We start from the raw sequence: 57,671 nt of genomic DNA on the forward strand, positions 1-57,671 counted from the left end.
GGGCGTCGATGCGGAGCATCGGCAACCGACGACAACGCGGCAGATGTGCGTGCCACACCCCGCGTCTGCGGCGTGATCCAAACGACAGGCCCTAGAGGAAGGTGTGGCCCTCCCCGCGATACGTCGGGACCGTCGCCGTCACCGCGTCCCCCTCGATCAGGTGCAGCGCGTCGAACCGCTCGCACAACTCGCCGGCCTTGGCGTGCCGGAACCACACCTTGTCACCGATGAGGAGGTCGTCGGCGGGGGAGCCGAGCAGCGGCGTCTGCACCTCGCCGGGCCCCTCCTGGGGGTCGTACTTCAACCCCTCCGGCAGATACGGCACCGGCAGCCGGTCGGGCCCGGCCGCGCCCGAGGCGGGGTAGCCGCCGCCGAGGACGGTCACGACACCGACCCCGGGCCGCCGGACGACGGGCTGGGCGAAGAGCGCGGCGGGACGCCCGCTGAACGACGTGTAGTTGTCGAACAGCCGCGGTACGTACAGTCCCGACCCGGCGGCGATCTCGGTGACCGCGTCCTCCGCGGCGGTGTGCTGAACACTGCCCGTGCCGCCGCCGTTGACGAACTCCAGGTCCGGCACGACGGCCCGCACCGCGCGCACCACCTCCGCACGCCGCTCGGCGAGTTCCCGGCGCGCGGTGGCCTGCATCAGCCGTATCGCACGCGAGCGCAGCGGCCGTCCGGCGACGGCGTCCCCGACACCGGCGATGTGCCCCTCGTACGCCATGATCCCCACGACCTTGAACCCCGGCCGCCGGGCCACGGTACGGGCCATGTCGGCGACCTGGGCCGGGGAGCGCAGCGGGGAGCGGCGGGCGCCGACCCGTACCCGGCCGCCGAGGAGATTGAGCGCGGTGTCCAACTCCAGGCAGACACGGATGACTTCGCTTCCGCCGCCGCGGGCGTCGTCGATCAGCCCCAGCTGCGCGGGGTCGTCGACCATCACGGTCACGGCGGCGGCGAGCTTGGGGTCGGAGGCCAGCTCGGCGAACCCGGCGCGGTCGGCGGAGGGGTAGGCGAGCAGGACGTCGTCGAATCCACTCCGGGCCAGCCACAGGGACTCGGCGAGGGTGAAGGACATGAGGCCCGCGAAGCCGTCCCGCGCCAGCGCGCGTTCCAGCAGGGCCCGGCAGCGTACGGACTTGCTGGCGACCCGGACCGGCTTGCCGTCGGCACGGCGGACGAGATCGTCCGCGTTGGCGTCGAAGGCGTCCAGGTCCACGATCGCGAGAGGGGCGTCGAGATGGGCGGTGGCCCGGTCGTAACGGGCCCGGTCGGAGGCGCGCGCAGTCATGAACGCAGCCTGCCAGACAGGATTACCGCAGGGTAGGGGGATGTTCCGGGCAGATGCCCCGGGGGGTGCGGACTGGTTCCCGTTCGCCCGCCAACAACCCGTAGAGTGACGCGCACGCACGGAGGGCCGCTCCGTCTCCGGCCGCACGTCCGCGCCGGGATGCCGGTCCGTCCATGCGGGTATGCGTGCCAGGGACGGCCGAGTCCACGCCGGGCCCGGCCGACGGTGACAACGGCCCGTGTGCGTGGAGACGGCCCGGGCGCGAGGAAACGGGGGGTGCATGAGCACGGAAGCGCGGCGCGCCCCCATTCCCCCACGCCCGTCCCAGCCGCCGACGGCGGGGACCGGGGAGAGTGCTCCGTCGGAGCCCGGATCAGGATCTGGATCTGGATCGGGGGCCGGATCAGGTACCGGCGGGGAAGTCGCCCCCGATTCCGCTGACGGTTCGCTGCCTGGGGGCGGGGGTGTCTTCGGGGCTCGGACGATGCCAGTGGGTCCAGGGGCTCCCGCTGTCGGTTCCGGTCCGGTCGGTGGGAGTGGCTCCGGCTCCGGGGCCGGTGCGTCCGGTCGCCGCGACAGTGAGACCGACGGCGACAAGGTCGGCCGCGCGTCCTCCGCACGGCACATCGGCCCCCGCGTCCCTAACCTGCGGGCACCGTCCTTCGGGACCAACGGTTCCTCCGCCACCCCGCCGCCCCCGCCCAGGGCCTCGGCCCGCTTCCCCGACACACCACCGGCGACCGACCGCGTGCCGCCCCGGTCGACTTCCGGGTCCCCGGCGTCGGACTCGATACCGCCCCGTCCGAGCCATCGGCCTCCGGTCCCGCCGCGCCGTACGCCGGCACCCGCCGAGACCGCGTTCGAGACAACGTTCCGCCTCCGCCCGATCCCCCCGGCCCCCGCGCGGCCGCAGCCGGAATCGGGCCCGAGCGCCGCCCCGCAGGCACCGCGGTCCGGCGCCCGCCCGGGCTCTACGTCCGCCGAGCCTTTCGGAGGGGTGGGTTCACCGGGTGGCCGGGCGGTCGGCTCGCAGGCGGCCGGGTCCGCTGCCTCCGGGGGACCGCAGCGGTCTGACTCCCGCCCAGGTTCGGCCCCGTCGGCACCGCGATCCGGCGGCGCCCGCCCGGACGCCGTACCCGATCGCCATCGCGGCTCCGCGATGCCCGCCGCGCGATCCGGCGCCCGTACGGATTCCGCGCCCGATCGCCACCCTGGCCCCGCCGCGCAGCCAGGCGCTCACCCAAGCACCCCGTCCACGCCCGCCCGCCCCGGCTTCCCGCCCCGCCCGACCCGGAAGGCGCCGGGCGCCTCCGGCACCGACAGCGGCTCGGACGCGCCGTTCGCGACGCCTCCCGTACCCACGAGCGCTCCGCACACGCGCCCGGCACCCCCCAGGCCCCGGAGCCGCCCGCAACGGTCCTCCGCGCCCACCAGCCCTGAAGGCCGTACGCAGTCCCCGTCGACGCCCGCCGGCTCCCGACCTGGGGCCCCCGAGTCCCCCCGCCCCCCGCACGACTCCGATTCCGTCGGTCGTCGGCCCGACCCCGCGCTCTCCTGGAGCGCGCCCATGGCACCCGGTGGACCCCCTGGTTCCGGGCGGCCCATCGTGTCGTTCGGGGAGCCCGAGGGGTATCGCGAGCGGGCCCGGCCGCGGGCGCTCCCGGCGTGGATCCGGCCTCGGGTCGCCGCCGCGGCGGCGTGTGTCGTGCTCGGGCTCGGACTCATCGGCGGTGCCGTGACCGGGAGTTGGCTCGTGGGGGAGCCGGGGCCGAGCGGGACGCGGGACAGCTTCGCCGCGGCCGGTGGGCTGTGGCACAGCGTCCCGGTGGACCGGCTGTTCCCGCCCACCGTGGAAGGACAGGGCGCCGGCCCCGGCGGTGCCGACCGCACCTGGACGCGCATCGCCGTCGCCCCGGACACCGACTGCGAGAAGGCCTTCGACCCCCTGCTGAGCAAGGCCCTCGCCCCCGTCGGCTGCGAGCGGCTGCTGCGCGCCACCTACACGGACGCCACCCAGAGCTACGTCACCACCGTCGGCCTTCTCTTCACCAAGGCCGACGCCACCGCGATGAGCGCCCTCGCCAAGGGGTTCAAGGACCAGGGCCTCGCCGACCGCACCGATCTGATGCCCCGCCCGTACGCCGCCAAGGGCACTCTCGCCGCCGGGTTCGGCACCGAGCAGCGCGCCTCCTGGACCATGTCCGTCCTCACCGACGCCCCCGTCGTCGTGTACGCCGTCTCCGGCTGGGCCGACGGCCGTACCGTGGACGACCCGCAGCCCGCCGCGCAGGCCCTGACCTCCGGCGCCACCACCGCCTCCGCCCAGGCCGGCCTCGGCAACGAGGCGCAGGGCCTCGCCGACCGCGTCGAACGCGGCCTGCGCAAGACCGTCAGCTCACCCACGGAGCAGCCCTCATGAGCCGCGTGAGCCGCAAGAACCGCGTGAGTCCGACGAGCGGGGTGAGCGTCAGAACCCGCCGGGCCGGCCTCCTGAGCGTCCTCCTCGCCGCCTCCGTCACCCTCGTGCCGCCCACCGCCGCGCACGCCGACGGCATCCGCGCCCAGCAGTGGGCCCTCGACGCCATGCACACCGAGCAGGCCTGGCGCACCACGAAGGGCGCGGGCGTCACCGTCGCCGTCCTGGACACCGGCGTCGAGGCGGACCACCCCGACCTGGTCGGCAACGTCCTCACCGGCAAGGACATGATCGGCTTCGGTGCGAAGGACGGCGACCGCGCCTGGGCCCGCCACGGCACCGCGATGGCCGGGATCATCGCCGGCCACGGACACGGCGCCGACAACGCCGACGGCGTGCTGGGCATCGCACCCGAGGCGAAGATCCTCCCTGTCCGGGTGATCCTCGAGGACGGCGACTCGTCCCGTGCCAAAGCCCGCAGCACCCGCGGCAACGCCCTCGCCGAAGGCATCCGTTGGGCCACCGACCAGGGCGCCGACGTCATCAACCTCTCCCTCGGCGACGACTCCGCCTCCGCACATCCCGAACCCGCCGAGGATGAGGCCGTCCAGTACGCCCTCAAGAAGGGCGCCGTGGTCGTCGCCTCGGCGGGCAACGGCGGCGAGAAGGGCGACCACATCTCCTACCCGGCGGCCTACCCGGGCGTCATCGCCGCCACCGCCGTCGACAAGTACGGCACCCGCGCCTCCTTCTCCACCCGCCGCTGGTACTCCACGGTCAGCGCCCCCGGCGTCGACGTCGTCATCGCCGACCCCGACCACAAGTACTACGAGGGCTGGGGCACCAGCGCCGCCTCCGCCTTCGTCTCCGGCGCGGTCGCGCTGATCAGGGCCGCCGACCCCGGCCTGACCCCCGCCCAGATCAAGAAGCTCCTGGAGGACACGGCCCGCAACGCCCCGGCGGACGGCCGCGACGACTCCCGGGGCTTCGGCTTCATCGACCCGGCCGCCGCTCTCACAGAGGCCGGCCGCCTCAAACCGGAGGGCCTGGAGTCCGCTTCGTACGGCGACAAGTACTTCGGCTCCGGCCCGGACACCGCCGACGAGGACGACGGCCCGGCCGGCTGGGCGGCCTCCCTCGCGGGCGGCGCCGGGGGCCTGCTGCTGGTCGGCGCGGTGTTCCTGTGGCGTGGCCGCCGCCGTGCGCCGCGCCCCTACGACGGCTACGAGTCCCAGGACGGCTGGACATGATCGCCGACCTGCAGTGTGTGGTGCTGGACTGCGCCGAGCCCGGGCAACTGGCCGAGTTCTACCGGTTGTTGCTCGGCGGCACCGTCAACCGGCCGGACCGGCGGTGGGCGGTCGGTGACGACTGGGCCACCCTGCACGCGTCCTCGGGCCTGGTGCTCGCCTTCCAGCGGGTGGCCGACTACCAGGCCCCGCGGTGGCCGGATCCCGCCCGACCTCAGCAGTTCCACCTGGACTTCGCCGTCACGGACCCGGACCGGGCACGCGAGGAGGTGCTGGCCGCGGGCGCGACCCTGCTCGACGGCGGCTCCGACAGCCGGAGTTGGCGCGTCTACGCGGACCCGGCAGGGCACCCCTTCTGCCTGGTCCGCCACTGACCGGTCACTGCGCCGAAGACGCCGAAGACGCCGAAGACGCCGAAGACGCCGAAGCGGCCGAGGACGCGGAGGACGAGGCCGAGGCGGACGCCCCGTCGGCCGTGAACACCGACACCGCCGCCTTCGTCGCCGCCTCGACCAGCGAAATCCCCCGCGCCTTCGTCGTGTTGCCCTTCGACAGCGCGGCCACCAGATAGTCGTGGCCGTCCACGGTCACCCGCCCGATGCTGTTGATGACCCACAGACCGGTGGCGCTGCGTGGCATCCAGCCGTTCTTCAGCGCCCACGCGGAGCCGTCGGCCACCGCGGACACCCCCCAGTGCTGATCGGCGGCGATCTGCCCCATCAGCCCTCGCAGATACGTCCGCGAGGCCTCACTCAGCTCCGAGTCCGTGCCGAACACCTGCTGGAGCAGGGTGAGTTGGTCGGCGGCCGTGGTCTGGGTGAGCCCCCACAGCGCCCCCTCGGCGCCCTCCGTGCCGGTCAGCCCGAACCGTTCGTTCGCGGCGTCCAGCCCGTCCGCCTCACCGATGCCGCGCCACAACGCCGACGCCGCGTCGTTGTCGCTGTTCTCGATCATCACCGTGGCGTACGACTTCTCCTGCGCCGTGAGATGCCTGCCCTCGTCCTGCGCCTGGAGCAGCAGCGTCGCCAGGATGTCGACCTTGACGATGCTCGCCGTATCGAAGGCCCCGTCGCCGTACCCGGCGCTCGCGCCGGAGTCCGGGTCCACCACCGCCACCGACACCTCCGCGGTGTCCGCCACGCTCACCGTCTTCATGGCGACGGCCAGCAGGGCGTCGTGGTCCACCGTCGGCTCCGTCACGGGTTCCACCGATGCCTCCCCCTTCCCCGAGGCCGAGGCCGAGGCCGCGGCCGAACCCGGGGCCGTCGACGAATCCGACGGCGCCCCCGCCGAAGATATGACGCCCGTACCGGAGTGCGCCTGCGCCTTCACATACACCGTCCCCGCGGCCGTGGCACCGACGATCGCGACGGAGGCGAGCGCGGCGTACAGCAGTGGGCGCTTCCGGGACGGGCGGGAGCGGTGGCTTCGCGCGGCTCTGGAGGACTCCATGCCCGCGATGCTGGGGGCGTCGACTGTGCGAGGCGTTAGACGAACGTTAGATGTGTGTCAGGGAAATCTGAGAAAACTGTGAAAGCTGTCACCGGCGGGTTTCCGGACCCGCACAAGCCCAGCAGCATTCCCCCGATAGGGTCGGTGACCGTGGCGAACAAGAACATTCCCGACTCCGGCTTCTCCGACGACGACGGCACGGCCGATCCCCGGCTGAGCGCGGCGCTGGCCGCCTGGGCGGACGACCATGGCGCCGAGGGACCCGTCCTGGAGGCGCTCAAGGACGCCCGGCTGCTCGTCCCCGTCGTGGCCGTGCTCGGCGAGGTCGAGGAGGACGAGAAGGGGCTGCGCCGCGAGAAGACCAGCGACATGGCCGTACCGACGCTGAAGGCGGGCCACCGCACCGCCCTGCCGGCCTTCACGTCCACCGAGTCGCTGGCCCGCTGGGACCCGGCGGCCCGCCCCGTCGCCGTACCCCTGCACCAGGCGCTGCAGGCGGCGGCGCACGAGAAGGCGGACACGATCGTGCTGGACCTGGCCGGACCCGTGCCGTACGAGCTCGCCGGATCCGCACTGCTCGCGCTGGCCGAGGGGCGGACGACGGCCGACCCGCTCGCCGACCCGGCGGTGCGCGACGCGGTACGGACCGCGGTGGCCGCCGAGCCGGGCGTGCTCCGTGCCCACCTCGGGCCCGGACAGGCCGACGGCACCCTCGCCCTCGTACTGGACGCGTCCGCACCCCCCGCCGAGGCCGCCCGCGCGGTCGCCGAGCGCCTCGCCGCCGACGAAACGCTGAGGGCCCGCCTGGTGCGCGGCCTCGACCTGGCACTGCTGCCGGCCGGGGCGACGCCGCCGGGCGAGCCCTTGTACGTACGCGGATGAATCAGCGGATGAAGTGGATCTGACTGCGGATCTGACTGCGGATCTGACTGCGGATCTGGCTGCGGTCTAGCCGTAGATCGGGCCGGTGTACTTCTCGCCCGGGCCCTGGCCCGGCTCGTCCCGGATGAGGGAGGCCTCGCGGAACGCCAGCTGGAGCGACTTCAGACCGTCCCGCAGCGGTGCCGCGTGGAAGGAGCTGATCTCGGTCGCGCTCGCGTCGAGCAGACCGGCGAGGGCGTGGATCAGCTTGCGGGCCTCATCCAGGTCCTTGTACTTGTCGCCCTCCTCAGTCAGGCCGAGCTTCACGGCGGCGGCGCTCATCAGGTTGACCGCGACCGTCACGATCACCTCGACGGCGGGGACCTCGGCGATGTCGCGGGTCATCTCGTCGAAGCCGGGGCCCGCGGCGGACTCGGCGGACTCAGCAGGGGTGTCACTCATGCCCCACACGATAGGGCCCGGTGTACGACGGTTCGCACCACCCCCGGCTAGCTGCTAACCTTGTGTGATGACCGGCCGGACAGGAATGTCCGGCCCACAAGTGGAGGCTCCGATCTCCCACCTGACTGTCCCCCGGGACGGCGGGTCACCCCGGTCAGGCGGCCACCATCGTTCCGTACGGACGATGGAGTCGCCCGAATGTGCGCCCCGTGGCATCACCACGGCGGTGCTCCGGTAGTGCTTGGAGCCCCGCCTGTGATCGTCCGGGGCATTTTTTGTGCTTCGACGCGGTTAGGTCTGTCTAAAAGAGACAAAACGCGGCCGTCCGCCAGATGGTCGTGTGGTGCTAACCGAGGAGGATCCATCAGCGCCGAGCCCCGCATCAACGACCGGATTCGCGTTCCCGAGGTGCGACTTGTCGGCCCCAGTGGCGAGCAGGTGGGCATCGTCCCCCTGGCCAAGGCACTGGAGCTTGCACAGGAGTACGACCTGGACCTGGTCGAGGTGGCGGCGACCGCCCGTCCGCCTGTGTGCAAGCTCATGGACTACGGGAAGTTCAAGTACGAGTCGGCCATGAAGGCCCGTGAGGCGCGCAAGAACCAGGCGCACACGGTCATCAAGGAGATGAAGCTCCGGCCGAAGATCGACCCGCACGACTATGACACCAAGAAGGGTCACGTCGTCCGGTTCCTCAAGCAGGGCGACAAGGTCAAGATCACGATCATGTTCCGTGGTCGCGAGCAGTCCCGGCCCGAGCTGGGCTTCCGACTGCTGCAGCGTCTCGCGGAGGACGTCCAGGACCTCGGTTTCGTAGAGTCGAACCCGAAGCAGGACGGCCGAAACATGATCATGGTTCTCGGTCCGCACAAGAAGAAGACCGAGGCGATGGCCGAGGCTCGCCAGGCGCAGGAAGCCCGCAAGGCCGAAGCGAAGGCCAACCCCGGCAAGTCGCAGAACGCCGCGGAGTCCGACGAGGACGTCGAGATCGACGACGTCGTGGAAGACGCCGAGGCACCTGCCGAGGCTTCCGCCGACGCGTGATCCCCAGGGACGCGAGTCCCCAGGAAGTAACCGATACGAGAGCGACGCTCCGCGGTGCCCGGTTTTCGTGACCGGGCATCGGAGCGCCACCGACGAGGAGAACGGCGACATGCCGAAGAACAAGACGCACAGCGGTGCCAAGAAGCGCTTCCGGGTGACCGGGTCGGGCAAGGTACTCCGCCAGCGTGCGGGCCGCCGCCACTACCTCGAGCACAAGCCCTCGACGCTGACCCGCCGTCTGGCCGGCACCGTCGAGCTGGCGCCGGGCGATGCCGCCAAGGCGAAGAAGCTCCTCGGGATGTAGTGCGCGCCCTGCGTGGGCAGGGCGCAGCCGATAACCGGGACCAAGCCGTTCTCGGGTCACCCTCGTGACCCAGCTACAAGGAGTTAACAAGTGGCACGCGTCAAGCGGGCAGTCAACGCCCACAAGAAGCGCCGGGCGATTCTCGAAGCGGCCTCCGGCTACCGCGGTCAGCGTTCGCGCCTGTACCGCAAGGCCAAGGAGCAGGTCACCCACTCGCTGGTCTACAACTACAACGACCGCAAGAAGCGCAAGGGTGACTTCCGTCGGCTGTGGATCCAGCGCATCAACGCCGCTGCCCGCGCCAACGGCATCACCTACAACCGCTTCATCCAGGGTCTGAACGCCGCGAACATCGAGGTCGACCGCAAGATCCTGGCCGAGCTCGCCGTGAACGACGCGACCGCGTTCGCCGCGCTCGTCGAGGCGGCCCAGAAGGCGCTGCCGTCGGACGTGAACGCGCCGAAGGCCGCGTGACGTCGCGCCGGCTCTAGGCCGAGGTGACTGGACCCGCAGGTTTACTGACCTGCGGGTTCTTTGCTGCCGACGTGACGGCCGTTGTTCGGGTGTGGGGTGTCGTGGGCTGGTCGCGCAGTTCCCCACGCCCCTGAAAGCCCTTTACTGAAGGTGATGCTGAACATGCCGCCCACCACCCCCGAGTTGATCTCCCCCCGTTCTGCCCGGGTCACCGCCGCCCGGCGGCTGGCCAAGCGGAACTTCCGGGGGAAGGAGCGGCTGTTCCTCGCGGAGGGGCCGCAGGCCGTGCGGGAGGCGGCGGCACACCGCAGCGGCTCGAGCGGCACCCTCACCGAGCTCTTCGCCACCGTCGAGGCCGCGGAGCGCTACCCGGACATCATCGGTGAGGCCCGCGCCGCCGGGGCCCGGGTCCATCTCGCCACCGACGACGTCATCGCCGACATCTCGACCACCGTCACCCCGCAGGGCCTCGTCGGCATCTGCCGGTTCCTCGACACGCCCTTCGAGGACGTCCTGCGCGCCCGGCCCAAGCTCGTCGCCGTGCTCGCCCACGTACGGGATCCCGGGAACGCCGGCACCGTGCTGCGGTGCGCGGACGCCGCCGGCGCCGAGGCCGTCGTCCTCACCGACGCCTCCGTCGACCTGTACAACCCGAAGACCGTACGGGCGTCCGTCGGGTCCCTGTTCCACCTTCCCGTCGCTGTCGGTGTGCCCGTGGAGCAGGCCGTCGCCGGACTCAAGGACGCCGGTGTGCGGATCCTCGCCGCCGACGGAGCCGGGATGGACGATCTCGACGACGAGCTGGACAAGGGGACCATGGGCGGGCCGACCGCCTGGGTGTTCGGGAACGAGGCCTGGGGGCTGCCGGAGGAGACCCGCGCACTCGCGGACGCCGTGGTGCGCGTCCCGATCCACGGGAAGGCCGAGAGCCTGAACCTCGCCACCGCCGCCGCCGTATGTCTCTATGCGTCGGCCCGTGCACAGCGCGGCTCCGGAGGGTGCCGTTCGGTCACCGAGAGCTAGTAAGGTGACCAGCTCGGGGGCCCACTGCGCCAGTTGAGAGGCCGTCTGAGAGGTGGGGTACGGGGATGAGCGTCGGCACGAGCAGCGCACCGGGGGCACGGGATGTGCGGCACCCGCCCGCGCCCCGGCCCGGTGACCTCGCCGAGCTCGGCATCGACCCCGACCAGCTGCCCGACGGCCTGGTCGTCGCCGACGAGCACGGGCGCGTGATCTGCTTCAACGCCGCCGCCGAACGCATCACCGCCGTCCCCGCCGCCGACGCCCTCGGGCAACGTCTGGAGAAGGCCCTCCCTTTAGAGGACCTGGAGGGGCGCCGCTGGTGGCAGTTGACCGACCCGTACGGCGGACTCGCCATCCGGGTCGGCCAGCCCGAGCGCAACCTCCTCCTGCCCGGCGGCCGTGAGGTCCTCGTCTCCGCGCGCTACGTCCGCACCGCGCCCACCGGACCCGTCCGCCGTCTCGTCGTCTCCCTCCGCGACACCGAGGCCCGCCGCCGCACCGAACGCAGCCACGCCGAGCTGATCGCCACCGTCGCCCACGAGCTGCGCTCCCCGCTCACCTCCGTCAAGGGCTTCACCGCCACGCTCCTCGCCAAGTGGGAGAGGTTCACCGACGACCAGAAGCGGCTGATGCTGGAGACCGTCGACGCGGACGCCGACCGGGTCACCCGGCTCATCGCCGAACTCCTGGACATCTCGCGGATCGACTCCGGGCGGCTGGAATTGCGGCGCCAGCCCGTCGACATGGGCGCCGCCGTCGGCCGGCACATCCAGGCCTACGTCGCCGCCGGGCTGCCCGCCGACCGGTTCCTGCTGCGCCTGCAGCAGCCGCTGCCCGACCTGTGGGCCGACCCCGACAAGATCGACCAGGTGCTCAGCAACCTGCTGGAAAACGCGGTGCGCCACGGCGAGGGAACCGTCACGATTGACATCACGCCCACGGCGTCCCCGCGCGAAGGGGAAAGCAACGAGAACGCCGCCACGTCGGTCACGGTGAGCGACGAGGGGTCCGGCATCCCGGAGGAGTCCATGAACCGTGTCTTCACCCGCTTCTGGCGGGGCAGCAAGCGCGGTGGCACCGGCCTCGGGCTCTACATCGTCAAGGGCATCGTCGAGGTCCACGGCGGCACCATCACGGTCGGCCGCGCCCCCGGCGGCGGCGCCGAGTTCCGATTTACGTTGCCCGTGAGCGCTCCGGCCTATCTGACCTGAGAGCCCGCGGGCGCATCCGCCCATCCGCACCCCGTTAGACTCGGCCACTGGCACCTTTGTGTCCCAGGGACGGCCCTCCGACCTCTGAGCGAGTCGGTGACGGGGACCTTCAGCCAGCCAATCGGAAGCACGGGAAGAGATGTCGGCACCGAATAAGTCGTACGACCCTGTAGAGGTCGAGGCCTTGAAACCGGAACAGATCGAGCGCATGCGGGACGAGGCGCTCGCCGCCTTCGCCGCCGCGGGCTCCCTCGACGCACTCCAGGAGGCCAAGGTCGCCCACACCGGCGGCACCTCCCCGCTGGCCCTCGCCAACCGCGAGATCGGCGCCCTGCCCCCGCACGCCAAGGCCGCCGCCGGCAAGCTCGTCGGCCAGGCCCGCGGCGCCGTGAACAAGGCCCTCGCCGTCCGCCAGGCCGAGCTGGAGGCCGAGCGGGACCAGCGCGTGCTGGTCGAGGAGGCGGTGGACGTCACGCTGCCGTACGACCGGGTACCGGCCGGCGCCCGCCACCCGCTCACCACGCTCTCGGAGCGCATCGAGGACATCTTCGTGGCCATGGGCTACGAGGTCGCCGAGGGCCCTGAGGTCGAGACCGAGTGGTTCAACTTCGACGCCCTCAACATCGGCCCGGACCATCCGGCCCGCGGCGAGGCCGACACCTTCTTCGTGCAGACCGCATCCGACAGCGGCTCCGCCGCGGGCGACGGCGGCACCGAGTCCGGCGTCGTCCTGCGCACCCACACCTCGCCCGTGCAGATCCGCTCGCTGCTCGACCGCGAGCTGCCGGTGTACACGATCTGCCCCGGCCGCGTGTACCGCACCGACGAGCTGGACGCCACCCACACCCCGGTCTTCCACCAGGTCGAGCTGATCGCCGTAGACGAGGGCCTCACCATGGCCGACCTCAAGGGCACCCTTGACCACATGGTCCAGTCCCTGTTCGGCGAGGGCATGAAGACCCGGCTGCGGCCCAACTTCTTCCCGTTCACCGAGCCGTCCGCCGAGATGGACATGGTGTGCTACGTCTGCCGCGGCGAGTCCGTCGGCAATCCCGACCGGCCCTGCCGCACCTGCTCGTCCGAGGGCTGGATCGAGCTCGGCGGCTGCGGCATGGTCAACCCGCGGGTGCTCACCGCCTGCGGCGTCGACCCGGAGAAGTACAGCGGCTTCGCCTTCGGGTTCGGCATCGAGCGGATGCTGATGTTCCGCCACAACGTCGAGGACATGCGAGACATGGTCGAGGGTGACGTCCGGTTCACCCGGCCGTTCGGGATGGAGATCTGATGCGGGTCCCGCTTTCTTGGCTGCGGGAGTACGTCGACCTGCCGGCGACCGAAACCGGCCGTGACGTCCAGGCCAAGCTCATTTCGGCCGGCCTCGAGGTCGAGTCGGTCGAGCACCTCGGCGCCGACCTCAAGGGCCCGCTGGTCGTCGGCCAGGTGCTGACCATCGAGGAGCTGGAGGGCTTCAAGAAGCCGATCCGCTTCTGCACCGTCGACGTCGGGCAGGCCAACGGGACCGGTGAGCCCCAGGAGATCGTCTGCGGCGCCCGCAACTTCGCCGTCGGCGACAAGGTCGTCGTGGTGCTGCCCGGCGCCACCCTCCCGGGCGGCTTCTCGATCTCCGCGCGCAAGACGTACGGCAAGACGTCTCACGGCATGATCTGCTCCGGCGACGAGCTGGGCATGGGCGACGACGGCAGCCACGGCATCATCGTGCTGGCGCCGGAGACCGAGGTCGCCAAGGACGCCATCGAGCTCCTCCAACTGGTCGACGAGGTCCTGGACATCGCCGTCACCGCCAACCGCGGCGACTGTCTGTCCATCCGCGGCGTCGCCCGCGAGACCGCCATCGCCTACGGTCTGCCGCTGCGCGACCCGGCCCTGCTCGACGTCCCCGCCCCGAACGCCTTCGGCTACCCGGTCCGCGTCTCGGAACCGATGGGCTGCGACCGCTTCACCGCGCGTACGGTGACCGGTCTGAGCCCGGAGGCCCGCTCCCCGATCTGGCTCCGGCGCCGGCTGCAGAAGGTCGGCATGCGTCCGATCTCCCTCGCCGTCGACGTCACCAACTACGTGATGATGGAGCTGGGCCAGCCGCTGCACGCCTACGACCGCGGGCTCGTCCAGGGCACCATCGGCGTGCGCCGGGCCGAGGAGGGCGAGAAGATCGTCACCCTCGACGGCGCCACGCGCACCCTGCACGCCGAGGACCTGGTCATCGTGGACGACCGCGGCCCGATCGGGCTCGCCGGCGTGATGGGCGGCGCCGACACGGAGATCGCCGACCTCCCCCAGTCTCGAATTCCCTCGACCGGGGGGACCCCCATGGAGGCCGAGGGCACGACCGACATCGTGATCGAGGCCGCGCACTTCGACGCCGTCTCCATCGCGCGCACGGCCCGCCGCCACAAGCTGTCCTCCGAGGCGTCCCGCCGCTTCGAGCGCGGAGTCGACCCTCAGGCCGCCTCCGCCGCGGCGCAGCGCACCGTCGACCTCCTCGTGCTGCTCGCGGGCGGCACCGCCGAGGCCGGCGTCACCGAGGTGATCGCCCCGTCCGGGCCGCACACCATCACCGTCCCCGCCGACCACCCCGACAAGGTCGCGGGCGTCGAGTACGGCCGCGAGATCGTCGTACGCAGGCTGCAGGAGGTCGGCTGCGACGTGTACGGGCAGGACGAGCTGATCGTCACCGTGCCGTCCTGGCGGCCCGACCTGGGCCGCCCGAACGACCTGGCGGAGGAGGTCATCCGCCTCGAGGGCTACGAGAACCTGCCCTCCACACTGCCCAGGCCCCCGGCAGGCCGCGGCCTCACCCACCGGCAGCGGCTGCACCGCCGCGTCGGCCGGGCCCTGGCCGGATCCGGATATGTCGAGGCGCCGAACTACCCCTTCGTCAACGAGCAGGTCTTCGACCAGCTGGGCCTCGCGGCCGACGACCCGGCCCGCCGCGTCGTCAAGCTGGTCAACCCGCTCAACGACGAGGAGCCCGCGCTCCGTACGTCGCTGCTGCCGGGCCTGCTGGCCGCGCTGCGGCGCAATGACGGCCGGGGCTCGCACGACCTCGCGCTGTTCGAGACCGGGCTGGTCTTCCAGCCGCGTGAGAAGCAGCGCGTCGCCGTCGCGCCGCCGGTGGACCGGCGTCCGACCGACGAGGAGATCGCCGAGCTGAACGCCGCGCTGCCCGAGCAGCCGCGCCATGTCGCCGTCGTCCTCGCGGGCGCCCGCGAGCAGGCCGGCTGGTGGGGCAAGGGCCGCCCGGCGGACTGGGCCGACGCGGTCGAGGCGGCGCGCTCCGTCGCCCGGGAGGCCGGGGCCGAACTGATCGTCCGCGGTGGGCAGTACGGGCCGTGGCATCCGGGCCGGTGTGCCGAGCTGGTGGTGACCGGCGAGGCCGGCGAGCGGATCGTGGGGCACGCGGGCGAGCTGCACCCGCGGGTGCTGAAGGCGCTCGGACTGCCCGCGCGCACCTCCGCGATGGAACTCGACCTGGACGCGCTGGAGCGGGTCGGCGACGCGACATTGCAGGCGCCCGGCATCTCCACGTTCCCGGTGGCGACGCAGGATGTCGCCCTGGTCGTCTCCCGTGACGTGCCGTCGGCCGAGGTCGAGGCCGCGTTGCGCGAGGGGGCCGGTGAACTGCTGGAGGCGATCCGGCTGTTCGACGTGTACGAGAACGACGAGCAGCTCGGCGAGGGCCGGAAGTCCCTCGCGTACGCCCTGCGATTCCGGGCGGCTGACCGGACGCTGACGGTGGACGAGGCGTCCGCGGCTCGGGACGCGGCGGTCGCGCTGGCGGGTGAGCGCATCGGGGCGCTGCTGCGGAGCTAGCGCGCCATCACTCCACTCGACAGGGTGACTTCTCCCGGTGATCTGCCCTTTCGGCCCATGTGGTCGACGCGATCGGACCGGCCTCTCGGGGCCGGTCCGATCGCGTCGGCAGGGCCTGATGCGATAACCATCGGCATGATCCGCATCAAGGCTGGGTTCCCCACAGGTCGCGACGGACCCGCACGGACTTACGGGCGAACCGGGTCCTCGACCTTGGCTGCGGCTCCGGGCAGACCACGCGCCTCGCCGCGCTCAGAGTGCCCCGCGGCAACGCGCTCGGCCTCGATCTGTCCGGCCCGATGCCGGCCGAGGCGCGGGCCCGCGCGGAGCGGGAGGGCACCCGGTCGCCGCCCGCTGCGGCGGGCCCTCGCGCTCGGGCTGCCCACGGTCTGGGGTGCCGTCGCGGTCACCTACAAGCCGGCCTGTCCGCCGGCCCAACAGGACGGGCTGGGCGCGCGGGTGGCCACCCGCGGCGTCGCCGCCGTCCTCGGCAGCTTCCGCGAGGCCGTACCCGACGAGGCCCAACTCGACGGTGTGCTACGGCGGCTGGACCGCACCCTGGCCCGGTACTTGCGTGAGCGGGCCCGCGCCGAACACCCCTCGGCCGGTCCGGAGCCCGGGGTGGGCTGGTACTTCGTGACGACCGGTCAGACCGACACCCCTCAGGGGCGCGGGGAACTGCGCGACCAGCCACAACGCACCCGCAGCCGACAACGCACCTTTAACCGCAACGGCGTTGGCCCCCGCGTATGCCGACGCAGCGCACCGGCGAAGCCGTCCGCCCCGCCACGGAGTGTCGGGCAGGCAGCTGGGCGGACGGCGCGGAAACGGGTCGCCGCACTGTACGAGGGGGAGCCGGCGGCCCGGCCGGCCTCTTGCGAGGCATTTCAGTCAACCGGCTGGAAACTCTCCGCGACAGTGCGCACACGCTGCGGATTCGAGTACTCCGTTCACACCCCGTGTGAAGACACACCCACTACTCTGGCGGCACCGAGCCACCGGGGGGCCTCCCATGCAGCCCAACACTCTGCTCGACGCGATCCTGGACGAGGCGGGGATCTCCCACGCGGGTCTCGCCGCCCATGTGAACCAGGCGGGCCGGGCGCGCGGCCTGGCCCTCCGCTACGAACACACCGCGGTGGCCCGGTGGTTGAAGGGACAGCGGCCCCGGGGCCAGGTGCCGGACCTGATCTGCGAGGTGCTCGCGGCCCGGCTGCAACGCCCCGTCACCCTCGACGACATCGGCCTCGGCGTTCCGGGCGAGCCCGCCGCCCCGCACGGCACCTCGCTATCCGGGTTCGTCGAGCGGGCCACCGCCCTGTGGCGCTCCGACGAGCAGCAGCGCCCGCACATCCTGGGCGCGCCCGCGGTGACCGGCACACCCGCCGTCATGCCGGTGTGGGAGTGGGAGAACCCGCCCGAGGACGTCGACGTCTCGCGCGGCGGCCGGCACCGGGTCACCTCCGCAGACATCGAGATGCTGCGCGCCGCCCGCGCCCACTACGAGCAGATGTACCGCAAGGCGGGCGGCATAGCGACCCGCACCCGGATCGTCGACTTCCTCAACGCCGAGGCCGCACCGCTGCTGCGCGGCAGCTACACCGACGAGACCGGCCGCCAACTGCACCGTGCCACCGGCGGGTTGGTCGCGGTCGCCGGCATCTGCGCCTACGACTCCGACGCGCACGGCCTCGCCCAGCGCTACTTCCACCAGGCACTCAGGCTGGCGAAGGCCAGTGGGGACCGGGGACTCGGCGCCTATGTGATCGCGCTCCTGGTCAACCAGTCGCTGTTCATGCGGGAGCACCGGCAGGCTGTGGCCTTCGCGGAGGCCGCGCTGCGCGCCGCCGGCAAGCACATCACCCCGGCGCTCGCCTCCGACCTGTACGCGATGCAGGCGAAGGCGTACGCCCATCTCGGCGACGGCACGAGCGCGCTGTCCTGCATCCGGCGGGCCGAGCAGGCCGCCGAACGCATCCGGCGCGGACACGAGCCCGACGAGACGGGCTATGTCCAGCCGGGACTCGTCAACGTCCAGGTGGCGGAGGCGCTGCTCAGCCTCGGCGAGCTGGCGGCGGCGTGGGAGCACGCCGCGGCGGCCGTGGACAACCCCGCCCACGACCGGGGCCGGGTGCACCGGCTTGCCATGCTCAGCACGATCGAGCTGCGCCGGGGCAACGCCGACAAGGCGGTGGCCACGGCGGTGCAGATGGCCGAACAGGCCCGGGGGATGGAGTCCCAACGCCTGCGCGACAGACTCAGGGCGGTGCGCGAATACCTGGTGCGGAGCGGCTGCTCGGGCACGGCCGAGGCAGCCGAACTCATCGACGGAGCACTGCGCGTACCGCTGTAGACCGGCACCTGAGCACCGACACCCCATCGTCCCTGCTGCGATATTGCCACTTACTCGACGGAAGGTGGCAGAACCGTGCAGTGGACGAAACAGAACGAACAAACTGTGTATGAAAACCGCTGGTTCACCGTCAATCTGGCGGATGTGGAGCTGCCGGACGGGCGGCACCTGGACCACTTCCTCATACGGCTGCGCCCCGTCGCCGTGGCCACGGTGGTGAACGAGGCCAACGAGGTGCTCCTCCTGTGGCGCCACCGCTTCATCACCGACAGCTGGGGATGGGAACTCGCGGCGGGCGTCGTAGAGGACGGCGAGGACATCGCGTACGCGGCCGCCAGGGAACTGGAGGAGGAGACCGGCTGGCGGCCGGGGCCCCTGCACCACCTGATGAGCGTGGAGCCGTCCAACGGGCTTACCGACGCCCGGCACCACATCTACTGGTCGGACGAGGGCGAGTACATCGGGCACCCCGTGGACGACTTCGAGTCGGACCGCCGGGAATGGGTTCCCCTCAAACTCGTCCCCGACATGGTCGCCCGTGGGGAGGTCCCGGCCGCCAACATGGCGGCCGCGTTATTACTGCTGCACCATCTGAGGCTCGGTCAGGACGCCATGCCCTGAGTCCCCCCACATGTTCTGGAGTCGCTTTCAGTGCCCCAGGGCCTGCCAGATCGTCACGACGAGCGCGCCCGCGGCGGTGAGTACCGCGACCGCGGGCAGCGGCCAGCGGGCGTGCTCCAGGGCGACGACCCGTGTGCTCAGGTTGTCGACTTCCTTGTCAGTCTCCTCGGTGCGGTGGCTGAGCAGAGCAAGCCCTCCCTCGACACGCGCGTAGGCGACATCGAGGCGACGGCGTAACTCTGCGAGTTCTCCATGAACCACGGGATGCTCGGGGTCGGCGGTCACAAGTCCGCTCCTTTCCGTAGTCGTCACATCCCTTGTATGCGCATGAAGAGTCAACTCGCCTGGTGGGCAGGTGGGGAGAGTGTGCGACAGGCATATGCGGGCCCGGCGCGCACACGGTGTGTGAAGGGAACGGGCCCGGCGCTCCGAAGAGTGCCGGGCCCGTTCCAGCCACCGTGCGTAGTCAGCCGTACGTGTAGAAGCCCGACCCGGACTTCCGGCCCAGCCGGCCCGCGTCGACCATGCGGGGGAGCAGCGGGGGAGCGGCGTACAGCGGCTCCTTGTACTCCTCGTACACGTGGGCATGACGTGCGGGTTGGCGCCAAACCGCTGGGCTGCTTCCACCTCGCGGCGCATGCGCCGCTGGCCCCGCTCCCGCCAGCCCGAGCGGCGCTTGAAGGCAACGACTGTCCCGGAAGGCTTGTGCGTGGCCGGGGCCAGGGGCCGGGGCTTCAGCGAGTAGTCTCCGCGCTCGCCGCGCGCCGTCTGGCTCACCACGTCGTAGTTGTAGGCGGTCAGTACGGGTGCGGAGTGGGGAACGGCGGGGCGGAGTCCGGTGGCCGGATTCTTGTGACGAGGCGATCGTCCGTGACCTCGAAGGCCTACGCGGAAGCCTTTTCGCCCCCGGCGCCCTCCGCCAGCCGCACGATGTCCCCGAAATCGCCTTCCGCAAGGGTCCCCAGAAATTCGGCGGCATCGACGAGCGGGGCAAGCCGCTCTTCCGTTTCCATGTACAGCTTGATCGCGCCGATCGAGTCACCTCCGCATTCGAAGAACTTCTCGTGATCCTCAACCTGACCATCGGTCGAACGGCCAAGTTTCTGGAGCCACATCTGGGACATGACATCCCGAGTGCTGCTATGCGAGGACAATGCAGTCTCCTGACCCACTAGTGTCTCGTGATGCTGTTCATGGAACTGCGGGAGTTGGCCGGTCGCGGGATGTTCCGGCCGATGTGGCGCTTCGTGCACGGATCGTGCTGTGGTCCGGCGAGAGGCGGCGGCGCGAGGACATCGCCGAGCTCGCCGGTGTGGCGCCGCTGACGGTGGACGCCCTGGACCGGACTCAGCCAGTGCTGCCGGTGGCCTTCGCGGCCACGGAGAAACGCACCGACGACTATATGCGGCACGGCACCACGAAACTGTTCGCCGCGCTGAACGTGACGACCGGTGAAGTGCTGGGCGAGTGCAAGCCCAGCCGGAATGAAGGGTTGGCTGGCGAAGAACCCGCACGTCCACTTCCATGTCACCCCCGTTGGGTCCTCGTGGTTGAACCAGATCGAGATCTGGTTCGGGATCATCACCCGGCAGTCCATCCGCCGCGGCACGAGAACGCGAAACCCTTCACCTGGACCGCCACCGCCGACGAGATCCTCGCCAAGGTCCGACTCGTCCAGACCAGCATGAAGAAACTTGTCAATAACCACTCGAAGTGGCTTTCGAGGTGAAGCAGGCCGGACGCAATTGCTCGTGCCACTCTGCGGGGATGAGGAAAACGCGGTTCTCGGCGGACCGGAAGTCGGCCGAGCCGGGCCGGGGGATTCTCTCGGGGGCCGACAGCATGAACAGCGCCGGTCCGCGGTCGTCCGCCGTAGTTGCGTCAGCGTCGCCCCGACATCGTGAGCGTTGTGGAGCACATTCGCCGACAGCAACACGTCCGCCGGCGGTGCGGCCGGCCCGCTCCTCCTCTTGATATCGAGCAACTCGAACTCGACGAACGGGTGGGCGGCTTCGCGCGCCGCCTTGAGGAACTCTGTCGCGCAGGTCATCGACGTGTCCAAGCGTTGCGCACGCTTTCGAGTTCCGGTCGTCGTCGGCTGGATCCGGACCAGCCTTGTCCGTATCGTCCGTCACGACGAGCACGTCGTTTCGTCGGCGGCATCGAGGTCGTGCAGTGCCGCGCGCGACGCGTTCGTGTCGACAGTCAGCTCGCTGACCAGGAGGCTTCGGACTTCCTCACGACAGCGGTCCACGAAGAAGTGGTCGCCGGGGAAGACGTGGACCTTGGTGCCGGCATGGGTGTGGTGTTCCCAGTGCTGGAGCTCGTCCGTCGGGAGGCCGGGGTCGTCGGTGGAGCCGAGGACCGTGATCGGGATGTCCAGTGCCGGTCTGGGCTGGTAGCCGTACCCGTCGACGACGCGCCAGTCCGCACGGAGCACGGGCAGGGCGAACGAGAGGAGCCGCTCGTCGTCCAGTACCTCCTGGGGTGTGCCGCCCAGTCCCCGCAGTTCGGTCATCAACTCCTCGTCCGTGCGCGGTTGCGCCGATGGCACGGCCTGCAGCCGGTGCGGCGGGGAGCCCCCGGCGACGACCAGGTGCTGGGCCCGGTTCCCGGTGAGGTCGGACAGCTTGTACGCCAGCTCGAACGCGACGCCCGCCCCCATGCAGTAGCCGAACAGCGCGTAGGGCCGATCCGTATGCGGCGCGAGATCGGCGGCAAGGGAGTCCACCAGCTCGTGCATGTCGTGGACAAGGCTGTCCCGGAAACGGTTCTCCCTGCCCGGCAACTGGACCGGCACGAACTCGATCCGTTGGTCCGAGCCCTCCCACCACTGCCGATAGAGGCTGGCGCCCTTGCCCGCGTACGGCAGGCAGTACATCCGGAGGTCGGCTGCAGAGGACGGCGGGCCGTACAGGAATATGCGCTCGCTGATGGAATTGCCTTCCTTCCGATTCGCGACGATGCCCCGAGAGGGGGCGAAATGCAAGGGGATAAGCGCACCCCCGTGCCTCGTGTTTGATATACCGAACAAGGGTGGATCGCGTCGAGTGCCCTGCCGCTGGCAACCGTTGCATTGCGCCGTCGATCTTGCTTCGAGCCCTGAGAGTTCGTCAAGTGTCCGGCGGATCTTTCGAGCCCCTGACTACCCGACGTTAAGCGTCAGGTGACCGGAGAACCGCCGCGAAGACCGCGACGTGCTAATGAAAGAGCAGCTCATCGCCCATTCTTCGGTCGACGCCCCCTGTGCCGCGTCAAGTTGGTGCAGTGACCCGCCGTGATCGCGCCATCAAGGTGCGGCCGAGTGCTATTCAGCGGTCGCCCCACCGACAGTCACATCCTTACGTAACCCGACTGGCTTTAAATGCCAGGCTTTGGGGAAAGACGCCAACCAAGAGTGATCACGGCGTGGAAATTTGCCGATAGTACGTGCGTACGACCTTCGGTGATCGATACGATCACCGAAGCCAGGCGGCGCACGGAACGTGTCCAGGGGGTAACGATGGGTAAGGTTGTCAGCTCGGCAAACCAAGCCGCACGGCACACCGCAGCGGCAAATGTTGCGCGGCGACCGCGGGGCTCGGGTGTCCAGCTCCACAAATCCGGCTTACTGTTCACGACCAAGCAGAGCTTCAGCACCTGGGAAGGTCTGGGTACCGAACTGTTCTCCTTCGCCGACTCCTCCACCTGGTGGATCGCCGATTGGCTGGTCTACGGCGAGTCCGTGTTCCACGACCGCTACGAGGAAGCCATCAGGCGTACGTCGCTCAGTTACCAGACCCTGCGCAACTACAGCTGGGTTGCGCGCGCGTTTTCGTTGTCCCGCAGGTATCAAGCCCTGAGCTTCAGCCACCATCTCGAAGTCGTAGCCCTTGAACAGCCGGAGCAGGACTACTGGCTGCGGAAGGCGGAAGAACTGGGCTGGAGCAGAAACAAGCTGCGCCGTGAGGTTCGCAGCAGTCTGCTCATGCGGCCAGGCGACCTGACGCCGTCAGATGCCGACAGCGACGACGAGGCAAGCGGCATCGACCGCACAGCGGCCGGGTCCACGTCGACGCCGGTCCTGCTCGACACCACCTCCGCGCCCGAAGCGCGCCCGCTGAAACTCCAGTTCTCGGCCGAGGACCTGGAGGGTCTGGAGAGAGCCGCCAGGAGGGACGGCGAGCCGATCGAGACCTGGGCGGCGAAGATCGTACGGCGCGCCATCGCCTGTTCCTGAGCACATCCGTTCCGAGAGCGTACGAGTTTGGGTGGACCAGGCCAAGACGGCTCTGGCCACCAACCCGCGCCGAAGGTCACCTGTACGATCCCGTCGTCCAGCCGGCCTCCTTGTTCTCCATGTCGTGGGCCAGCTCGGTGAGCAACGCGTCCGGGGCGCCGAGGAAGTCGTAGTGGGCGCCGTCCAGGAGTACCTCGCGGACGCGCCCCTCATCGGCGTACTGGTGCCAACCGCCCATGAGCCCGGCGGGGATGACCATGTCCTCCCGCCAGCCGATGGTGGTGATGCCGGTCGCGAGCCGCACCGGCTCGGTGGGCCGGTACCGGCGGTTGGCCTCGATGTCGGCGGCGAGGAGCTGCACGCCGAGCTCGACGAGGTCGGGATGCGGCTCGCCGCCCATGGCCCGGGTCATGGCCTCGATCTCATGGGGGAGTTCGTCCTCGGCGAGCTCCAGCAGGCGCCCGTACGGGCCGTCGTGCGGGGACACCTGGGAGGAGACGAAGAGCCGGTCCGGCAGCCGCCGCTCCTGCCGGGCCAGTTCCACCGTGACGGCGAACGCGGGCAGGACCCCGCTGCAGTGGCCGAAGAAGGTGAAGGGGCGGTCGAGGTAGGGCTCCAGCCCCTCCAACAGCGGGCCGGCCAGGGCGTCGTAGGTGCCGAAGTGCGGTTCCCGCAGCCGGTTCTCGCGCGCGGGCAGTTGCACGAGGCAGACCTCGGCGCCGCCGATGTACCGCGGCCATCTTGAATACATCGACGCCCCCACCCCTGCGTAGGGGAACAGGAAGATGCGCGCGGGGCCGTCGTCCTTGGGGCGGCGCAGCAGCCACTTCGAGGGACGCTGGGCGGAAGTCATCCTTCTCCTCATATGGAACGTCGGAACGGGCGGGCGGGCGGGGGAGCGGGAATCGGGGGGCGAGTGGTGACGAAAGCAGCTCGCGGCGCGGCGGGACGGACGTCGTCAGTCCGTCGTCGCCGCGTCCGCTCCTGACGGGGCCGGCGCTGAGGCTCCCGGTGACAGCGCTTCGTCGATGATCTCGGCCAGTTCGGCGACGGTCGAGCTCAAGTAGAGGTCGCGCGGGCGGAGTTCCACGTCGTAGTGCTCGGCGATGTGGGTGACGATCCGAGTCACCAGCAGGGAGTCGCCGCCCAGTTCGAAGAAGTCGTCGTCCACGCCGACCTCGTCCAGCCCCATCAAATCGGCCCACAGGTCGGCGACTTGCCGTTCGACCGGCGTCCGCGCGGCCCGGAAGTCGGCGTTCGTCTCGGGGCGCTCGCGGATCTGGCGTGCCGCGAGCGCGGCCCGGTCGACTTTGCCGTTCCTCGTCAGGGGCAGGGCTTCGAGCCGGGCGAAGACCGCCGGAACCATGTAGGGCGGCAGCGAGCGGCCGAGGAGCTCGCGCAGGTCCGCGGCCCCCACGTCCTCGGCGCAGACGTAGAAGGCGGTCAGGCGCTTTCCCGCCTCCGCGCGCGTATGGACCACGACGCAGGCGTCCTTGACGCCGGTGTGAGCCAGCAGCACCGCCTCGATCTCACCGGGCTCGACGCGGAAGCCGCGGACCTTGACCTGGTGGTCGAGGCGGCCGAGGTACTCGACGACCCCGTCGGTCCGGCGCCTGACGAGGTCGCCGGTGCGGTACATCCGTGCGCTGGGTTCGGAGCCGAACGGATCGGGCAGGAAGCGGTCCGCGGTCAGGTCCGCGCGCCCCACGTATCCGCGGGCCACGCCGGCCCCTCCGGCGTAGAGTTCGCCGCTCTCGCCGTCCGGCACCGGCCGCAGACGGTCGTCGAGTACGTACACCTCGGTGCCGGTGACGGGTCGGCCGATCGGGACGGTGTCGCCCTCGACCGGGGCCTCCATGACGTGGCAGCAGGTGAACGTGGTGTTCTCCGTCGGACCGTAGCCGTTGACCAGACGGATTCCGGGAAGGGCGGCGAACGTGCGGTTGACGTGGTGCGGGGAGAGCACGTCTCCGCCGGCCAGCAGCTGACGCAGCGTGGTCATCCGGGCCATCGGGCCCTCGGCCATCTGGTGGAAGAGACCCGCCGTCAGCCACAGCACGGTCACCTGCTCCCTTACGACCGTCTCGGCCAGCTCCGCCAAGGACGGTTCGCCGGGCGGGACGACCGCCAGCCGGGCGCCGCCCAGCAGAGGGGCCCAGATCTCGAGCGTCGAGGCGTCGAAGGCGAGCGGAGCGAACATCAGGAAGGCGTCGTCGGGTTCGACCGCCAGGAAGTTGCTGTTCCGGACGAGACGAAGCACGGCGCGGTGCGTGATGCACGCGCCCTTGGGCCTGCCGGTCGACCCGGAGGTGTAAGCCACGTACGCCGCATGGTCCGGCTGCACGGGTAGCGCGAGGTCGGCGGTGGACAGGCCGGTGAGTTCGAGGGCGTCCGAGTCGAGCACCAGGACGTCGGCCGGCCCGGAAACCTGCGCGAGCAGCCGCTCCTGGGTGAGGACCAGACGGATGCCTGCCTCCGCCGTCAGAAGCGCGTGACGCTCGCGCGGCTGGCGCGGGTCGAGCGCGACGTAGTGCCCGCCGGCCTTCAGGACCGCGATCAGGGCGACGACGGTGTCGACGGATCGCTCCATGCAGACCCCGACCGGGGTCTCCACGTCGACTCCCTCACCGCGCAAGTGCCGGGCGAGCTGGTTGGCCCGCGCGTTGAGCTCCGCATAGGTGAGACATTGGCCGCTCATGGATATCGCTACTGCGTCCGGGAAGGTGGCCGCCCGCCGCTCGAAAGCCGCGTGCACCGATTCAGCGGTCGAAGTCATTCTCGGTCCCTCTGCGCCTTTTCCAGATGGTCGGCTGCGAATTGGGGGCTCGTATCACCCGGCGACGGACACGACGGCGTCGGCCTTGAGGAGGTCCTCCATGCGCGAGGCGAAGAAGAAGACCGCGGCCTGTGCGTCCGGTTCGGCCATCCTCTCCAGTCCGGCCCCGGACACGAAGCGCGACGTGACGAGCCACTCGAACAGTTCGGGCGACCGCGCCCACCGCGCCATCCGCTCCAGCCTGAGGGAGTAGAAGGACAGCAGGTCGCGCGAGGAGCCGGGGTTGGCGACCGGTGGGCACAGGTCGTTGCGCCACTCGTCGTCGCCGTCCATGCACTCCAGGCGGGCGGCGATGGCCGCGCTGGGCGGAAGGAGACAGGGCAGCAGCGGCTGGAGCGTGATAGCGCCGTCCTCGAACACCGGCTTCAGCGGTTTCTGCGTCAGGCCGTCCGCGGTGCAGTCGATGTGCACCGTCTCCGGCGTGGTCGGGATCGTTCCCTCGTCGAGCGTCACGATCGTGGCACCGACGGCACGCACCCGTCCCAGACGCACCACGTTCTTGATCCGGCGGAGCTGGAGCAGTTCCTCGGTGTCGACGGTGGCGCACCGGAAGGCAGCCGGTTCGATGTCGGGGTCGCGCCGTATGACGACGCCTTTCTCCTCCAGGACGCTGATCACCTCGTCGGCCGAGCGGCACGCCAGCAGGTTCAGCAGCGGCTGGAACCCGCCGGTCTGCCATTCGAGTTCACGGTTGATCAGCCACGCGTCACGGGGCACGATCCAGGTGAGGCGGTCAGGGTCGAGGCCCCGCTCCAGCAGCCACAGGCAGGCGTCGATCCCGGTCTTGCCGGCGCCGATGACGGTGAACCGCTCGGGCGAGTGGTCCAGTTCGGCGAGTTGGTTGATCGGGACCACGGTCGCCGCGTCGTCGACGTCGAAACCGGCGGGCCGCATCGCGGGGACGGTGATGTTCATGTACGAGGCGTCGACGACGCGCTTAAGCACGACGATCTCCGTCGTCTCCCCTGTCACCAGTGAGCGGGCCCTGGCCGGGCGGCCGGGCTCCGCCACGTCGACGTGGTGCTTGGGCAGATAGGTGACGCGCCCCGAGGCGAGCAACGTCTCGCGCATCACACGGTCGTAGTAGTCCAGGATCTCATTGCGTGACGCGAGGCTTCGCGTTCCCTCGTCACTGGGCATCGGCCGGGACATGACGCCGTAGAAGTTCGAGGGCCCGTGCAGCCTGACGAATGGATAGGAAACGGTCCAGTGACCGCCCGGGGCGTCATTGCGGTCCACGATGGCCATCGTGGACGCGCTTTCGCCGACGAGGACGTCGGAGAAAGCCATTCCCATCGCACCAGCGCCGATGACCAGGTAATCGACCGTCAATACGTTGGTCGGCAACTCGTCTCCTTGTGTGTTCCGGAAGGGGGGCGCGCCGGGGCCCGTGTCACACCGCTTCGGTGGCGGGCAGCGGTTCCGGGGGCTTCGGGGCCAGCGCGCGTATGGAGGGGGTGGCGACCATGGCGAGGGTGGCGAGGAGGATGAGCGCGGCGGCCGCGTAGAGGGTGGCGTGGAGACCGATGAGGAGTACGGCGGGACCGGCGGCGAACTGGGCGAGCGGGAGCGCGAGATAGGAGCCGAGGTCGTCGTAGGCGTAGACGCGGGCAAGACGGTCCTCGGGGATCTGGTCGTTGAGGGTCGAGTACCAGGCGACGCCGGCCTGCTCGACGCCTACACCCGACACGAAGTTGACCACGACCAGCACCCAGGTGTACGGCGCGAGCGCGAGCAGCAGCGGCGTCAGCGCCGTCAGGCTCATCAGCGCGCAGCCGACCAGGATCGCGCGCCGGGGCCGCCAGCGCAGCGACAGCAGACCGCCGGCGACCGCGCCGAGCGAGGCCGCGGCGACGGCGAGACCCCAGCCGGTGCGGCCGATTCCGGTGGTGTCGGCCACGGCCGGGCCGAGGACGGTGAACGAGGCGGTGACGCCGGCGTTGAGGAAGCAGAAGGCCACCACGATCACCCACACCCAGCTGCGGGAAGTGAACTCCTGCCAGCCGACGCGCAGTTCGTGCACCAGGCCGGGGCTGGGCGCGGGCGGCGTGGCCGGGACGCGGACCAGCGCGAAGGCCGCGGCGGCGAGCGCGAAGCTGAGCGCGTCGACGGCCAGGCCCCAGCCGGGGCCGATCGCCGCGACCAGCACGCCGCCCAGCGAGGCGCCCACGATCGTCGCGCTGCTGCCCGCGATCCGGGAGAGCGCGAGGGCGGCGCGGCGGAACTCGGCCGGCACGGCCTGGGGTAACAGGGCCTGGGCGGCGGGCTGGTAGCAGGAACTCGACGCCCCGTTGACCGCGGCGAGCGCCATGAGCAGGGGGATGGCGGCGTTGTGGGTGAGGACCAGGCCGGCGACCACCGCCTGGCTCGCGGCGCTGATCAGGCTGCTGCCGACCAGCAGCGGGCCGCGCGGCAGGCGGTCCGCCAACACCCCGCCGAACAGCAGGAAGAGGGTGCTGGTGAGGGAGTGGGCGCCGACCACCAACCCGAGCGAGCCGACCGAGCCAGTGGCGTCGAGTACGGCGAAGGCCAAGGCGATCGGCGCCACTCCGTTGCCGAGCAGATTGGCCGTCGTACCGATGAAGAGGTGACGGAACGGGCGGTGGCGCAGCGGCGCCAGGGCGGCAGACATGCGCCTGATCGTCGGGGCTGGGCGGAGTGCCAGTCAACGGGATCCAGGCCTCGCACCAGGCCGGGTGTGCTGCTGCCCACTCATGGGCGCCCCGGCCTTCGCCCACGCGGGCGCGGCAGACGTGCCCCTGCGGATCGACGGCACCGAAGCCCAGTTCCGCGGCCCGCACGCCCCCTGGAGCGTGGCCTGTTCGCCCATGCACCGGGGCTTGGCGTGCGTGGTGGTGGGGCGCCGCAGCCGTGGGTGAGGGCGGCGCGGTCACAAAACCTTCCGGGAGCAGTACGGGCGGTCGGCGGCGACCCGGTCGCCGATCCGCAGCGCCGGGGTGCCGTCCGGGATGGCGACGGCCTCGTGGACGTAGCGGCACACGGTGGCGATCCCCATGCCGAACCAGGCCGGGAGTTGGGCGTAGGTGTCGCCGTACCGCAGATGCGGGAGAACGAGTAGGGCCTGACACCGCGCTGTCAGCTCTCGCCATGGAGACGTGATCCGTATCCGGTGCGTGGCCAGGTGGTCATCCTGGACGAGCTCACGACGCGCCGGCGTGGGGATCGAGGCCGCGTGCCAGGGCTGTAACCGCGTCGCCGATGTCACGCAGGAAGAGGTCGCCCGGGCGGGTGAGTTCTCCGTTCAGGCGCCAGGCGAGCCGCATGGCGATGCTGTCCGGCTCCTGCCAGGCGAACAGCATCAGCTGCGGACCGTGTTTCCGCTCCTCCTCGAAGACGATCTCCTCGTCGGGGAGGAGCCGCGGAGCAAGGGAGGACGCGAGAGGCCCCTGTGGATCCGTGTGGAGGTCGAACATCGATGTGTCGATGAAGTTGAACAGGGCGCCGGCGACCCGGATCGAGTGCGCGCCGGGCAGCAGTTCATCCCTGACGGTCTCGGCCTCCGCACGGTCGATGTGGGCGAACAGGTTGGCCTGGGTGTGCCGGCGGAAGGTGTCTCTCGCGGCGCGGGAGAGGTCCTTGGGCGACGGACTGGACACGAGCACCGGAGCCTGCAGGAACATCTTGCTCGCACTGGACCGGACGTTCTCCAGCCACCTGTTGTGGGAGAGGGCCAGCACGCCGATCGACGGAGTGCCGGTGAAACGGCACAGCACCGCACCGAATGCCATCAGCAGCACCGTGGCCACCGGCACCCGGAGCCTGGCCGACGCGACCTCGGCCGCCTTGAGCAGGGAGGTGGAACGCAGCATGCAGCCGGCATACCGGTCCGACTCCGTGGAAACGACCGACGAGCCGGCATCGACGCCGCCTTGCGGCCCCACCGCCTTCCGCAGCTCCTGAAACTGATCGGTCCAGTACTCGAGAGCCTGCCTGCGGTGGTGCTTCCCCGCCTCCGAGTCCTCCCAGCGGACGACGTCCAACGGCTGCGTGACGTCCGGATCGGCGGGGGGCACCCCCCGCAGAAAGCCGTCAAGATCCTGCCGCAGCACGTTCATGCCCCACCCGTCGACCGCGCTGTGGTCGGTCACCAGGCCGATCTCCTCGACGCGCCCGCCCGTGGTCGACAGAACCGCGTGGAACGGCCACTTCGGCGACAGCTCGAAGGACGAATGCCGGACCCGAGCGAAGAGCTCCTCGGCTGCCTGGACGCTGCTCACCGAGACGGCGGCCTCCACCGCCGGGGCGGACACCGCGGTGACCCGCTGCCTGTCACCGCTGTTTCCGCCCAACGACAGCAGGGTGCGCAGGGACTCGTGCCGGGCGACCAACTGGGTCAGTGCCTGAAGCACCTGAGGGACCGTGGCTCCCTTTCCGTCGACCACGGCGTACAGGTTGTCCTCGTGAGTGTTCTCGTTGTGCTTCTTGAGCTCCTCAGGATCGGTGGGGCGCTCGGCGAACCAGTCGGCCTGGGGCCAGTTCAGACGGCCTTCTCGTTCCCCCGTCGCGTTCTCAACACTTTCTGACACTGCTCCGCCTCTCGCGTCGGCCATTACTTATTCCGGTTCCTCCACCAGGCGACGGATCTCCGACAGTTCACCGCGGACCAGCAGAGCCATGAGGTGCCGGTCCGTGGCCGGCAACGCGTCAAGAAGGTCGGCGGGAAGACTCCTGACGAACGAACGGGCGGGCGACAGCGCGTCGCGGAGTGTGGCGTCACTGTGCAGATGCAGCGTGCGGAGCGCCCGCCGAACGTTGCCGCGGCACATGTCGTCCGCGTACGGGGGGACAAGTTCCGGGGCGAGATCCGTGATGACCTCGAATGTGTCGAGCACCATCCGCATACAGGCCGCGATGTTCTCCGGTTCTTCGCCCCGCTGAGTGATCGACAGCGCGCCCTCTTCGCGGATACGCCAGAAATAGACGACCTCCGACACCACATCGACGGACGACGCCTCGATGTGCGCGCGTATCATCACCGGCGCGTCCTCGTACTCGGGCAAGGTGAACACGAGATCTCGCGCATTCCAGAACGAGCGCCGGAACACCTTGTTCCAGACCATACGGTCGCGTACCAGCGCGGTGTGGCTCCGGATGTGTGTGCGTCGCCGGTCCTGCTCGAACACGTCCTGGTATCCGAAATACGGTTCCACACCGGAGCTGTGCAGTCGACGTACGTCTCCGGAAGCGAGGTCGGATCCCGTGTGTTCCAGCGACCCGATGAGCGAGGCGTACCCGGTGGTCGGCACGATGTCGTCACCGTCGCAGAAAGCGAGATAGCGTCCGCGGGCCGCCCGAGCGCCGGCGTTTCGGGCAGCGCTCACTCCAGAATGCGGCTGTTGGAGCACTTGAACGCGGGAGGCCTTGCGCGCCCACTGTTCGGCGATGCTGTGGCTGCGATCCGTGGACCCGTCATCGACCACGATGATCTCGACGTCCGCGACTTGTTGGTCGAGCAACGACTCGAGGCAGGAGGAGATGTAGGGCTCGACGTCGAACATCGGAATGACAACGCTCAGTGTCGGCGGCATGGCCCACCAATCCTCTCCCATGGATTACGACCGGTGTAGAAGCTCAACTCGTTGCCCGTCGATGACTTGGGACGCGATCAGGGCACCTTCATGAGATCGCGTCAAGAGCTCCCAGGGCATCGCTGAGGTCCCTGAGTACGGGATTCTTGAAAACGATGCGGACATTTCGGCGTATCCCGAGTTCCTCACTCAGGGCCTGTGCGAGTCGGATGGCTATGATGGAATTGCCGCCCACGTCGAAGAAGTTGTCGTCAAGGCCGATGTCGGCGTTACCCGTCAGTTTCCGCACGCTGTCGACTATCAAGGCGTCCATGGAGTTGCGGAACTCGCTGTCGTTCGTCATGCTCCCGAGACCTCTCTGCGCGGTTCGTCGTCCATCGCCCTGACCAGGCTGGCCGGCCTCATATCAGTCCAGTGCGCGGAAACATACTCAAGACAGCTCTTTCGAGTGTCCTCTCCGTGTGCCACCTTCCAGCCGGCCGGCACCGATCTGAACGCAGGCCACAGGGAGTGCTGGTTCTCGTCGTTGACCAGAACCAGGTAAACGTCCCCGTCGTCTTCGAGTGGATTCGCCACGGGCTCCCCCTTCTGAATCGATCTACGACCTTGCAGCGCAAGGGCGACAAAGTGTCGAATTGGGGCGCAGGTATGCCCGCTATGTCCGGCACGCCTCACCAGGCTGATTATTGTGCTTGTCTCGCTGGCGAGACAAGCTTGATCGCGAGCCGGACGCCTGGTCGTCCGCATGGGCGACCTGGTCGACGCTATGGGTGAGGTGGGCAGGGTAATGTCTGATCGTGTTGCCGTGATAGGAATTTCGATTCGTGCGGCCGGTGTGCGGAGCGCGGCGGACTTCTGGCGAATCCTTAGCACGGGACGTTCCGGTCGGCGTGAAATCGACAATGCGGAACTGGTGCGACGTAGGATTCCGGGCCGCAGATACAAGGACCCGACATACGTGCCCGTTGCGTATTCCATGGAAGATTACCTCGGGTTCGATCTCAAGGCATTCGGATTCGGCCGGTCCGAGGCGGAGTTGACCGACCCGCAGCATCGGGCCATGTTGGAAGCTTGTTATCGGGCAGTGGAAAGCTCGGGATGCTTCATCGGTTCGCTGCCGGATCGCGTCGGAGTGTTCGTCGGATCACGGACGAGTGGCTACGGTGCGCAGATCGAACACTGCTCGGCCGCAGTCGACAGCAATGTGGATCTCGCCGGTCTGGCCATTGGAACCGATCCCGACTACATGTCGAGCAGAGTTTCCTACACCTACGGTCTCACCGGTCCCTCGATGACGGTCCTGACCGCCTGCTCGTCCTCAAGTGTGGCAGTGCATCTCGCCTGTCAGGCGATTCTCGCCGGTGAGTGTGACTCGGCGCTGGCGGGCGGCGTCGCCCTGGACGTACGGGACGCGGGATATACGTTCACCGAGGGTGGCATTTACTCACGGCGAGGCCGGTGCGAGCCATACATGACGTCAGCCGACGGCACGGTGGACGGCAATGGCGTTGCCGTCCTGTTCCTACGCCGGTTGGACGCGGCATTGGCCGCGGGCAACCCGATCCTCGGAGTCATCGCCGGTACCGCGGTGAACAACGACGGCCGAGAACGCGCCGGCTTCACGGCACCAGGAGTCGTCGGTCAGACCGAATTGATCGAAGAAGCCCTCGACGTCGCCGAGTTGGACTCCTCCAGCATCGGCCTGCTGGAGGGGCACGGCGCAGGCACGAGCATCGGGGACGCGCTGGAGATCGACGCCGCGACCCAGGCCTTTCGATCCAGCGGTGCCGGTGCCGGCGAGTGTCGACTCCACTCTGTCAAGGCGAACATCGGCAACCTCACCTCGGCGGCCGGCGCGGCAGGCATCATCGGTTGCCTTCTGGCCCTACGCCATGGCCAGATCCCTCCCAACGCACCCCTGGTGGACGGGGCCCCGCCCATCGACCTGCGGGGCACACCGTTCAAGCTGGCAGACAAGCCGACCGCCTGGCAACGGTCGGACCAGGGCCGCTATGCGGCGGTCAGTTCGTTCGGGCTGGGCGGGACGAACGCGCATGTCATCATCGGCGACGCCGAGCCGGAGTTGTGGCTCGCCTCCCGCAAGGGGCGGTCCTGGCAGCTGCTTCCGCTGTCCGCGGACGACCCGGAACGTCTCACCGAAGCCGTCGACACTGTGCGTGCGGCCGTGGACGGAGCATCGGCCGAGGTGCGACAGGACATCGGCCACACGCTGCGCACCGGTCGCCCGGAACTCACCACACGCGCGGCCGCGCTGATCCCGGTCGACGACAGCTCGACCGGCGTGAGGTGGCCGCGGCCGGTGCGGTTCCGTACGGCTCCCGAAGGGCCCCCGACACTCGTCTTCATGATCCCCGGCGAGGAGGCCGGCGCGTCGGACGCGGCGCTCGCTCTCTACGAGGCCGAGCCGGTCTTCCGATCGACCGTGGACGACGGCCTCGCAGCCATGGAACAGGTGCTGCCTCCCCAGACGTTCGCGGCCGTGCGCGATGCGTTCCTCCACGGCAGGTATCCGACCGCGACGCAGGTCTCTCAACCGGTGCTGCACCTGCTCGGCGTCGGACAGCACGCATTCCTCAGCGACCTGGGAGTCGGACCGGACCTGCTGGTGGGACGCGGCGTCGGCGAGCTGACCGCTGCCCAGCTGAGCGGTGTCCTCTCGTTCGAGGACGCGGCGCGGGCGGTGTGCTGGCGCAGCCAGGTCATGTCGGACAGTGCGGAACGCGCCGAAGCAGCCGTCCGCTTCACCCGTCGGATGCGCGACGTGCGGCTGAACCCTCCCACGACGCCGACGGTTTCCTGCGTCACCGGGACATGGCTGACCAGCGAGGAGGCCTGTGATCCCGGGTACTGGGGAGCGCAACTGCGTGAGCACGTCCCGTTCGACGAGGCCCTGCGCTCGGTGGTGTCCGAGCACCCCGAGGCGGTGTCCCTCCAGTTGAACGGCGGGGCGAGTCTGCTGCGGACGGCCCAGCTCCGTGAAGACGCTGCCCTGGCCCTGGTGTCCGACGGAGAAGCCTCGGACAGCCGACGTTCGCTGCTCCAGGCGGTCGGAGCCCTTTGGGAACGTGGTGTGCGGATCGACTGGCAGGCCTACGCCGAGCGTGATCATGCGCTCCGGATCGACATGGCACCGCGGACTTTCGAGCGGACCCCCTGTCTGCATCCGTCACTGCTGGAGCATTGCCCCGGGATCGACCCGGCGGAACTGTCGGGAAAGCAGGTCAGCCGATGACGTTCGACGTAAGTGCAAACCCGGCCTCGCTGTCGCAGCAGCGGCTTTGGTTCACTGAACTGCTGCTGCCCGGGACCTCCCGGAACAACCTGTGCGCGCGGTTCGTCGTACGCGGCGAACTGGACGTACCCACTCTCGAACACGCGGTCAACGGCGTGATCGAACGGCATGAGGTCCTGCGGACTCGCTTCGGCATCCTGGAGGACGCCCTCGTCCAGGAGGTTCTGGACGAGGCACGCATCACCGTGCGGAGGCTCGACGCGTCCGATGAACCGTCGGTCTTCGCCAAAGCGGAGGAACTCGCCCGCGAACCGTTCGACCTGACCGACGCTCCCTTGGTGCGGGTAGGTCTGGTGCGGGGCAGCAGTGGCACCAGAGTTCTGGTGTTCGTGCTGCATCACGTCGTGGCCGACGCCCGGTCTCTGGACATTTTTCTGCGCGAGGTCGCCGAGCTCTACCGAAAGGACAGGGCAGGCGGTGTCCCCGACCTGCCCGAGTTGCCGCCCACCCGTTACGTCGACTTCGCGAGACGGCAGCGCGAGTGGGCGAACACGCCGGAGGCCATGGAACGACGGGCCGCGCAGCTGAGCGAGCTCACGGGCTTCCCGACGGTGGTCGATCTGCCGGCCGACCGCCCTCGGCCGGCCGTGCAGACCTTCGCGGGGGCGTCCTTGTCCTGGCGCGTCCCGCCCTCGCTGGTTCGCGAGCTGGAGAAGGCCGCACGAGAGCACGGCACGACCCTCCGGACGACGGTTCTGGCCTCGTTCTCGGCAGTACTGGGTCTCTGGTCGCGGCAGTCACGGCTGCTGGTGGCAACCCCGGTGGCCAACCGTTCGTCGGTCGACACCGAAGAGCTGATCGGTTCCTTTGCCAACACCCTCGTGATCCCGACGGACATGACCGGCGATCCAACGTTCGCCGCGTACATCGAGCGTGTACGCGATGTGTACCGGAGCGTCGAGTCGCGGAACGTCCCCTTCGAGGAAGTCGTCGACGGCATCGCGCCCGAGCGCAGCCTGTCCCACAACCCGCTGGTCCAGGTGATGGTGGCATTCCACGACGTCTCCGTCCGTCAGACGGAACTGCCGGACGCCGAACTGGAACTGATCGACAACCAGACGGGAACCTCACAGTTCGACCTGGTACTCAACGTCACTCCGCTCAGCGACGGTCTCGACTGCCGACTCCAGTATTCGACCGATCTCTTCGACCAGGACACGGCGGAGCGGTTCGTCCGGCACCTGCGGCGGCTGTGGGAGGTCGTCGCCGTCAACCCGGACGTCCGCGTCGAGAACATCGACCTGGCGGACGCGGAGGAGCGGGCCGTACTCGTCACACTGGGCACGGGCCCCAAGCGTCCGGTCGACGCTCGCGCGCTTCCCGTCAGGCTGTCCGCGACTGCGCACAGCCGACCGGACGCCGTCGCGGTGAAGGCGTCCGACGGCACCTACACCTACGCGGAGCTCGTCGAACGAGCGGAGGCGATCGGTGCGGCGCTGACGGCACGTGGGCTGCGGCCGGGCGATCTGGTCGGTGTGGCTCTCCCGCGCGGCCGCGACCTGCCGGCGGGCCTGCTCGGCGTCTGGGCCGCGGGAGGAGCCTACGTACCACTCGACCCGGCGTACCCCGGCGCCCGGCTGGAACACATGACGCAGGACGCCGGCATCAAGGTGCTGCTGAGTACGCGCGACCTCGCCGACCGCATCCCTGTGCCCCCGGGTACCGAAGTGCTGCTGCTGGACCGGCCCGCCTTCCCGCTCCCGGCCGAACAGCCGACCCGCGTGCCGTGCGGCGACGACGTGGCTTACGTGATCTACACCTCCGGCTCGACCGGCCGCCCCAAGGGCGTGATGGTCAACCACAAGAGCCTCGGGAACCTTCTGGACGACTTCGTGTCCGAGTCCGGGTTCGGCACGCGCGACCGGTTGCTCGCACTGACCTCCCTGTCCTTCGACATCGCAGGACTGGAGCTCTGGCTCCCACTGCTGACCGGCGGGACGCTGGTGATCGGGCCTCCAGGTGTCGGGGGCGACCCGGAACGCCTGCACAAGCTGCTCTTTGACGAGGAGATCACGGTGGTGCAGGCCACCCCGGCGACCTGGAAGCTCTACGCCTCGTCCCAGCGCGTCACGCCGCCCGCGCTACGGCAGATATGGAGCGGCGGAGAGCACCTGCCGCACTCGCTCGCCCGAGCGCTGACCGCGATGGGGCCCGAAGTGCACAACCTCTACGGGCCGACGGAAACGACCATATGGTCGACGCGTGCGGTGCTGGGGCGGTCCGACACCGTCACCGGAATCGGGCGACCCATTGCGAACACCCGCCTGTTCGTCCTCGAAGCCGCCGGCCGCCAGGCGCCCATGGGGGTACCTGGAGAGCTGTGCATCGGCGGTGCGGGGCTGGCACTGGGCTACCTCGGCCGCCCCGAACTGACCGCGCAGCGGTTCGTCGACGTCGAAGGGCTGCCCGTTTACCGCACGGGAGACCTCGTCAGGTGGCGGTCCGACGGGAACCTTGAGTACCTCGGACGTCTCGACGACCAGGTGAAGATCCGTGGGCACCGCGTGGAACCCGGGGAAGTCGATGCCGCGGCCCGAGCCTGCCCCGGCGTCCGCGACGCCTGCACGCTGGCCGTGACGACCTCCGCGGGGGAGGACCAGATGGTCACCTTCGTGACGCCGGAGAGCGTGGCGGAGCAGGCCGATGGCACCACAGAGGACTGGTGCACCATCTGGGAGACCACCTATGCCGAAGGCGAACCCGCCGCCGAAGACGACTTCAACCTGAAGGGCTGGCAGAGCAGCTACTCGAAGCAGCCACTACCGAAGACGGACATGCGGGACTGGGTGACGCGGACCGTCGACCGAATCGCCGAAACGGGCGCCCGCACCTTCGCGGAGATCGGCTGCGGCACCGGATTGCTGCTGCTGCGCCTGGCCCCTGCGGCCGACCGCTATCTGGGGATCGACTTCTCCACGGAAGCCATCGGTCATGTGCGGGACGCGGTTGCCCGGAGGGGGCTCGCCGACCAGGTGCGGCTGGCCACGGCCGCTGCCACGGAGATCGGGGACGTGGCCGGCGGAGAGCTCTTCGACTGCGTGGTGATCAACTCCGTAGCCCAGTATTTCCCCGGCCGGGACTACCTCACGGAGGTCCTGACCGAAGCGAGCAAGATCGTTGTTCCTGGCGGTCACATCTTCGTCGGCGACCTGCGGAGCCTGAAGCTGGCAGAGGCGTTCCACGCCGGCGTGCTGCAAACGGACGACCGGATAGGCGCCGAGGAACTGCGCGCCCTCGCCGCACGGCACGCACTGGAAGAAGACGAACTCCTCATCGACCCCGGCTATTTCGCGGAACTGCAGGACGCGCTTCCGGCGGTGACCGGAATTCAGGTCTCGCTCAAGGCCTCCGGGTTCGACAACGAAATGACGCGCTTCCGCTACGACGTCCTCCTGAAGGTCGGCGGGGAGGTACCGGACCAGCCGCAGCCCTGCGAGTACCGCGGCTGGGAGGAGGTCTTTGACCTCGCAGGCATGAACGGGCTGCTCGACACGTCGAGCTCGGTCGCGGTCGTCGTCGACGGCATCCCGAACGCCCGCGTCGCCCGCTTCGCCCAGCTCGTGGCGGGTGACGAGGCGCCCCACTCCACGTGTTCGCCGGAGGAACTCGACGAGGTCGCGGCCCGGCACGGCTGGGAGACTCACCATGCCTGGTCCCCTCGCCTCCCGGAGCAAGGACGCATTCGGACGATCTTCACTCGCCGCGGCCAGTGGGGCGGAGACTTCCTCCACGAGCGGCCGACGGTCGACGGGCCTGTCAGCAACGACCCCAGGCAGGGCGCTCTGCTGCGGGTGCTGAAGCACAGCGCGCGGGCGTTTCTGCGTCAGAGCCTGCCCGAGTACATGGTGCCGAACCGGGTTCTGACCTTGCCGACACTGCCGCTGACCCCGAACGGGAAGACCGACCGGAACGCCTTGAAGGCCCTCGCCCAGCAACAGGTCTCCAGCACGGACCATGTCCTGCCCAGCGGACCCGTTCAGAATCTTCTGCACGAGATCTGGAGCGAAGTGCTGGACGTGTCCCGGGTCAGCGTCACGGAGAACATCTTCGACGCCGGCACCACATCACTGCTCGTGGTGCGGATACACCAGGAACTGCGTGACCGGCACGGCATCGACGTCCCGCTGACTTCCTTCTTCACCTACCCGACGATCTCCGCACTCGCTGAAACTCTCCAACCAGAAGTGGATCGTCGTTCCTTCGACGGACAGTCCACAAGCCCTCGTGCGCGCAATGCCACAGCCGCGCGGCGCCGGCAGAACCGTCGGCAGCAGGAGAGGAGGCATTCGGAGTAGGGATTCCGGCCACGTGCCGGCGGGGAACCTCAGGTATCTGCCTCACGGCGAGGCAGATACCTGTCTTCGTACCTAGTGTCTCGTGATCCTGGTTGCGTCTCCGCGAACGCCGGGTCTTTCGAGATCTTGAAGGTTCCGGCGATCACGCGAGCCCGCGCCTGCGGCGGCACCTGGGTGCGCGGCCCGCCACGGCGTTTCTCCTCCAGACCGGCAAGGCCCCGCTCGGCATGACGGACCGTGCAGCGGTCCACCGTCAGCGGCGCCACACCGGCGAGCTCGGCGATGTCCTCGCGCCGCCGCCCCTCGCCGGACCACAGCACGAAGCGCCACATCGGCCGGAACATCCCGCGACCGGCCAACTCCCGCAGTTCCGCTATCTGTTCGGAGGAGAGATCACGAGACACTAGCTCGCGTTCACGGCTTCCTGGCCTTCGTGGTCGAGTTCGTCCAACGGCCGCTCGCTGTTGGCGACCATGGCACTGAGCAGGTTCCGGTAGTACTGCGGGAGGCGCTCGACGAGGTCGGAGTCGACGAGGTCGGCTGCGGCCTCGAACTCGCACCGGAATCCGTCCGTGCTGTCCACGATGTTCAGTGCCAGGGGATTGCCGATTTGGGTGATCGGCAGCGGGACGGCTTCCGAGACCGTGAGCCCGTCCATGGTGGGCACCACGACCTGGCGGTAGAACGACATCGACGTGGTGAACAAGTCGCTGCGCAGACCCGCCCCGGGCGGGGAGAAGTCCGTGATCAGGTCCGCGAACGGGTAGTCCTGGTGCTCGAGTCCGGTGACCAGTTGCGTGAGCACATCGGCCACGTAGTCCGCGACGAGCATGTCCGTCGGTCGGCGCAGGCGCAGCGGCAGCAGGTTCGAGCAGTATCCGACCACCTGGTCCAGCTCCGGCGGACGCCGGGCGGCCGCGACCGGCACCAGGATGTCGTCCTGCCCCGTCAGCCGCTGCAGCAAGGCCCCCCAGGCCGCCACCAGGTAGGCGAAGACCGTGACGCCCTCGTTGCGGGCGGCATCGCGCATCTCACCGCAGAATTCGGGGTCGAGGAGAAGGCTGTGCCGTACCGCGCGGTAAGGGAACGCGCTCGGCTGCCCCGACGACGGCAGTTCCAGCGCCGGAACGTCCTTCAGGAGGGACCGCCAGAAGTCGCGGTGCTCGACGGCGGTGGGGCCGGCGGCGACCCGCTGGTGCCAGGTGAGGTAGTCCCGGAACTGCGCGGCCGGCGGCAGTTGGGGGCTCGTGCCACGGCACCTGGCGTTGTACATCGCGGCGAGGTCGCTGAGCAGAACGCTGTAGGACCAGCCGTCCACGATCGCGTGATGCACCGTCACCAGCAGCAGATGCCGTTCCGGGTCGACCTCCACCACAGCGACGCGGAACACCTCCCCGTCGACCGGGTCGAGCGGCCGTTCGGCCCAGCTCCGCTGGAAGCGCCTGAGTTCGCCCTCGCCCCCGCAGGTGTGCTCGGTCAGCACCTCACTCGGAGGTGTCTCCGACGCGGGACGGACGACCAGCGTGTCACCGTCCGAACCGAACGTGGTCCGCAGCGTCTCGTGGCGGGCGACCAGGTCCCGCACGGCGGTGCGCAGTGCGTCGCGGTCGAGCGGGCCGTCGAGCCAGAACCCGACGGACATCTCGAAGGCGGGCACGGCGCCCTGGTCGAGGGCCCGCAGCTGTCGCTGCGCGCGGGTACTGCGTGGCGCTGCCGCATGAGGCACGGGGCCGGCCGGATTCGTACGGCTGCTGCCGAGTAGGCCGTGGGCCCGCAGCTCCTCGACCGATTCACGCACCGCGGTACGGATGTGGTCGAGGTCGGCCCGCTCGTGCGCGGTGGACAGGAAGAAGTTGCGCAGCTCCCAGACGAACACGCCACGGTCGAGCAGGTTGAAGTAGAACGGGTCCATGTTCGCCTGGTGCTCGAACTTGAAGAGCGAGGAGAACCTGTGGACTTCGATCGGAACGTCGAGCTCGCGGAAGTCGGCGTTCAGCTGGTCCGCGAACATCGCGGTCGTGCGGTCGAGGTTCCGTTGCAGTTCCGGTCCCTCCGCGCGGAGGTGGTCGAGGACCGCCTTGGCCGTCGCCATGGTCAGCGGATGCTGGTTGAACGTGCCGCCGAAGAAGGTGGATTCCACCCTCGGGCCCGAGTCGTCGCCGAAGTTCCAGACGCCGCCGTCGATCGAGTCCATGACCCCACCGCGTCCGGCGATCACGCCGAGCGGCATGCCGCCTCCGACGATCTTGCCGTAGGTGGCGAGGTCGGCCTCGATGTCGTACAGCCCCTGGACGCCCGCCGGATGACAACGGAAACCCGTGACCATCTCGTCGAAGATGAGCTTCGTACCGTGCCTCCTGGTGATCTCCCGGACCGCGCGCAGGAAATCGGGCTTCTGCACGCCAGGAGTGCGCAGCGTCACCGGCTCGGTCAAAACCGCGGCGAGTTCCGCTCCGTGCCTGTTGATGAAGTCGAGAGCGTCGTCGGAGCCGAACTCGAGCACGTACACGTTCTCCACGGCATGCGGCGAGACGCCCGGTGCGAGCGGTCGGGTGCCGAACACGCCGTTCTCATGGGAGGGCACGGCGAGCACGCTGTCGAAGTGGCCGTGGTACGCGGTGGAAAAGACCACGATCTTGTCACGGCCGGTCGCCGCCCGTGCGAGCCGGACCGCTGTCATGACCGCTTCCGTGCCGCTGTTGAGGAAGGCGACGCGCTCCATGCCGGTGAGTTCGAGTATTCCGGCGGCGACTTCCTCAACCAGCTGGGTGCGCGGCCCGAGGCTGAAACCGACGTCCAGCCGCTCGCGGATGGCCGACATGACGACGGGTGGATTGTGGCCGAGGAGGTGGACGCCGTATCCCAGGGTGAGGTCGACGTACTCGTTCCCGTCGATGTCCCACAGCCGTGAGCCCTGCCCGCGCTCGGCGACGATCGGGTACAGCATCTCCTTGGTCGAGGGGCGAAAGCCGACAGTGGACCGACTGTCGGCGACCATCGTCCGGAACCGTTGGGCGAATTCCTTGGAGCCCTTGGTCCGAGCGCCGAGACGGTCGGCGAGCTCCTTCAGGTAGAGGGCGCGCTCCGGCGTCTCCACGGGGCTGATCGCGCTGCTCCGCGCGCCGGGTGCGAGCGGCACCACCGACCTCGTCGGTGCCGGCCGCTCAGGGGAGAGCGCCACGGGCGCCGACGCGCCGGCTCCGGACGCGGGCCCGGTGGCCGGGCCGGCCGTGGGGGTCGGCTCGTTGCCCGCCAGCAGCTGGAGCTGGCGCTGCATGACCAGGAGCTGTTCCTTGATCAGGTCCTGCACGGCCGTCGAGACGCCCGGCACCGAGGCACCACCTGGCGTCGGCAACGCGGTCGATGATGCTGCGACTGTTGGTGCGCTGTCGACCGGCGCCACCGGCGAGAGTGCCGGTACCGGTGCCGTGTCGGCTACGGCGGCTGTGGCAGCTACGGAACTTACGGCAGCCATGGCATCGGCGGTGGACACAACAGCAGGCGAGGGCGGTACCGTCCGCGCTCCCGGCAGCTTTTCCGCAGGTGCGTGCGCGAGAAGGTACCCGGCGAGGTCGGGCAGGGTCTGGACGTCACCGAAAAGCTGCCGGAGCGGCACTTTGCAGCTGTAGCGGTCCTCCAGGCGCTGCAACATGCCGAGCAGCGACATCGAGTCCCCGAGTTCCGTGAGCGCGAGGTTGGTGTCCAACTGTTCGGGCTGGATGTCGAAATAGTCGCCGACGACGGTGGCGAGTTCCTGGAGCAGGGGTTCCACTGTGCTCTCCTCGTGGTCGAACATCAGGCTGTTTCCCTTCGGCGGCCGAGGCGGCGGTGGGACGGCGCTGCCGTTCGTCCCGCGGCCAGGCTTGCCGCGAGACGGTCGATCGTCGGGTTCGCGAGGAGTTCCACTGCCGTCAGCGGCACGCCGAGCCCTTCCTCGATGCGCCGGGCGAGCCTGACCGCGAGCAGCTCGTCGCCACCCACGTCGAAAATGCTCAAGTCGTACCGGTTGATCTCGGTCCGCAGTACTTCGGACCACAGTTTCGCCAGCGCCGCTTTCAGCTCGTCGCCACTCAGCTGCTGCCTGGGCCTGGGGGAGGCGAGGGCGGGGCGCACCGGCTCCGTGAGGGCCGACGGCTGCTGGATGCGGCGGTTCGGGTCGGTCGTGGAGACCGAGAGCAGGGACGGCATGTCGGAACGCAGAACAAGGTCAAGGACGTTGGCACGCTGCCCTGGTGGCAGGGAGTCGCCCCAGTCGATGTTGATCACTCCGTCCATGCCCGATGCCTGGGCATGGAGGAAGCGGTCGGCCGCCGCCTGCCACGGGTCGCCGCCGCCCGGCACCGAGGTGAGGGAGCCCATCGTGACGCCGAAATCGACGGGCGTGTCGGCGAAGATCTCGGCCAGCACCAGCGCTCCGCGGACCCTCAGGGCGAGGGCCTGCCGCCAGGCCGCCCGGTCGGTGGGGTCGACCCAGCGATCGGCCTGGTCGTGTGGCGCGTAGGCGCAGTGGAACCATCCGTCGATCCGGCCGAACCGCTGATGGGCGGTGCCGACCAGTTCCCGCATCGCCCCCGCGTCGGTGACGTCGACGGACGCCGCCATCACGGTGGCGCCGAGGCGTTCGACGCCGCGGACGGCCTCGATCTTCCGGCTGACCGGATCGGCTGCTCCGTGCTCGGCGATCCACCGGTCGAACGCGTCGGGTCGCGGCAGCGGGGACTGCCCGGTGAGCACCAGCTTGGCCCCGGCGACGCGGGCCAGGTGGCCGGCGAGGGTCAGACCCATCTGCCCGAGACCGCCGGTGATGAGGTACACACCGCCGGGGCGCAGCCGACTGGTCGGGACCGACGGGCCGGGGCCGGCCGCTGCGGGAACGAGATGCCGCGTCCAACGGTGCCCGTGCCGGAACGCGACCGAGGCCTCGGTCGGGGCGACGATCTCCGCGAGGAGGGCTTCCGGTGTGAGGGCGCTCCCGCCGATGTCGATGCTTCGACAACGGAGCCCGGCGAATTCCTGGGATATACGGTTCAGCGCGGCTTCGGTCATCGCGGCGGCGGGCGCGAGGGTTTCACCGCCCGTGATGTCGTGCACGTCGCGGACTACCACCCCGATGTGCGCGCCTTCGTGGCCCGGGCCACGGGCGAGCCGCCCGGCGACGTCGAGAACGGAGAACAGCCCGAGGTCGCAGGCCTGGTCCAGACCGTCGGTCGCGAGGTGCCCCGGAGCGATGTCGAGAGACCAGAGATGCACGACCCGCTCGGGGGTCAGCCCATCCACCGCGAGCGCGTCGAACAACTTCTCGTAGTCGCCGGAATCCGTGGGATCGACGACGAAGGAAGCGGCGTCGACCCGGCCGAATGCACCACCCTGACGTACGACGACCACGGCGGCGCCTCGTTCGCGCAGGGAGCCTGCGAGCGAGTCGCCGATCCCACCGGAGTCCCCGAACAGCAGCCATGGGCCGGCGGGCAACGTGCTTTCCGCAGGCGCGCCCGGGCCTGGGCCGAGGCGCTGCCATGACGGTGTGTACAGCCACTCGGCCGGGTTCTGACTACGGCTCGGCTCTTTGTGGCCGGAGGCGGGTGGCGGTTCGAGACGGAGGAAGGTGCGCTGCAGCGGGTGCACCGGCAGGGGGACGCGGTGCCGCTGTCCGCCGTACCAGCCAGACCAGTCCACCGGCACGCCTTCGGTCCACAGTCGTGCCGCGGCGGTCAGAAGCCTGGCGGCGGGCGGCAGGGCCTGTTCGTCGTCGAGGCCGGAGCCTGCCGGGAGTACGGGAGGGTTGCCGACAGCCACCACGGCCGCACCGTCCGCCGCGCGGCCGGTGAACGCCTCGGCCAGCCGGTCGCCCTCCCAGACGTCCCGGGTCCAGTGCAGCGGGTCGAGCACCCGTTCCTGCGGCAGTTCACCGCCCACGACGGCCGACAGGAGGGGAATGTCCGGAACTCTCGGGTGCAGTTCGGGGGCCTGGTCGGTCAGTCCTGCTCGCCAGGACAGCAGTGCCAGTGCCTCGGACGGTTCGAGGACGCCGGCGTAACAGGCCGCGAGGAGTTCGCCCACCCCAGCCCCTCCGACCGCCGCCGGCCGGACGCCGGACTCCGTCCACAGCGTCGCGAGTACCTGGCTCGCGGTCAGCAGAGCCGCCGACGGGTCGTCCCCACTCGGGACGGCACCCCCAAAAGACCGCTCCGCGATGTCGGCGACCGCGGGCAACTGTGCAGACAACGCACGGAACTCCTCGGCCGGGACGTCGCCGAAGAGGAACGACACGGCCGGGGTGGTCTCCGCCACCCGCACGCCCGCGCTCTCGCCCTCGGTGAGCGCACGCAATCCGGCCGCGGCGGTGGCGCGGTCCGCCGCAGTGACGGCGTAACGATGTGCGTGGCCGCGTCGGCCCTGCCGAAGTGTGAAGGCCACGTCGACGAGCTCGGGTGCCTCCGGCCCCTCCAGCACATCGGCCAGCCGACCGGCCAGCTCTCGCAGCGCCAAGTCGCTCGGGGCACTCACCGCAAGCGTCTGCGGGCCGCCGGTCGTCGCCGGCCGGCCGGGGAGTGGGGGTGCCTCCTCCAGGACGACATGAGCGTTCGTGCCGCCGATACCGAACGAACTCACTCCGGCCCGGCGGGGGGTCTCGCCCGATGGCCAGGCCATCGGCAGGGTGTTGATGTGGAACGGGCTGCCCACCAGATCGATCTGGGGGTTGGGCCGGTCGAATGCCGGGTGACCCGGGATCTCCCGGTGCCGCAGCGCCAGCACCGCCTTGATGAAGCCGGCGACTCCCGCCGCGGCGGCGAGGTGCCCGACATTCGCCTTGACCGAGCCCAGGGCGCACTGGCCCGGCCGGGCACCACCGTCGGCGAAGGCCTCGCTCAGCGCGGCGAACTCGATGGGGTCGCCCAGCACCGTGGCGGTGCCGTGCGCCTCGACGTACGTGATGGTGTCGGCATCCACCTCCGCCACCGCCTGCGCCTCGGTGATCACGGCCCGTTGCCCGCCGATGCTCGGAGCGGTGTAGCCGATCTTGTCGGAGCCGTCGTTGTTGATCGCCGAGCCCTTCACCACCGCGAGGATCTGATCGCCGTCCTCGATGGCCTCGGCCAGCCGCTTCAGGGCGACAAGCCCCACCCCGTCACCGAAGGTCGTCCCTGCTCCGTCGGCGTCGAACGGCCGGCACCGCCCGTCCGGGGAGAGGATCATCCCCTCGCTGAAGACGTAGCCCGGATAGCTGTTGGCGATGACCGACACCCCGCCCGCCAGGGCCATGTCGCACTCACCTGTGAGCAGGCTCTGCACGGCCAGATGCACAGCGACCAGCGACGTCGAACAGGCGGTCTGCACGTTGATGCTCGGCCCGTTGAGATCCAGCTTGTACGAGATCCTGGTGGTCAGGTAGTCCTTGTCGTTGGCGATCATCAGCTCGGTGCCGGCGTAGCCCAGCGGGTCACAGGAACGAGCCACGACATTCGTCAGGTACGTGTTCATCGACGCACCGGCGAACACGCCGACGGCTTGAGCGTCCGCTCCACCCGAGTAGCCGATTGTCTCCAGCAGCTCCCACGCGACCTCGAGCAGGATGCGTTGCTGCGGATCGAGCAGTTTCGCCTCGCGCTTGGTGAAGCCGAAGAACTCGTGGTCGAAGTCGAACGCGTCCGGCAGGACCGCGGCCCGTTTGACATAGGCGGGATCACGCAGCAGCTGCTCCGGCGCCCCGGCAGCCGCGAGTTCGGCGTCCGTGAAGGTGGTCAGCAGGTCGTCCCCGGCACGCAGCCGGTTCCAGAACTGAGCCAGATCCCCGGCGCCGGGGAACCGGCCGCACATGCCGATCACGGCCACGTCATTCTGCCGAGCCGTCGGATCGGCCATGCCACCGTCAGACATCGTTGCCCCCATCGGTGCCCTGGACACGACGCTCCCGCGCGCGCAGGCGAGCGCTGCGGGCCGTTCCGCCCGCCAACTGGGCCCGTCTGCTGGACGCCCGGCCCCGGCCAGGGTCCGTGCCGGCCCCGTGGCCGGTCTGGCCGAGGCGCCGGGCCAGACCGGCCACGGTCGGATAGCGGAACATCTCGTTGACCTTCAGCGGCGTATCCGCGGCTTCGTCGGCGAGCATCTCGTGCACCTGCATCAGCAGCATCGAGTTGCCACCGAGATCGAAGAAGTTGTCATCCGGCCCCACACCCTCGCGCCCCAGCACCTGCCGCCAGACGGCCGTGATGCGCTGCTCGATACCCCGCAGAGCGGTGCCGCTCCGCGGGGTCGCGCCGACGGACTCGCGCACCGCGGCGGTGCGCCGGCTGGTGCCAGGGGTGACTTCGGACGCCATCGGCAGCTCCGCCACACCACGACCGGGGTCCGCGAGCGCGGCCCGCAGCAGCGCCAGATAGTTCCCGGTCACCTGACGAGCAGCCTGGGCCGAGAAGACGGACTTGCGGTATTTGAGCAGCCCGACAAGCCGGTCGCCGTCGTGCACGACCTCAAGCACGAGCTCAAGCTGGTCGTCCTGCTGGTCCAGGCGGAACGGCACCGCGGTCAGCCCGGCCCAGTCGGCCGGCGCCGCGCCGTCGTCAGCCACGTACAGGCCCGCCAGCGCCGGGTACCGGCTGGGTTTCTGGTAGCTGAACATCGCCTGGAAGATCGGGTTACGGTCGTCCACCCGGCGCGGCGCCAGCTCGCCGACCAGCAGCTCGAACGGGTACTCCTGGTGCTCCAGCGCCCCGATGACGGTACGGCGAGTCCGCCCCAGCTGCTCCCGGAACGACACCGCGTCGCTCAGATCGGCGCGCAGTACGACGGGGTTGACGAAGTTTCCGACGCACTCGGCCATCGTCGGACTGGTCCGGCCGGCGAAGGGGGACCCCACCAGGACGTCACGCTGACCGGTGTAGCGACTGACCAGGACCTGAAAGGCAGTCAGCAACACGGCGTAAGGAGTGACCCCTTCCTCCTTGGCCAGCGCGAACACGCGGTCGGCGAGCTCCGCGGAGATGGGGAACAGGATCGATCCGCCCCCGTCGGCACCCGGGTCGAGTTCGAAGCGGGGCCATTCCGCCGGTTCAAGCCGGCCGGAGAGCTGAGCGTGCCAGTAGGCGCGAGCCTCGCTGCCCTTCTCCCCCTGGATCAGCTCCCGCTGGTGGGCGACGAAGTCGCTGTAGGGGATGTTGCGTCCGGGCAGCTGCGACGGACGCCGTTCGGTCTCCGCGAGGTAGAGCTGTTCGAGCTCCGCCACGATGACACTGAGCGACCAGAAGTCGCACACCACATGGTGCACGGCCAGCAGCACCACAGCCTCTCCCGGCGCCACCGAATACGTCCGTACGCGGACCAGTGGCCCGGTCGAGAAGGCGAACGGTTCGCGATAGGCGCGGCGCACCGCGTCCTCGATCTGCCGCTCGTCCCACTGGCTCGCGTCCACTTCGGCGAAGTCGGGTTCGAGCCACCCGTGCACTGTCTGGCCGTCGGTGCCGTGGAAGGTCGTACGCAGGGCCGCGTGCCGTCCGACGAGCGACGACACCGCGCTGCGGAACGCGGCGGAGTCGAATCCGCCGGTGAACCGGGCGGTGAACCCGACGTTGTAGGACGCGCTGTCCGGATTCATCCGATGCAGCAACAGAAGCGGGCGCTGGGCGTACGAGAGCGGGTGCTCGGTCCGCGCCTGGCCGGCGCGTGCCCGGAGTGCCGCCTCCAGCTTCTTCCGTATCGCCCATTGCTGAGTGGTGTCTTTTTTAATGTCGTCGGCGGTCATGAGGTTCCGTCCTGGTCGGCCAGCCAGGGCAGCAGCGCCTGGATCTGGTCCTCAGCCAGCGAGTCGAGGTTGGCCAGGAGGCGTTCGGCCTCCTCCGGTGAGAAGGGCTCCACGGCGGTCGGCGCCGCCGTGGACGCGGCGGCCTGGGCCGGGGCGTCGAGCATCAGGCGTTCCGACAGCTCATCGACGAGCAGACGCAGGGCCTTGCCTTGGAGGAGACCGGTGAGCGGCAGGTCGACGTCCAGGTCGCGGAAGATCTGGCCGCGTACTTCGACCGCCACCAGCGAGTCGAGCCCAGCTTCGTGGAGCGAGAGGTCCTCGTCGATGGCGGCCTCGGCCATGCCAAGTCGCGTGGCCAGCATGGCGCGCAGGTAGGCGAGCACCAGCTCGCGGCGACGTTCCGGCGTGGCGGCGAGCCAGTCCCGCCGCAGCCGCCTGACCGCCTCCGCCCCGTCCCCGGCAGGCGTTCCCTCACCCATGGCGATCGCGCGCCCGGTGGGGAACCGCTCCAGGTAGCGGGACCAGTCCACGGCGAAGACCCCGTACTGAGCACCGGGCCCGGCCAGGAGCCGGTCGAGCGCGGCGAATGCCGGATCGGTTTCCAGTGGGGTGAACCCACCCTCCAGGAGCCGGGCCTGGAGCCGTTCGCTCAGTTGTGCCACCATGCCCGCCTCCCACGGCCCCCAGCCGACACTGAGGGCGGGGAGTCCCAACCCGCGCCGGTAGTGGGCGAGCCCGTCGAGGAAGGCGTTGGCGGCCGCGTAATGGGCCTGCCCCGGGGCCCCGAGCAGGGCGGCCGTGGAGGAGAACAGGATGAAGTGCTCAAGGTCGAGATCCAGGGTGGCGCGGTGCAGGTGCCAACCACCGGCGACCTTCGGGTCCAGGACCGACCGGAAGCGGTCCCAGCTCAGCTGCGACAGCACCGCGTCATCGACTACGCCGGCCGCGTGGACGACGCCCTTGAGGCCGCCCCACTCCCGCTGCGCCCGCTCGACCAGCTGGTCGACCGCGGCCTCGTCCGTGACGTCCAGGCCGGCCAGGGTGACCTTCAGCCCGGACTGCTCCAGCTCGCGGACCTGCTCCTCGACCCGTGCCTCGTCGGCACGCCGTGACGCGAGTACGACGTGACGCACCCCGCGTCTGCCCAGCCACGCCGCGGTACGCAGACCGAGCGCTCCGGTCCCCCCGGTGATCAGGTAGCACCCGTGGCCACTCAGTCGGCCAGGACGTGTCGGCAGCCCCGACTCGCGGTGCAGCGTGGGCCGGTAGAGCAGCCCGTTGCGGATCGCGGCTTCAGCGCCGGGCCATGCGGACGGCAGGCTCAGCGCGCCGGTGACGTCCCGTGGGTCCACGTCGAGCAGCCGCACGTTCAGCTGAGGTGTTTCCAGTGCCGCACTCCGGCCAAGGCCCCACAGCATCGACCCGTGGGGGTCGCCGACCTCGACGGGCTCGCGTACGGCCACCGCACCGCGGGTCAGCAGCACCACGGAATCGGGCGTCCAGTCCGTACGCTCGGTGGCCTGCACGAGCGCGGGCACGCTGCCGCAGGCGGTGCGGGTGTTCTGGGCGTCCAGGCCGAGGCAGTGCAGCACGCTCGCCGGCCCGGTCTCGCGGAACAGCCGGACCAGGTGATCCGCGTCGGTGGGATCCAGCGCGAATCGATGATCGTCGAGCCGTGCGAAGGCCGTGCCCACCTCGGCGATCACACACCGGCTGCCGCTTGCCTCCAGTGCTGTGACCGCGTGCCGCCAGCGCCCCTGACGGTCGGCGAACACGATCCACGTGCCGGTCGTGGGCGACGTGTCACCGGTCGCCTCGGCCAACTCCCAGGTGTCGGCGTAGATCGCGGCCTCGGGCGAACGAAAGGAGACCGCTCTCAGCTGGAGGCCGATGAGCTCGACCAGCGGGTTGCCTTCGCGGTCGGTCAGTGAGACGTCGGCCAGTGCTCCAGAGGCATCGGCCTCGCGGTGCCGGACGAGCGCGACACCTGATGCCACGGCGTGGTCGGAGGGGTGGAACACGGCCCGCTCGATCCGGAACGGCAACAGCACGCCGTCCTCGGGGGCCGCGCGGACGATCCGTGCCGCGATCGCCAGCTGAACGCAGGAGTCAAGCAGTGCCATGGTCCGCTCTCGCGGCGAGTCCGCCGCGAAGCTGAGGTCGCCGGAGCTGTCCTCACCGTCCAGACGCAGCTCTTCGATCCACTGGAACGCCGGACCGAACCGGAAGCCCGCAGCCTCGAACAGCGGGTAGAGCTCAGCCGGGGAAACCGGCCGGCCGGCGAGGTGGGCCGACGGATCCGTTGGTTGGGCGAGGGCGTCGGTCCGTTGGATCCGCCCCTCCGCGTGCACCTGCCAGGACTCGTCGGCCAGCGGGTCGTCCGCGTTGGTCAGGCTGAGCGACTGGGCGACGAACCGGTGGTCCCCGGCCGGGGTGAGCACAAGCTGGAGTCGGCGTTGCGCCTTGTCGACCTCCAGCGCTCGCGGGAAGACCAGATCCTCGATGACCACAGCGGAGTCGTCGCCGGCCACAGCCTCCACCAGGCAGGCAGTGTGGTAGGCCCCCGGCACGACGAGGCGGCCGGAAATCTCGTGATCGGCGAGCGCCCGCGGAGCCGTCGCGGCCACCGTGGTCTCGTAACGCCGCTGCGTGGACTGCGGCAGCGCCAGCCGGCTCAGGCCGGGCAGATTCCCGGCCGGTTGAGCGGACAGCTCGGCGGCGGAAGACGCCGCGGTGGCATGGGGGAGTGCCGGTGCGGTCCAGTGCCGGGTCCGGGCGAAGGGATAGAGCGGAGCGGAAGCCTTGCCCGCCTTCAACGGGGCGTAGTACGCCGCCCAGTCGACCGGTATCCCCGCCCTGTCCAGGCGTGCCAGGTGGGTGAGCACGGTGACCGGGTCCGGGGTCCTGGGGGCGAGGCCGGGCAACCAGACGGCACCGTCGTCGGATTGGACGCGTCCGGAGGTGGTGAGGGTCCGGCCCGGCCCCACTTCGAGGAAAACCGTGCATCCCCCGCCGAGCAGTTCGCCGATGCCGGGCGCGAACCTGACCGGTGAGGTGAGCTGCCGTCCCCAGTACTCCGCACCGAGCTCGGCACGGCCCGCCCAGGTGCCGGTGAGGTTCAGCGCCATCGGCACGACAGGCTGCCGGTGGGTGATCCGGCTCGCGGCCTGGACGAGTGCGGGGACGGCCGGGGCGACCAACGGTGAGTGGAATGCGTGCGTCGTCTCCAGAGGGATCGTGACCCAGCCCCGCTGTCGGAACTCCGCTTCCAGCTCGCTCATCTCGGTGTCCGAGCCGGAGACCGTGATCCGTTCCGGCGCGTTGTACGCGGCGACTGCCGCCGAACCGCCCTTGGCCTCGACCAGCCGTTCCAGCTCGGCCACGTCGGTGCAGCCGACGGCGACCATCCGGCCGCTGCCGGGAACAGCCGCGAAGGCACGGCCGCGCGCGCAGACCAGTTCGAGCCCCTCCTCGACGCCGAACACGCCGGCCACGCAGGCGGCCGCGTACTCGCCGAGGCTGTGACCGACCACCGCGTCCGGCCGCACTCCGCACGCGGCCCAGAACTCCGCCAGCGTGACCTGTAGGAGGAAGACCGCCGGCTGGAGCAGCTCGGCCCGCGTCTGGGCCGCGGGGTCGGCGAACACGTCGAGAGGGCCGACCCCGGTGAGGCGGCGGAAGGTGCCCGCGTGCCGGTCCAGTGCCGCGCGGAAGGTCGGATGCTCTCGATAGAGCTCGACCGCCATGCCGGCGTACTCGGAGCTCTGACCGGGGAAGAGGAACCCGACCCTCGGATTGGCGCGCCCGGATTCACCCGTGTCCGCCGGCCCGGTTCCGTCGCGCAGCCACGACTCGATGCGCTCGGCTGCCGTGTGCTCGGTGTCCGCGACGACGCTGAGCCGGTGGCGCAGCGCGCGGCGACCGACATGACTCGTGCAGGCCAGGTCTGTCAGGGCCGCGTCCGGCTCGCGCAGGCGGTTCGCCCACCGGTCCGCGAGTTCCCGCAGCGCGTCCGCGCTCCTGGCGCTGATCGTGATGAGGTCGTGCCCCGGACGCCGGCCCGCCCGCGTGCGTTCCGGCGCCTGTTCGAGCACGGCGAAGGCGTTGGTGCCGCCGATGCCGAGGGAGTTGACCGCTGCCCGGCGGGGAGTTCCGGGCAGGGGCAGCGGCGCGGGGTTGACGAACAGGCCTGTGTCGTCCAGCTTCAGTCGGGGATTCGGCTCCGTGAAGTACGGGCTGGGCGGGATCTGCCCCCGATACAGGGACAGTGCGGCCTTGATCAGGCCCGCTATGCCCGATGCCGCCTCCATGTGCCCGATCAACGCCTTCACCGAGCCGATGGCGCAGGGAGCGTCCTGTCCGAAGACCTGCTGCAGCGCGCCGATCTCGGTGGGGTCGCCGAGCGGTACCCCGGTGCCGTGCGCCTCGATGTAGCCGATGGTGGCGGGATCGACACCGGAGACGTGGAGCGCCTGACGCATCGCGGCCAGCTGGCCCGGCAGGCTCGCGGCGCCGTAGCTCGACTTGCCGCCGCCGTCGTTGTTGATCGCGGTTCCGAGGATGGTGGCGTAGACGGTGTCACCGTCGCGCAGCGCGTCGGCGAGGGGCTTGAGGACGACGGCGCCCACGCCGCTGCCGAAGATCGTTCCCTGCGAGCCGACATCGAAGGGGCGGCAGCGGCCGTCCGGCGACAGGATGCCGCCCCGGCGGTGCCAGTACCCGGTGGCCTGGGGGAGCCGGATGTTCACGCCGCCGGCCAGTGCTGCGTCACACTCGCCGCGCAACAGGCTCTGGGCGGCGAGGTGCACCGCCACCAGCGAAGTGGAGCACGCCGTCTGCACCGTCAGACTGGGCCCGGTCAGATTGAGCTTGTACGACACCCGCGTGGCGAGGAAGTCCTTGTCGGTCCCGAGCTGTTCGAGTGAGGCTGTGGGATCTTCCAGCGTCCCTGCGCTGTTCAACACCTCGGGGAGGTAGCTGGTGAGTACACCGCCGCTGCCGGCGAACACACCGACCGAGGTCCCCGTCCCGACCGAGGTCCCCGTCCCGACCGACGTCCCCGCCCCGGCCGCGGTGCGCAGGCCCGCGTTCTCGAGAGCGTGCCAGCACGTCTCCAGGAAGATTCGCTGCTGAGGGTCCATCACGGCGGCCTCGCGGCCGGAGATGTCGAAGAAGGCCGCGTCGAACAGGTCGACGTCGTCCATCGACGCGGTCGCCTTCACGTAATCAGGGTTCGTCAGCCACTCCGGGTTGACACCACCGCGCAGCAACTCCTCGTCACCGAGGTCGCGTATCGCCTCGCGTCCGGCCAGGATCGCGTCCCAGAACCGGTCCAGGTCCGCGGCTCCGGGGAAACGGGCGGCCATGCCGACGATCGCGATCGGTTCCCCGCCCGGTTCGCGCTGCGTCATGACGGCTCGCCGGCACCGAGTCGGGGCAGCACGACCGGGTCGTACGCCTGCAGCAGGTCACCGACCGTGCGCACACTGGTGATGGGAACGTCGGCGGAGAACGGGTCGGTGTCCAGCTCCAACTCCAGTACGGCGACGAGCCGCGCCAGGTGCAGCGACTCAAGACCGAGCTGATCGACGAGCAGCTGGTCCTCGTCCAGCTGCTCGACCGGCCCGGCCACCTCGTTCACGATCTCGAGCAGTGTGGCTTTGACCGTGTCCCGCTTGTTCATTGGAATCACACTCCGTTCATATGCACCCGGCCCCTGCGGTAGGGGTTCAGCAGGTGTAGCCACCGTCGACGGTGATGGTCTGGCCGGTGATGAAGCTCGCCGCGGGCGAGGTGAGGAACCGGATGACGTCGAGCACGTCCTCTATCGAGCCGAGCCGGCCCAACGGCGTCCGGCGCACGATGCGGCGGCGCTGGGCCTCGTCGATACCCGCGGTCATCTCGCTGTCGAAGTAGCCGGGGGCGACACTGACCACGCGGACCCCGGCAGGGCCGACCTCACGGGCGAGACCTCGCGTCAGCCCGTCGAGCGCCGCTTTCGCCGCGCCGTACACGGCGACGCCGGTCTGTCCGCGCAGCGCGTTGATGGAGGACAGATTGATCACCACACCCGCCCGACGGGCCAGCATGGGCTTCAGACAGGCCCGGGTGAGCAGAACCGGCAGTGTCACGTTGGTCCGCAGCGCGGTGTCGATGGCCGTCGGGGCGGTCAGCGTCAGCAGGCCCTCCAGCCCGATCGCCGCGTTGTTCACGAGCGTGTCGATACGGCGATGGCGACGCACGGCCGCTCGGGCGAACTCCTCGACGGCTTCGGCGTTCGTTCCGTCGATCGAGGACCAGAACAGGGTGTCCGGAGCGGTCGACTTGCGCAGCGCGATGAGCTCGGCGGACTCGGACCGGCTGAAAGTCTCCACTCGGTAACCGCGCTCCAGGAAGTCGGTCACCAGCGCCAGTCCCAGACCTCGGCTGCCTCCACTGACGACCGCCACCGGACGCTGATCCGCGGTGCCGTTCACACCGCACCCCCCATGCGCTTGAATCGCTCGCCGTGCAACGGCACGTCCGAGACGGTGACGACGGCCGGAACCTTGTGGGGCGGTAGGTGGTCGGTACAGAACTGGCGCAGCCGCCTGTTCAGTGCCCGCTGCTCCTCCGGCTCGACCAGCTCGACCGTGGCCGTGACGATGTGACCGGTGACGGCGTTCGGGCGTCCGGTCACGATGACGTCGCAGACGTTGCCGGCCCGGAGCAGCACGTTCTCGACCTCGGCCGGTGACACCTTCTCTCCGCCTACGTTGATCAGCGCCGAGAGCCGCCCGAGTACGCGGAGGGTGCCGTCCTCGGCCACCTCGACCGCGTCTCCGGTGTTGAGCCAGCCGTCCTCGTCGAACGGGCTGGGCGCGTTGAGATACCCGAGCATGGCGCTCGGCGACTTGATCCAGAGCACCCCGTCGCGCACCTCCGTCCCGAATCCCCGCCCTCCGACGTCCATCCGTAACGAGTCCGACGAGATCGATCGCGTGGGCAGGATGCCGGTCTCGGTGAGGCCGTAGGTCTGCTTGAACTGCACACGGGGGAACTCGGTGGCCGCGTGCGCGAGGGTGACCTCGCGCATGGGCTCCGTGCCGTAGGTGATCAGTTCGAGTGAGGACAGGTCGTAGTCCCGGTAGGCGCCGGAGACCAGCAGCATGTTGAGGAAGGTCGGCGTGGTCGGTAGCACCTGGACGCGGTGACGCTCGATGGCCTCGCACGCGTGCTTGGGGGTGCGTTGCGGCTCGGTGACCACCGTGCCGCCGCCGATGAGCGTACGGAACAGCGTGTTGACTCCACCGATGTGGTCGAGCGCCATGAACTGCAGCGTTCGCCGGGGGCGCGACGACGCACGGAAGCCGCCGAGCAGCCGGGGGAGCGAGAGCAGCGCGGCCTTGCTCTCGCCCGTCGAGCCCGAGGAGAACAGCAGCAGCCCGGCCTCTTTGCGGGTGGCGAGCTCGGTCAGAAGGTGTGGCCTTGGCGCGTCCGGTGCCGCGATGGTCTGGACCGTCCACTCGTCAGGACCGCTGAACTCGACGACACGGGTCGCGTGTGCCGTCGCGATCCGGCGCTCCCGCTGGTCCCTCGGCGGATCGGCGGGAGCGAAGGGCACCACGACAGCGCCTCGGACGGCGAGCGCCGTGAAGAGCGCGACCGTGTTCGGTGAGGTGTTCCCGACCACCGCCACGACCTCGCCGGCCGTTACTTCGAGCCGGTCCAGCTCGACCAGCCAGCCGGTGGCCCGCTCCGCGAGGTCGGCGTACGTGACCCTGCCGCCGTGCCCGACCATGGCCTCGGCGTCGGCTCGACCCCGAAGTTGCGACAACAGCCAATCCATCGCGCCTCCCCTAATCGTCATGTGCTTGTTTCCAACCTCCGGAGCACGATCGTGTGGTGAGCCGGGCGTTCGGGCGATCTCCGCGTCACGGCAGACCGGTGACATCGCGGCAGGTCGGTGACATCGCGGCTCGGCTCAGTACCGCGGGCGGGCCAGGGAAACCGTGCCCCAGGACAGCGCGCACTCCGACGACCCACATAGCCGGCGGGCAATTCCCGGCGAACTCGAAGAAGCTGGAGCCAACGCGAATAAGCCCTCCGGCTGATCGGACATATCGCATATCTACTGTCTACCTGCGGACTGATCACGGAGACTACCTGCGTTTCATCCGGTCCGGCGATACGGCGATCTTCACCTCCGCCCGGTCATTGCCGGCCGATATGCGCCGCGAGCCTGCCGTGGAGTCATGTGCCGAGCCTGTCCCGCCGGCGAGACAAGCGGTGGCGCATGGTCGTGCCACCGATTAAGTCAACGCTGGACTTGCCTTCGATGCCGCTGCATAGCATGGCGCCTATGCGCGTCAATGATGTCGGCACATTCTGGCCCCGGTTCCATGCTGACCGATGAGGGGTGTGAGTGTGACGGATTTCAGCCTTTTCTACTTCGCCAATGACAGTGGAAACGCCGAGGGCGATCGGTACCAGCTGCTGATCGAGGGCGCTCGTTTCGCGGACGAGCACGGCTTCCAAGCCGTATGGACGCCGGAACGTCATTTCCATCCCTACGGAGGCACTTATCCGAATCCGTCGGTGACCGGTGCGGCGATTGCCGCGATCACCAGACGCGTCAAAATTCGGGCAGGTAGCGTTGTCGCACCCCTCCATCACCCTTTGCGGGTCGCCGAGGAATGGTCGGTGGTGGACAACATCTCGCACGGTCGCGTCGGTGTGTCCTTTGCCTCAGGGTGGCACGCCACTGATTTTGTGCTGAACCCGTCGGCCTACGCGGACCGCCGGACCGAGATGTACGAGCGGGTCGAGCAAGTACGGGCCCTGTGGCGTGGCGAGACTGTCGATCTCCCTGACGGGATGGGAAACCCGGCGAAGGTGCGGTCCTTTCCCCCGCCGGTACAGGATGAATTGCCCGTCTGGATCACCAGCGTCGGCGACGTCGAGACCTTCCGGAGCGCGGGCCGTATAGGCGCTGGGCTGCTGACCCACCTGATCGGCCAAAGCCCCGAGCTGTTGGCCGAGAAAATCTCCGAGTACCGGAAGGCTGCGGCCGAGGCGAGTCAGGGTGCATGGACGGGCCACGTCGTGGTCATGGTGCACACCTTCCTGGGTGAGGACAACGAGGCGG

40 protein-coding genes and 5 pseudogenes (1 of these 45 running past the window's edge) are annotated in these 57,671 nt (G+C 69.8%); 20 read left to right on the top strand and 25 right to left on the bottom strand.

Features of this window, described 5'->3' with window-relative positions; genetic code table 11:
- Nucleotides 1-91: 91 nt before the first annotated feature.
- Nucleotides 92-1,294: an amino acid deaminase/aldolase gene (locus AB0H86_RS27075; protein ID WP_362443942.1), complete on the bottom strand. Its 1,203-nt coding sequence runs from the start codon at nucleotides 1,292-1,294 to the stop codon at nucleotides 92-94.
- 1,236 nt (nucleotides 1,295-2,530) lie between these two features.
- Nucleotides 2,531-2,656: a hypothetical protein gene (locus AB0H86_RS27080; protein WP_362443945.1), complete on the bottom strand. Its 126-nt coding sequence runs from the start codon at nucleotides 2,654-2,656 to the stop codon at nucleotides 2,531-2,533.
- 205 nt (nucleotides 2,657-2,861) lie between these two features.
- Between AB0H86_RS27080 and AB0H86_RS27085 the strand changes: the two genes are divergently transcribed.
- From AB0H86_RS27085 to AB0H86_RS27095, 3 genes are read left to right on the top strand one after another with little or no spacing between them, the layout of a single operon-like run.
- The gene (locus AB0H86_RS27085) at nucleotides 2,862-3,713 is read left to right on the top strand and encodes a hypothetical protein (RefSeq protein ID WP_362443947.1); all 852 of its coding nucleotides are present in this window, start codon (nucleotides 2,862-2,864) and stop codon (nucleotides 3,711-3,713) included.
- Entirely contained in the window at nucleotides 3,710-4,960 is a 1,251-nt protein-coding gene (mycP, locus tag AB0H86_RS27090; RefSeq protein ID WP_362443949.1) for a type VII secretion-associated serine protease mycosin, read from the top strand. Before AB0H86_RS27085 ends, mycP begins: the two co-directional genes overlap by 4 nt.
- Nucleotides 4,957-5,334 (top strand): VOC family protein, encoded by a 378-nt coding sequence (locus tag AB0H86_RS27095; RefSeq protein WP_362443951.1) that lies wholly within the window; start codon nucleotides 4,957-4,959, stop codon nucleotides 5,332-5,334. Before mycP ends, AB0H86_RS27095 begins: the two co-directional genes overlap by 4 nt.
- 4 nt (nucleotides 5,335-5,338) lie before the next feature.
- Here the strand turns inward: AB0H86_RS27095 and AB0H86_RS27100 are convergent, their stop codons facing one another.
- The gene (locus tag AB0H86_RS27100; RefSeq protein WP_362443954.1) at nucleotides 5,339-6,412 is read right to left on the bottom strand and encodes a serine hydrolase; all 1,074 of its coding nucleotides are present in this window, start codon (nucleotides 6,410-6,412) and stop codon (nucleotides 5,339-5,341) included.
- A 150-nt stretch (nucleotides 6,413-6,562) separates the two neighbouring features.
- Between AB0H86_RS27100 and AB0H86_RS27105 the strand changes: the two genes are divergently transcribed.
- Entirely contained in the window at nucleotides 6,563-7,294 is a 732-nt protein-coding gene (locus tag AB0H86_RS27105) for an SseB family protein (protein ID WP_362443957.1), read from the top strand.
- A gap of 66 nt (nucleotides 7,295-7,360) precedes the next feature.
- Here AB0H86_RS27105 and AB0H86_RS27110 read toward each other — a convergent pair whose 3' ends face one another.
- Nucleotides 7,361-7,735: a DUF1844 domain-containing protein gene (locus AB0H86_RS27110; RefSeq protein ID WP_362443960.1), complete on the bottom strand. Its 375-nt coding sequence runs from the start codon at nucleotides 7,733-7,735 to the stop codon at nucleotides 7,361-7,363.
- 363 nt (nucleotides 7,736-8,098) lie between these two features.
- On the opposite strand from AB0H86_RS27110, the gene infC reads away from it, so the two are divergent.
- The 11 genes and pseudogenes from infC (at nucleotide 8,099) to AB0H86_RS27165 (ending at nucleotide 18,593) form a co-directional block, all read left to right on the top strand.
- Nucleotides 8,099-8,776: a translation initiation factor IF-3 gene (gene infC, locus AB0H86_RS27115; RefSeq protein WP_362444475.1), complete on the top strand. Its 678-nt coding sequence runs from the start codon at nucleotides 8,099-8,101 to the stop codon at nucleotides 8,774-8,776.
- 109 nt (nucleotides 8,777-8,885) lie between these two features.
- Nucleotides 8,886-9,080, top strand: a complete 195-nt coding sequence (rpmI, locus tag AB0H86_RS27120) for a 50S ribosomal protein L35 (protein WP_362444478.1) — start codon at nucleotides 8,886-8,888, stop codon at nucleotides 9,078-9,080.
- Between the two features lie 90 nt (nucleotides 9,081-9,170).
- Nucleotides 9,171-9,554 (top strand): 50S ribosomal protein L20, encoded by a 384-nt coding sequence (gene rplT / locus AB0H86_RS27125; RefSeq protein WP_362443963.1) that lies wholly within the window; start codon nucleotides 9,171-9,173, stop codon nucleotides 9,552-9,554.
- A 162-nt stretch (nucleotides 9,555-9,716) separates the two neighbouring features.
- Nucleotides 9,717-10,577 (top strand): RNA methyltransferase, encoded by an 861-nt coding sequence (locus tag AB0H86_RS27130; RefSeq protein ID WP_362443966.1) that lies wholly within the window; start codon nucleotides 9,717-9,719, stop codon nucleotides 10,575-10,577.
- A 65-nt stretch (nucleotides 10,578-10,642) separates the two neighbouring features.
- Nucleotides 10,643-11,788, top strand: coding sequence for an ATP-binding protein (locus AB0H86_RS27135; RefSeq protein WP_362443969.1), 1,146 nt, complete (start codon nucleotides 10,643-10,645; stop codon nucleotides 11,786-11,788).
- Between the two features lie 139 nt (nucleotides 11,789-11,927).
- Nucleotides 11,928-13,073 (top strand): phenylalanine--tRNA ligase subunit alpha, encoded by a 1,146-nt coding sequence (gene pheS, locus AB0H86_RS27140; protein WP_362443972.1) that lies wholly within the window; start codon nucleotides 11,928-11,930, stop codon nucleotides 13,071-13,073.
- Nucleotides 13,073-15,619, top strand: a complete 2,547-nt coding sequence (gene pheT, locus AB0H86_RS27145) for a phenylalanine--tRNA ligase subunit beta (protein ID WP_362443975.1) — start codon at nucleotides 13,073-13,075, stop codon at nucleotides 15,617-15,619. The genes pheS and pheT overlap by 1 nt, the downstream gene beginning before the upstream one ends.
- Nucleotides 15,620-15,819: 200 nt before the next feature.
- Nucleotides 15,820-15,957, top strand: a pseudogene (locus tag AB0H86_RS27150) (class I SAM-dependent methyltransferase); the annotation flags it as partial.
- 16 nt (nucleotides 15,958-15,973) lie between these two features.
- A pseudogene (locus AB0H86_RS27155) lies at nucleotides 15,974-16,231 on the top strand (hypothetical protein); the annotation flags it as partial.
- A gap of 400 nt (nucleotides 16,232-16,631) precedes the next feature.
- Nucleotides 16,632-17,972: a transcriptional regulator gene (locus tag AB0H86_RS27160; RefSeq protein WP_362443978.1), complete on the top strand. Its 1,341-nt coding sequence runs from the start codon at nucleotides 16,632-16,634 to the stop codon at nucleotides 17,970-17,972.
- 75 nt (nucleotides 17,973-18,047) lie between these two features.
- Nucleotides 18,048-18,593 (top strand): NUDIX hydrolase, encoded by a 546-nt coding sequence (locus AB0H86_RS27165; RefSeq protein ID WP_362443982.1) that lies wholly within the window; start codon nucleotides 18,048-18,050, stop codon nucleotides 18,591-18,593.
- A 27-nt stretch (nucleotides 18,594-18,620) separates the two neighbouring features.
- On the opposite strand, the gene AB0H86_RS27170 is transcribed toward AB0H86_RS27165, so the two are convergent.
- The 3 genes and pseudogenes from AB0H86_RS27170 to AB0H86_RS27180 all read right to left on the bottom strand — a co-directional run bounded on the left by AB0H86_RS27170 (nucleotide 18,621) and on the right by AB0H86_RS27180 (nucleotide 19,717).
- Nucleotides 18,621-18,878, bottom strand: a complete 258-nt coding sequence (locus tag AB0H86_RS27170) for a hypothetical protein (RefSeq protein WP_362443984.1) — start codon at nucleotides 18,876-18,878, stop codon at nucleotides 18,621-18,623.
- A 181-nt stretch (nucleotides 18,879-19,059) separates the two neighbouring features.
- Nucleotides 19,060-19,173, bottom strand: a pseudogene (locus AB0H86_RS27175) (3-hydroxyacyl-CoA dehydrogenase family protein); the annotation flags it as partial.
- 304 nt (nucleotides 19,174-19,477) lie between these two features.
- A complete protein-coding gene (locus AB0H86_RS27180) occupies nucleotides 19,478-19,717 on the bottom strand; it encodes an acyl carrier protein (RefSeq protein WP_362443987.1) in 240 nt (79 codons plus the stop codon).
- A gap of 209 nt (nucleotides 19,718-19,926) precedes the next feature.
- Here AB0H86_RS27180 and AB0H86_RS27185 point away from each other — a divergent pair.
- A pseudogene (locus tag AB0H86_RS27185) lies at nucleotides 19,927-20,322 on the top strand (IS630 family transposase); the annotation flags it as partial.
- Nucleotides 20,323-20,724: 402 nt separating this feature from the next.
- Here AB0H86_RS27185 and AB0H86_RS27190 read toward each other — a convergent pair.
- On the bottom strand, nucleotides 20,725-21,582 hold the full coding sequence (locus AB0H86_RS27190; protein ID WP_362443990.1) for a thioesterase domain-containing protein: 858 nt from the start codon (nucleotides 21,580-21,582) through the stop codon (nucleotides 20,725-20,727).
- A 456-nt stretch (nucleotides 21,583-22,038) separates the two neighbouring features.
- Here AB0H86_RS27190 and AB0H86_RS27195 point away from each other — a divergent pair, with 456 nt between their 5' ends.
- The gene (locus tag AB0H86_RS27195; RefSeq protein ID WP_362443993.1) at nucleotides 22,039-22,812 is read left to right on the top strand and encodes an LmbU family transcriptional regulator; all 774 of its coding nucleotides are present in this window, start codon (nucleotides 22,039-22,041) and stop codon (nucleotides 22,810-22,812) included.
- A 76-nt stretch (nucleotides 22,813-22,888) separates the two neighbouring features.
- Here AB0H86_RS27195 and AB0H86_RS27200 read toward each other — a convergent pair whose 3' ends face one another.
- From AB0H86_RS27200 to AB0H86_RS27240, 9 genes and pseudogenes are all read right to left on the bottom strand, one after another.
- Entirely contained in the window at nucleotides 22,889-23,665 is a 777-nt protein-coding gene (locus tag AB0H86_RS27200) for a thioesterase domain-containing protein (protein WP_362443996.1), read from the bottom strand.
- 105 nt (nucleotides 23,666-23,770) lie between these two features.
- Nucleotides 23,771-25,588: a non-ribosomal peptide synthetase gene (locus tag AB0H86_RS27205; protein WP_362443999.1), complete on the bottom strand. Its 1,818-nt coding sequence runs from the start codon at nucleotides 25,586-25,588 to the stop codon at nucleotides 23,771-23,773.
- A gap of 54 nt (nucleotides 25,589-25,642) precedes the next feature.
- Nucleotides 25,643-26,995 carry an NAD(P)/FAD-dependent oxidoreductase gene (locus AB0H86_RS27210; RefSeq protein WP_362444002.1) on the bottom strand — a complete coding sequence of 451 codons (1,353 nt, stop codon included), beginning with the start codon at nucleotides 26,993-26,995 and terminating at the stop codon, nucleotides 25,643-25,645.
- A gap of 46 nt (nucleotides 26,996-27,041) precedes the next feature.
- Nucleotides 27,042-28,280, bottom strand: coding sequence for an MFS transporter (locus AB0H86_RS27215; RefSeq protein ID WP_362444005.1), 1,239 nt, complete (start codon nucleotides 28,278-28,280; stop codon nucleotides 27,042-27,044).
- Between the two features lie 267 nt (nucleotides 28,281-28,547).
- Nucleotides 28,548-28,763: pseudogene (locus AB0H86_RS27220) on the bottom strand (transposase family protein); the annotation flags it as partial.
- A gap of 46 nt (nucleotides 28,764-28,809) precedes the next feature.
- A complete protein-coding gene (locus AB0H86_RS27225) occupies nucleotides 28,810-30,195 on the bottom strand; it encodes a condensation domain-containing protein (RefSeq protein WP_362444008.1) in 1,386 nt (461 codons plus the stop codon).
- 27 nt (nucleotides 30,196-30,222) lie between these two features.
- Nucleotides 30,223-31,197 (bottom strand): glycosyltransferase, encoded by a 975-nt coding sequence (locus AB0H86_RS27230; RefSeq protein ID WP_362444011.1) that lies wholly within the window; start codon nucleotides 31,195-31,197, stop codon nucleotides 30,223-30,225.
- Between the two features lie 88 nt (nucleotides 31,198-31,285).
- Entirely contained in the window at nucleotides 31,286-31,540 is a 255-nt protein-coding gene (locus AB0H86_RS27235; RefSeq protein ID WP_362444014.1) for a phosphopantetheine-binding protein, read from the bottom strand.
- Entirely contained in the window at nucleotides 31,537-31,773 is a 237-nt protein-coding gene (locus AB0H86_RS27240; RefSeq protein ID WP_362444017.1) for an MbtH family protein, read from the bottom strand. The genes AB0H86_RS27235 and AB0H86_RS27240 overlap by 4 nt, the downstream gene beginning before the upstream one ends.
- A 211-nt stretch (nucleotides 31,774-31,984) precedes the next feature.
- Between AB0H86_RS27240 and AB0H86_RS27245 the strand changes: the two genes are divergently transcribed.
- The gene (locus tag AB0H86_RS27245) at nucleotides 31,985-34,450 is read left to right on the top strand and encodes a type I polyketide synthase (protein WP_362444481.1); all 2,466 of its coding nucleotides are present in this window, start codon (nucleotides 31,985-31,987) and stop codon (nucleotides 34,448-34,450) included.
- A complete protein-coding gene (locus AB0H86_RS27250; RefSeq protein WP_362444020.1) occupies nucleotides 34,447-38,805 on the top strand; it encodes an amino acid adenylation domain-containing protein in 4,359 nt (1,452 codons plus the stop codon). The genes AB0H86_RS27245 and AB0H86_RS27250 overlap by 4 nt, the downstream gene beginning before the upstream one ends.
- Before the next feature lie 29 nt (nucleotides 38,806-38,834).
- Here the strand turns inward: AB0H86_RS27250 and AB0H86_RS27255 are convergent, their stop codons facing one another.
- The 8 genes from AB0H86_RS27255 to AB0H86_RS27290 all read right to left on the bottom strand — a co-directional run bounded on the left by AB0H86_RS27255 (nucleotide 38,835) and on the right by AB0H86_RS27290 (nucleotide 56,372).
- Entirely contained in the window at nucleotides 38,835-39,137 is a 303-nt protein-coding gene (locus AB0H86_RS27255) for a hypothetical protein (protein WP_362444023.1), read from the bottom strand.
- Between the two features lie 71 nt (nucleotides 39,138-39,208).
- Nucleotides 39,209-42,601 carry an aminotransferase class III-fold pyridoxal phosphate-dependent enzyme gene (locus AB0H86_RS27260; RefSeq protein ID WP_362444026.1) on the bottom strand — a complete coding sequence of 1,131 codons (3,393 nt, stop codon included), beginning with the start codon at nucleotides 42,599-42,601 and terminating at the stop codon, nucleotides 39,209-39,211.
- On the bottom strand, nucleotides 42,601-46,683 hold the full coding sequence (locus AB0H86_RS27265; protein WP_362444029.1) for an SDR family oxidoreductase: 4,083 nt from the start codon (nucleotides 46,681-46,683) through the stop codon (nucleotides 42,601-42,603). Before AB0H86_RS27265 ends, AB0H86_RS27260 begins: the two co-directional genes overlap by 1 nt.
- Complete coding sequence (locus tag AB0H86_RS27270; RefSeq protein WP_362444032.1) at nucleotides 46,676-48,544, bottom strand: condensation domain-containing protein; 1,869 nt, start codon at nucleotides 48,542-48,544, stop codon at nucleotides 46,676-46,678. The genes AB0H86_RS27265 and AB0H86_RS27270 overlap by 8 nt, the downstream gene beginning before the upstream one ends.
- Nucleotides 48,541-53,955: a type I polyketide synthase gene (locus AB0H86_RS27275; protein WP_362444035.1), complete on the bottom strand. Its 5,415-nt coding sequence runs from the start codon at nucleotides 53,953-53,955 to the stop codon at nucleotides 48,541-48,543. The genes AB0H86_RS27270 and AB0H86_RS27275 overlap by 4 nt, the downstream gene beginning before the upstream one ends.
- Nucleotides 53,952-54,227 carry a phosphopantetheine-binding protein gene (locus AB0H86_RS27280; RefSeq protein ID WP_362444038.1) on the bottom strand — a complete coding sequence of 92 codons (276 nt, stop codon included), beginning with the start codon at nucleotides 54,225-54,227 and terminating at the stop codon, nucleotides 53,952-53,954. Before AB0H86_RS27280 ends, AB0H86_RS27275 begins: the two co-directional genes overlap by 4 nt.
- A 46-nt stretch (nucleotides 54,228-54,273) precedes the next feature.
- Nucleotides 54,274-55,020 carry an SDR family oxidoreductase gene (locus tag AB0H86_RS27285; RefSeq protein WP_362444041.1) on the bottom strand — a complete coding sequence of 249 codons (747 nt, stop codon included), beginning with the start codon at nucleotides 55,018-55,020 and terminating at the stop codon, nucleotides 54,274-54,276.
- Nucleotides 55,017-56,372: a class I adenylate-forming enzyme family protein gene (locus AB0H86_RS27290; protein ID WP_362444044.1), complete on the bottom strand. Its 1,356-nt coding sequence runs from the start codon at nucleotides 56,370-56,372 to the stop codon at nucleotides 55,017-55,019. The genes AB0H86_RS27285 and AB0H86_RS27290 overlap by 4 nt, the downstream gene beginning before the upstream one ends.
- Nucleotides 56,373-56,950: 578 nt before the next feature.
- Between AB0H86_RS27290 and AB0H86_RS27295 the strand changes: the two genes are divergently transcribed.
- A protein-coding gene (locus AB0H86_RS27295; RefSeq protein ID WP_362444047.1) for a MupA/Atu3671 family FMN-dependent luciferase-like monooxygenase crosses the window boundary here: on the top strand, nucleotides 56,951-57,671 show its 5' portion. The gene runs 335 nt beyond the window's last position; only the first 721 of its 1,056 coding nucleotides appear in the window; it begins with the start codon at nucleotides 56,951-56,953; its stop codon lies beyond the right edge, outside the window.

It is taken from the genome of Streptomyces sp. NPDC050997, from assembly GCF_040660135.1.
Taxonomy (GTDB): Bacteria; Actinomycetota; Actinomycetes; order Streptomycetales; family Streptomycetaceae; genus Streptomyces.

Coding starts and splice junctions, on each gene's coding strand:
- AB0H86_RS27075 (WP_362443942.1), bottom strand. CDS start 1,294: ATGACTGCGCGCGCCTCCGACCGGGCCCGTTACGACCGGGCCACCGCC.
- AB0H86_RS27085 (WP_362443947.1), top strand. CDS start 2,862: ATGGCACCCGGTGGACCCCCTGGTTCCGGGCGGCCCATCGTGTCGTTC.
- mycP (WP_362443949.1), top strand. CDS start 3,710: ATGAGCCGCGTGAGCCGCAAGAACCGCGTGAGTCCGACGAGCGGGGTG.
- AB0H86_RS27095 (WP_362443951.1), top strand. CDS start 4,957: ATGATCGCCGACCTGCAGTGTGTGGTGCTGGACTGCGCCGAGCCCGGG.
- AB0H86_RS27100 (WP_362443954.1), bottom strand. CDS start 6,412: ATGGAGTCCTCCAGAGCCGCGCGAAGCCACCGCTCCCGCCCGTCCCGG.
- AB0H86_RS27110 (WP_362443960.1), bottom strand. CDS start 7,735: ATGAGTGACACCCCTGCTGAGTCCGCCGAGTCCGCCGCGGGCCCCGGC.
- rpmI (WP_362444478.1), top strand. CDS start 8,886: ATGCCGAAGAACAAGACGCACAGCGGTGCCAAGAAGCGCTTCCGGGTG.
- AB0H86_RS27130 (WP_362443966.1), top strand. CDS start 9,717: ATGCCGCCCACCACCCCCGAGTTGATCTCCCCCCGTTCTGCCCGGGTC.
- AB0H86_RS27135 (WP_362443969.1), top strand. CDS start 10,643: ATGAGCGTCGGCACGAGCAGCGCACCGGGGGCACGGGATGTGCGGCAC.
- pheS (WP_362443972.1), top strand. CDS start 11,928: ATGTCGGCACCGAATAAGTCGTACGACCCTGTAGAGGTCGAGGCCTTG.
- pheT (WP_362443975.1), top strand. CDS start 13,073: ATGCGGGTCCCGCTTTCTTGGCTGCGGGAGTACGTCGACCTGCCGGCG.
- AB0H86_RS27160 (WP_362443978.1), top strand. CDS start 16,632: ATGCAGCCCAACACTCTGCTCGACGCGATCCTGGACGAGGCGGGGATC.
- AB0H86_RS27180 (WP_362443987.1), bottom strand. CDS start 19,717: ATGTCCCAGATGTGGCTCCAGAAACTTGGCCGTTCGACCGATGGTCAG.
- AB0H86_RS27200 (WP_362443996.1), bottom strand. CDS start 23,665: ATGACTTCCGCCCAGCGTCCCTCGAAGTGGCTGCTGCGCCGCCCCAAG.
- AB0H86_RS27205 (WP_362443999.1), bottom strand. CDS start 25,588: ATGACTTCGACCGCTGAATCGGTGCACGCGGCTTTCGAGCGGCGGGCG.
- AB0H86_RS27215 (WP_362444005.1), bottom strand. CDS start 28,280: ATGTCTGCCGCCCTGGCGCCGCTGCGCCACCGCCCGTTCCGTCACCTC.
- AB0H86_RS27230 (WP_362444011.1), bottom strand. CDS start 31,197: ATGCCGCCGACACTGAGCGTTGTCATTCCGATGTTCGACGTCGAGCCC.
- AB0H86_RS27235 (WP_362444014.1), bottom strand. CDS start 31,540: ATGACGAACGACAGCGAGTTCCGCAACTCCATGGACGCCTTGATAGTC.
- AB0H86_RS27245 (WP_362444481.1), top strand. CDS start 31,985: ATGTCTGATCGTGTTGCCGTGATAGGAATTTCGATTCGTGCGGCCGGT.
- AB0H86_RS27250 (WP_362444020.1), top strand. CDS start 34,447: ATGACGTTCGACGTAAGTGCAAACCCGGCCTCGCTGTCGCAGCAGCGG.
- AB0H86_RS27255 (WP_362444023.1), bottom strand. CDS start 39,137: ATGTGGCGCTTCGTGCTGTGGTCCGGCGAGGGGCGGCGGCGCGAGGAC.
- AB0H86_RS27260 (WP_362444026.1), bottom strand. CDS start 42,601: ATGTTCGACCACGAGGAGAGCACAGTGGAACCCCTGCTCCAGGAACTC.
- AB0H86_RS27265 (WP_362444029.1), bottom strand. CDS start 46,683: ATGTCTGACGGTGGCATGGCCGATCCGACGGCTCGGCAGAATGACGTG.
- AB0H86_RS27270 (WP_362444032.1), bottom strand. CDS start 48,544: ATGACCGCCGACGACATTAAAAAAGACACCACTCAGCAATGGGCGATA.
- AB0H86_RS27275 (WP_362444035.1), bottom strand. CDS start 53,955: ATGACGCAGCGCGAACCGGGCGGGGAACCGATCGCGATCGTCGGCATG.
- AB0H86_RS27280 (WP_362444038.1), bottom strand. CDS start 54,227: ATGAACAAGCGGGACACGGTCAAAGCCACACTGCTCGAGATCGTGAAC.
- AB0H86_RS27290 (WP_362444044.1), bottom strand. CDS start 56,372: ATGGATTGGCTGTTGTCGCAACTTCGGGGTCGAGCCGACGCCGAGGCC.